The sequence below is a fragment of the Alphaproteobacteria bacterium genome (genome assembly GCA_040905865.1).
Classification (GTDB): Bacteria; Pseudomonadota; Alphaproteobacteria; order UBA8366.
In genome coordinates this window covers 115,203-157,727 of record JBBDQU010000022.1, presented here as the reverse complement: position 1 = coordinate 157,727, position 42,525 = coordinate 115,203, and the positions used below count along the sequence as shown (strand labels likewise).

Annotated in this window: 41 protein-coding genes and 1 pseudogene (1 of these 42 cut by a window edge); 18 read left to right on the top strand and 24 right to left on the bottom strand. The window is 62.6% G+C overall.

Annotated elements, in window-relative coordinates; genetic code table 11:
• Positions 1–157: 157 nt before the first annotated feature.
• The 5 genes from WD767_04900 to rfaD all read right to left on the bottom strand — a co-directional run bounded on the left by WD767_04900 (position 158) and on the right by rfaD (position 4,765).
• The gene (locus WD767_04900) at positions 158–940 is read right to left on the bottom strand and encodes a hypothetical protein (GenBank protein ID MEX2615413.1); all 783 of its coding nucleotides are present in this window, start codon (positions 938–940) and stop codon (positions 158–160) included.
• Positions 941–1,110: 170 nt separating this feature from the next.
• A complete protein-coding gene (gene pgeF / locus WD767_04895) occupies positions 1,111–1,890 on the bottom strand; it encodes a peptidoglycan editing factor PgeF (protein ID MEX2615412.1) in 780 nt (259 codons plus the stop codon).
• Between the two features lie 6 nt (positions 1,891–1,896).
• Complete coding sequence (locus tag WD767_04890) at positions 1,897–2,976, bottom strand: SAM-dependent methyltransferase (GenBank protein MEX2615411.1); 1,080 nt, start codon at positions 2,974–2,976, stop codon at positions 1,897–1,899.
• Complete coding sequence (gene lgt, locus WD767_04885; protein ID MEX2615410.1) at positions 2,973–3,776, bottom strand: prolipoprotein diacylglyceryl transferase; 804 nt, start codon at positions 3,774–3,776, stop codon at positions 2,973–2,975. Before lgt ends, WD767_04890 begins: the two co-directional genes overlap by 4 nt.
• A 5-nt stretch (positions 3,777–3,781) precedes the next feature.
• Complete coding sequence (gene rfaD / locus WD767_04880) at positions 3,782–4,765, bottom strand: ADP-glyceromanno-heptose 6-epimerase (GenBank protein ID MEX2615409.1); 984 nt, start codon at positions 4,763–4,765, stop codon at positions 3,782–3,784.
• 172 nt (positions 4,766–4,937) lie between these two features.
• Between rfaD and WD767_04875 the strand changes: the two genes are divergently transcribed.
• The 8 genes from WD767_04875 to ptsP all read left to right on the top strand — a co-directional run bounded on the left by WD767_04875 (position 4,938) and on the right by ptsP (position 12,367).
• Positions 4,938–5,249: an accessory factor UbiK family protein gene (locus WD767_04875; protein MEX2615408.1), complete on the top strand. Its 312-nt coding sequence runs from the start codon at positions 4,938–4,940 to the stop codon at positions 5,247–5,249.
• A gap of 206 nt (positions 5,250–5,455) precedes the next feature.
• Positions 5,456–5,959 carry a YbjN domain-containing protein gene (locus tag WD767_04870; GenBank protein MEX2615407.1) on the top strand — a complete coding sequence of 168 codons (504 nt, stop codon included), beginning with the start codon at positions 5,456–5,458 and terminating at the stop codon, positions 5,957–5,959.
• Between the two features lie 10 nt (positions 5,960–5,969).
• Entirely contained in the window at positions 5,970–6,794 is an 825-nt protein-coding gene (proC, locus tag WD767_04865; GenBank protein MEX2615406.1) for a pyrroline-5-carboxylate reductase, read from the top strand.
• Positions 6,795–6,876: 82 nt separating this feature from the next.
• The gene (locus tag WD767_04860; GenBank protein MEX2615405.1) at positions 6,877–7,503 is read left to right on the top strand and encodes a hypothetical protein; all 627 of its coding nucleotides are present in this window, start codon (positions 6,877–6,879) and stop codon (positions 7,501–7,503) included.
• Between the two features lie 10 nt (positions 7,504–7,513).
• Complete coding sequence (locus WD767_04855; GenBank protein MEX2615404.1) at positions 7,514–7,852, top strand: tRNA-binding protein; 339 nt, start codon at positions 7,514–7,516, stop codon at positions 7,850–7,852.
• A complete protein-coding gene (locus WD767_04850) occupies positions 7,849–8,991 on the top strand; it encodes a hypothetical protein (GenBank protein MEX2615403.1) in 1,143 nt (380 codons plus the stop codon). Before WD767_04855 ends, WD767_04850 begins: the two co-directional genes overlap by 4 nt.
• Positions 8,984–9,859, top strand: coding sequence for a VOC family protein (locus WD767_04845; protein MEX2615402.1), 876 nt, complete (start codon positions 8,984–8,986; stop codon positions 9,857–9,859). Before WD767_04850 ends, WD767_04845 begins: the two co-directional genes overlap by 8 nt.
• 195 nt (positions 9,860–10,054) lie before the next feature.
• The gene (ptsP, locus tag WD767_04840) at positions 10,055–12,367 is read left to right on the top strand and encodes a phosphoenolpyruvate--protein phosphotransferase (GenBank protein MEX2615401.1); all 2,313 of its coding nucleotides are present in this window, start codon (positions 10,055–10,057) and stop codon (positions 12,365–12,367) included.
• Between the two features lie 6 nt (positions 12,368–12,373).
• Here ptsP and parA read toward each other — a convergent pair whose 3' ends face one another.
• From parA to WD767_04820, 4 genes are all read right to left on the bottom strand, one after another.
• The gene (parA, locus tag WD767_04835; GenBank protein ID MEX2615400.1) at positions 12,374–13,015 is read right to left on the bottom strand and encodes a ParA family partition ATPase; all 642 of its coding nucleotides are present in this window, start codon (positions 13,013–13,015) and stop codon (positions 12,374–12,376) included.
• Between the two features lie 97 nt (positions 13,016–13,112).
• Complete coding sequence (locus WD767_04830) at positions 13,113–13,880, bottom strand: anti-sigma factor (GenBank protein ID MEX2615399.1); 768 nt, start codon at positions 13,878–13,880, stop codon at positions 13,113–13,115.
• Positions 13,877–14,386, bottom strand: coding sequence for a sigma-70 family RNA polymerase sigma factor (locus WD767_04825; GenBank protein ID MEX2615398.1), 510 nt, complete (start codon positions 14,384–14,386; stop codon positions 13,877–13,879). The genes WD767_04830 and WD767_04825 overlap by 4 nt, the downstream gene beginning before the upstream one ends.
• A 153-nt stretch (positions 14,387–14,539) precedes the next feature.
• Positions 14,540–15,058 (bottom strand): cytochrome c, encoded by a 519-nt coding sequence (locus tag WD767_04820; GenBank protein ID MEX2615397.1) that lies wholly within the window; start codon positions 15,056–15,058, stop codon positions 14,540–14,542.
• Between the two features lie 208 nt (positions 15,059–15,266).
• On the opposite strand from WD767_04820, the gene araD reads away from it, so the two are divergent.
• The 8 genes and pseudogenes from araD to WD767_04780 all read left to right on the top strand — a co-directional run bounded on the left by araD (position 15,267) and on the right by WD767_04780 (position 22,462).
• The gene (gene araD, locus WD767_04815) at positions 15,267–17,006 is read left to right on the top strand and encodes an L-arabinonate dehydratase (protein MEX2615396.1); all 1,740 of its coding nucleotides are present in this window, start codon (positions 15,267–15,269) and stop codon (positions 17,004–17,006) included.
• Positions 17,007–17,023: 17 nt separating this feature from the next.
• Positions 17,024–17,749, top strand: a complete 726-nt coding sequence (locus WD767_04810) for a ribonuclease activity regulator RraA (protein MEX2615395.1) — start codon at positions 17,024–17,026, stop codon at positions 17,747–17,749.
• 63 nt (positions 17,750–17,812) lie between these two features.
• Positions 17,813–18,664, top strand: coding sequence for a TauD/TfdA family dioxygenase (locus WD767_04805; GenBank protein ID MEX2615394.1), 852 nt, complete (start codon positions 17,813–17,815; stop codon positions 18,662–18,664).
• Positions 18,665–18,738: 74 nt separating this feature from the next.
• Positions 18,739–18,951 (top strand): annotated as a pseudogene (locus WD767_04800) (heme-binding protein).
• Between the two features lie 37 nt (positions 18,952–18,988).
• Entirely contained in the window at positions 18,989–20,110 is a 1,122-nt protein-coding gene (locus tag WD767_04795) for an NADH:flavin oxidoreductase/NADH oxidase (protein ID MEX2615393.1), read from the top strand.
• Between the two features lie 201 nt (positions 20,111–20,311).
• Complete coding sequence (locus WD767_04790; GenBank protein ID MEX2615392.1) at positions 20,312–21,181, top strand: isocitrate lyase/PEP mutase family protein; 870 nt, start codon at positions 20,312–20,314, stop codon at positions 21,179–21,181.
• A 15-nt stretch (positions 21,182–21,196) separates the two neighbouring features.
• Entirely contained in the window at positions 21,197–21,610 is a 414-nt protein-coding gene (locus tag WD767_04785) for a DUF350 domain-containing protein (protein ID MEX2615391.1), read from the top strand.
• A gap of 6 nt (positions 21,611–21,616) precedes the next feature.
• Positions 21,617–22,462: a serine protease gene (locus WD767_04780; GenBank protein MEX2615390.1), complete on the top strand. Its 846-nt coding sequence runs from the start codon at positions 21,617–21,619 to the stop codon at positions 22,460–22,462.
• A gap of 30 nt (positions 22,463–22,492) precedes the next feature.
• Here WD767_04780 and odhB read toward each other — a convergent pair whose 3' ends face one another.
• The 15 genes from odhB to WD767_04705 form a co-directional block, all read right to left on the bottom strand.
• A complete protein-coding gene (gene odhB / locus WD767_04775) occupies positions 22,493–23,791 on the bottom strand; it encodes a 2-oxoglutarate dehydrogenase complex dihydrolipoyllysine-residue succinyltransferase (GenBank protein MEX2615389.1) in 1,299 nt (432 codons plus the stop codon).
• Between the two features lie 22 nt (positions 23,792–23,813).
• A complete protein-coding gene (locus WD767_04770) occupies positions 23,814–26,852 on the bottom strand; it encodes a 2-oxoglutarate dehydrogenase E1 component (GenBank protein MEX2615388.1) in 3,039 nt (1,012 codons plus the stop codon).
• A gap of 56 nt (positions 26,853–26,908) precedes the next feature.
• Positions 26,909–27,784, bottom strand: coding sequence for a succinate--CoA ligase subunit alpha (gene sucD / locus WD767_04765; protein ID MEX2615387.1), 876 nt, complete (start codon positions 27,782–27,784; stop codon positions 26,909–26,911).
• Entirely contained in the window at positions 27,785–28,981 is a 1,197-nt protein-coding gene (gene sucC, locus WD767_04760; GenBank protein ID MEX2615386.1) for an ADP-forming succinate--CoA ligase subunit beta, read from the bottom strand. It lies immediately after the preceding gene.
• Between the two features lie 45 nt (positions 28,982–29,026).
• Positions 29,027–30,055: a malate dehydrogenase gene (mdh, locus tag WD767_04755; protein MEX2615385.1), complete on the bottom strand. Its 1,029-nt coding sequence runs from the start codon at positions 30,053–30,055 to the stop codon at positions 29,027–29,029.
• Positions 30,056–30,252: 197 nt separating this feature from the next.
• The gene (locus WD767_04750; protein ID MEX2615384.1) at positions 30,253–30,732 is read right to left on the bottom strand and encodes a hypothetical protein; all 480 of its coding nucleotides are present in this window, start codon (positions 30,730–30,732) and stop codon (positions 30,253–30,255) included.
• Positions 30,725–31,858: a cell division protein ZapE gene (zapE, locus tag WD767_04745; protein ID MEX2615383.1), complete on the bottom strand. Its 1,134-nt coding sequence runs from the start codon at positions 31,856–31,858 to the stop codon at positions 30,725–30,727. The genes WD767_04750 and zapE overlap by 8 nt, the downstream gene beginning before the upstream one ends.
• An 89-nt stretch (positions 31,859–31,947) precedes the next feature.
• Positions 31,948–33,297 (bottom strand): Gfo/Idh/MocA family oxidoreductase, encoded by a 1,350-nt coding sequence (locus tag WD767_04740; protein ID MEX2615382.1) that lies wholly within the window; start codon positions 33,295–33,297, stop codon positions 31,948–31,950.
• A 36-nt stretch (positions 33,298–33,333) separates the two neighbouring features.
• Positions 33,334–34,263 carry a glyoxylate/hydroxypyruvate reductase A gene (locus WD767_04735; GenBank protein ID MEX2615381.1) on the bottom strand — a complete coding sequence of 310 codons (930 nt, stop codon included), beginning with the start codon at positions 34,261–34,263 and terminating at the stop codon, positions 33,334–33,336.
• A 12-nt stretch (positions 34,264–34,275) separates the two neighbouring features.
• Positions 34,276–35,919 (bottom strand): ABC transporter ATP-binding protein, encoded by a 1,644-nt coding sequence (locus tag WD767_04730; protein ID MEX2615380.1) that lies wholly within the window; start codon positions 35,917–35,919, stop codon positions 34,276–34,278.
• Between the two features lie 9 nt (positions 35,920–35,928).
• The gene (locus tag WD767_04725) at positions 35,929–36,993 is read right to left on the bottom strand and encodes an ABC transporter permease (protein MEX2615379.1); all 1,065 of its coding nucleotides are present in this window, start codon (positions 36,991–36,993) and stop codon (positions 35,929–35,931) included.
• Entirely contained in the window at positions 36,990–38,099 is a 1,110-nt protein-coding gene (locus WD767_04720; protein ID MEX2615378.1) for a microcin C ABC transporter permease YejB, read from the bottom strand. Before WD767_04720 ends, WD767_04725 begins: the two co-directional genes overlap by 4 nt.
• A 27-nt stretch (positions 38,100–38,126) precedes the next feature.
• The gene (locus WD767_04715) at positions 38,127–39,962 is read right to left on the bottom strand and encodes an extracellular solute-binding protein (GenBank protein ID MEX2615377.1); all 1,836 of its coding nucleotides are present in this window, start codon (positions 39,960–39,962) and stop codon (positions 38,127–38,129) included.
• A 144-nt stretch (positions 39,963–40,106) separates the two neighbouring features.
• A complete protein-coding gene (locus WD767_04710; protein MEX2615376.1) occupies positions 40,107–40,886 on the bottom strand; it encodes an inositol monophosphatase family protein in 780 nt (259 codons plus the stop codon).
• Between the two features lie 26 nt (positions 40,887–40,912).
• Entirely contained in the window at positions 40,913–41,452 is a 540-nt protein-coding gene (locus WD767_04705) for a cytochrome c family protein (protein ID MEX2615375.1), read from the bottom strand.
• 224 nt (positions 41,453–41,676) lie between these two features.
• Here WD767_04705 and WD767_04700 point away from each other — a divergent pair, with 224 nt between their 5' ends.
• Positions 41,677–42,420, top strand: a complete 744-nt coding sequence (locus tag WD767_04700; GenBank protein ID MEX2615374.1) for a 3-deoxy-manno-octulosonate cytidylyltransferase — start codon at positions 41,677–41,679, stop codon at positions 42,418–42,420.
• Positions 42,421–42,448: 28 nt separating this feature from the next.
• A protein-coding gene (locus tag WD767_04695) for a prephenate dehydratase (protein ID MEX2615373.1) crosses the window boundary here: on the top strand, positions 42,449–42,525 show its 5' end (the start). It continues 778 nt past the right edge of the window; only the first 77 of its 855 coding nucleotides appear in the window; its start codon is at positions 42,449–42,451; the stop codon falls past the right edge of the window.

Genomic DNA, 42,525 nt, shown 5'->3' with positions numbered 1-42,525 from the left:
CATAAGAATCCTGTTCGTCCCTCAGCGCATTAACAATTTATGATTCAGCCCTGGACATTACGACTGATTCCCGCTAAAATAGATCATGATTTGCCGGAGTCGACCCTGACGATTCAACCGCCGCCTGACTCTGACCCATCGCGTTAAACGCGCACCTTTAACGCCGGCGGACCGCTTCGGCATCGTCGATGATCGTCATGATCCGGGCGACGTCGCTGACCACGGCGGCGGTAATGTCATAGGCCAAAGCGCCCCATTTGGCGTCGAGTTCGCCGTGGCGCACCTGATTGGACTGCTTCAGTTCCCCGATTTCCACGCCGTCGGGGTCCCGAAGCGTCCAGACAAGTGAAAGTGAATCCCTGCCGTCCGCCGCCGGCGTCACCCTGACGACGCCGTAAATCAGGATGGCCGCCTCTTCCGGATTCGCGGTTACGGGCAGACCGGTGCGCCGTAACATGGCTTCAAACGCCGTCTTCAGCGCCTCGTTACCATCGCCGGGCGCCCCGTTGACGGACACCACGGCAAATCGGGATCGTTGTTTTTCGGGGATATCCCGGACGGACATCGCGGGACCGCGCAGCGATTCGGCGATTGCCGCCGCTGTCGCGTCCGCGATGCGCTCGAGATCCGCCACCCTGCCCGCCTGCCACGCGGCCTGAGTTACCGGGTGGCGGGTCGAAAAGGCTGTCACGCTTGCGCCGGATTCGTCCGTCAGGTTCCAGTCGATCAGCAGGTCGCCCGCAGGCCCGGGCGAGGCCGCCAGTCCTTCCAGCAGGGACCCGTTTTTCAGGGCGCCCCCGGTCGTCGCCGGAATCCCCCTGCGCACCAGCGCCGCCGCCAGGATTTCCGTCAGCGGTCCGGACGCGGCGGCGGGCGCGCCTTCGATCGGAACGACGACGACGCCGGCACTGTCCTGGATAGCCTCGAACGGGCTTTCCACGCCATTACCCTCCTTGAACGGCCGCGGCAGCGGACCACAGCCCGCCATCGCAAGCAGCAGGAAGCCCACGAGAATGCGTCGGGGATCAAAAAAGCGCACAGCTCGCCACGAGCAGCACGAGGGTCAAGGCCAGCATCTGTATCAAATATGGCATGATGATTGGGGCGCTCCTAAGGATTCAGCGCGATGGCCGAAAGACCCCGGCCATAATCCGGTTCGCCGCGATGTGTCGCGCGCCGGTAGCTGAAGAACCGCTCCGGATCGGCACAGGTATCCACCGCCAGAACGTCGACGGTGCCGAGCCCCTGTGCGACGAGCACGGATTCGATAAAGCCCGGCAGGTCGAACATGTAGTGTCCCGCGCGCGCGGATGCCCCGAAAAACCGCGCATTGTCCGAATTCCCGGCCAGGAACGGCGCCGGAAATTCCGGCCCGACCTCATAGGACGCCTGAGCAATCGTCGGGCCCACCGCCGCCGCGATGGCGTCGCGGCGGGCGCCCAGGCCTTCCATCGCCGCAATCGTGGCCTGCAACACGCCGGTGACGGCGCCTTTCCAGCCCGCATGCGCCGCGCCGATCACGCCCGCTTCCGCATCGGCGAACAGGACCGGCGCGCAATCCGCCGTCAGGATGCCAAGCGCGATTCCCGGCCGGTCGGTCACCATCGCGTCGCATTTCGGCGCATCGCCCGGGCGCCAGGCATCGACGACATGGGCGACGTTTCGCCCATGCACCTGATGGACCGTATTCAGCGCCGGCAGTTCCAGGGTTTCCGCGATCCGCCGCCGGTTTTCCGTCACCGCGACCGCGTCGTCATCGGAGCCGTACCCGGTATTGAGCGAACCGTAGATCCCGGTACTGACCCCGCCCCGACGGGTGAAAAATCCGTGCCGCAGCCGCTTCGGGTCCCGTAACGCGGGCGACGTGAGGAAAGTTACGGAGTCGGTCATGAACAATCAGCCTTCGAAGCCGGGAGGGACGGGCATGCCCTGCTGCGTCAGGGCCAATACCTTGAACAAAATGCCCATTTCCGCCGGATCGATCAAGCGCGTCAAGCCGGACCGGATCGCCGACTGCTGTTCGGGCGTTGCCTTCGCCATCAGCTGTTCGGCCCGCAACTCCACGCCCAGCGCCTGCAGGAACACTCCCTGCCCGCACGGGCCAAAATGCCGCACCGAATCACCCGCCGCGCGGCCCAGCGCGGCGAAATCCACATGTACGGTCAGATCCGCCGCACCGGGATCGGCCAGCACGTCATGCGGCCTGTGCGCCCTGACCGCCTGCAGCGTATCGCCGGGGGCACTGTCGACATACCCGTAGTCGACGATCAGCGCGGCGCCGCCCGCCGCCGAAATCCGGGCGGCGATGGCGGCGGCGGTGGACAGGGCCGCCGGCTGGATCTCCGCAATCGCGCCTTCCGGCGCGCCGTTCCGCACATCGGGATGGAGCAATACCTCGGCAGGCACACCCGGTGCGGACAGGACGAATACCAGCCCGTCCGTACCGTTGCCGACCAGCCTTTCGCGCCAGCCCGCCGATGTGCGCTGCAATTGGCGCACCGGCAGCGCATCGAAAAATTCGTTGGCGACCAACAGTACCGGACCGTCCGGGACCTCGTCGAAACGGTCGTGCCAGTGGATATGTCGTCCGGTCAGCGTCGTGCGCTGTGCTTCCCGCAACACCGGGCTGGTTTCCACGAGATGGACCTGCGCCGCCCGGACAAAATCCGGCGCCACCGTCGCGGCGCGCAACGCATCCGCCATCAGGGTGCCGCGCCCCGGGCCCAGTTCGACCAGCCGGAACCGGTCAGGCGCACCCATCTCCCGCCAGACCGCGACCCACCACAACCCGATCATTTCACCGAAAACCTGACTGATTTCCGGTGCTGTAATGAAGTCGCCCGCACGACCGAACGGGTCGCGGGTGGTGTAGTATCCCAGTTCCGGATGGCCCAGCGCCAGCGCCATGTATTCCGAGATACTGATCGGGCCGGACGACGCGATCCGCCGCGCGATCAGGCGCGCCAGGCGGTTCAAGCGTCAACCGGGGGCCGTCGCATGCCGCGAACGGCCAGGAACAGGCCAAACGCCACCATCGGCACCGACAGCCACTGTCCCCAGGTCGACCCGAAAGCCAGCAATCCGATGAATTCGTCCGGCTCCCGGACGGTCTCCACCAGCATGCGGGACAAGCCGTAGCCGATCAAAAAGACGCCGCTGGCCAGACCGACGCGCCGCCTTGCCTGCATCGGAATAACCAGCACGGCCAGGACGATGAACAGCAGCAGCCCTTCAAGCGCCGCTTCGTAAAGCTGGCTGGGGTGGCGTGGCACGTTGCCGGCATGCGGAAAAATCACACCGAAAGGTCCATCGGTCGGCCGGCCCCACAACTCGCCATTGATGAAATTCGCAATCCGCCCCAGGAACAGCCCGATCGGCGCGGCTGCCGCGAGGATATCCGCCAGCGCAAAGAACGCGATGCCGCGATGCCGCGCAAACAGGATCGCCGCCAGGATAACGCCGGCCAGGCCGCCATGGAACGACATTCCCCCGTTCCACATTTGCGGAATTTCCAGCAGGTTTTCCAGGTAATAGACGGGCTTGTAGAAAATGACATAGCCGAGCCGCCCGCCGAGGATGACGCCAAGCGTCGCCCAGATCAGAAAATCGTCGATCTGTTTCGGGGTGAGCAGGTCGGGCAGCCGCTTCGCCAGCCACATCCCGTAGCGCCATGCCCCCATCAGACCCCCGATATAGGCCAGCGCGTACCAGCGTATGGCCAACGGGCCGATCGAGAACGCAATCGGGTCGAAACCGGGAAATTCATACGGCCCCATCGGCGTTACCTGTGCGGATCGTTGGTTTCGAGGAAGTCCCGAACATAGCGCCGCACCCCTTCTTCCAGCCGTGTCGGCGGCAGCGTATAGCCGGCGGTCCGGATACGCTCCATCCGCGCCTGGGTGTGGTACTGGTAGTGCGGGCGGATATGTTCCGGCGTGTCGATAAATTCGATCACGGGATCCTGCCCCAGCGCCGCGAAACAGGCACGGGCCAGATCGGCAAAGCTGCGCGCGCCGCCGGTCCCACAGTTGAACAGGCCATTGATGGACGGATTGTCGTTCAGCCACAACATCATATCGACGCAGTCGCCGACCCAGACGAAATCGCGTTCCTGCCCGCCATCGGGATAAGCCGGATTGTGCGACCGGAACAGCCGCGCCCTGCCGGATTCCCGGATCTGGCGATGCAACTGCGCCACAAGGCTTTGCTGCCCGCCTTTATGGTGTTCGTTCGGACCGTATACATTGAAGAATTTCATTCCCGCCCATTGCGGCGGCGCGATCCTGGCCTGCGCCAGCATCACCGCATCCATGTCGAAGATATGCTTGGACCAGCCATACAGGTTGAGCGGCTTCAGCCGCATCAGGGCGGCGGGATCATTGTCGTCGTCGAAGCCGGATTCGCCGCCGCCATAGGTCGCCGCGGAGGACGCATAGATCAGCCGCACGCCGTGCTTCGCGCACCAGCGCCACAGCATGAGAGAAAGGTCCAGGTTGTTGTCGAGCACGATATCGGGATCGCGTTCCACCGTGGAAGACGATGCGCCCATGTGGAAAATCACGTCGAGACCGCCCGCATTTTCCGCAAGCCAGTCCGCAAGGCGTTCGGGCGGCACAACCCCGGCCACCGCATGTTTTCCGATATTGCGCGACTTTGCCGGCATATTGAGCCAGTCGCATACGTAAACCGGCGCGGACGCCCGTTCGCTCAGCGCGGCGACGAGGTTCGAACCGATAAACCCCGCACCGCCGGTCACCAGGATCATCGTCAGCTCCGGTCATCGATACGAGGCTTCTTATAGGCGAGTGTGTCGCAGTGCGGCAAGACGGGTTGCGCAGACGGCGTGCCGCGGCCATATACTTATGCAGGATCTATACGATAGATCAGATTCACACGGCTAACGGACGATGATCTGATCGTGGAAATGCGAGGATATCATGCAGGCGGAAAACCGTTTTCTCGACGATCTGGCGCGTGTCGCCAATGGCGCTATCGGCGCCCTGTCCGGTGTCCGCACCGAAATCGAAGCGATGGTGAAACAGCGGGTCGAACGACTGCTGGCCGACATGGATCTGGTCACACGCGACGAATTCGATGCCGTGAAGGCCGTTGCCGCAAAAGCGCGCAGCGAACAGGAGACTCTGGAATCCCGTGTCGCGGCGCTGGAATCCGCATTGAGCAAGACGAAAGCGAAGCCCGCGACACGTCGCAAGCGCGCCGCATCGGCCGCCAAATCGAAGCCCGCGTAACGTCTGGCGGCGTCTCGCTCATTTTTCTCGCTTTTCCGCCTAAATCCGCTTGCTTGTGTTGATTCGCATATGGCACTCTAGGTCTAGTGGTCGTGTGGCGAAGTGAACTACTAAATATCGGAAACGGAAGGTTTCGGTTCCGATCGTCGCAGTGCCGCAAAAGGGGTCCCCAGGGGCCGTGCAACGCGAACGCTAAAGGTAGGCGAATGGCATTGATGCACGCCGAGTTACAGGACACACCCAATAATCCGATCGATCTGATGGAAGAACTCGTCCGCGAGAATCAGTGGATGTGCGACAGGGCCAGCGAGGAAGAACTGCTGGTCGAACTGACAGGCCGTTGGTGTGATTACCGCATGTTCTTCGTTTGGCGCGAACAGGTAAAGGCGCTGTATTTCACCTGCTCGCTGGATATGAAGGTCGTGCCGGAAAAACGGCGCGCGATCAACGATCTGTTGTCACTGGTCAATGAGCGCATGTGGTTCGGCCATTTCGAGCTGTGCTCCGAAGCGGGTACGCCGATGTTCCGTCACACCATGCTGACGCGCGGCTGGGACGGCGCCAGCGCCGAACAACTGGAAGACCTTGTCGACATCGCGGTATGCGAATGCGAACGTTTCTATCCGGCCTTTCAATACGTTCTCTGGGCGGGGTATTCGGCGGCGCAGGCCGTCGAAGCGACCATGCTGGACACTGTCGGCGAAGCCTGAGCGACGAGAGATGAGCGGAAAACTGTCCCGTCCCCTGTTGCTTGTCGGTTGCGGCAAGATGGGCGGCGCGATGCTTGCCGGCTGGTGCGAATCAGGCATTGCGGCGGCGGGCGTCACCGTCATCGAACCGATGGGTGCTCCGGACTTCGAAGGCCGGGACGGCATTACGGTCTGTGCCGATGCGGTGGAGCTGCCGGCGGATTTCGATCCCGAAATCGTCGTCTTCGCGGTCAAGCCGCAGCAGATGGACGCGGTTGCGCCCGCCTATGCGCGTTTTGTATCCGGCAACACCGCATTCCTGTCCATCGCGGCGGGCCGCACCATCGGGTATTTCGAAGCAATACTGACCTCAACCGCCGCCATCGTCCGCGCCATGCCGAATACTCCGGCTGCGATCGGGCAGGGCATTACGGTACTGTATCCCAATGCGAGAACCTCTGCCGCGCAGGCGGATATATGTCGCGATCTTATGGCGGCGGTGGGCGAAGCCATTGTCGTGGACGATGAAGCCTTGATCGATGCGGTCACTGCACTATCCGGCGGCGGCCCGGCCTATGTTTTCCTGATGATCGAATGTCTGAGCGAGGCCGGCGTCCAGGCGGGTCTTCCGGCCGATCTCTCGGCGCGGCTGGCGCTGACGACGGTTGCGGGATCGGGGCAGCTGGCGCTGGCCAGCGGCGAGCCCCCGTCGAAACTCCGGGAAAACGTCACCAGCCCCGGCGGCACCACGCTGGAAGCCCTGAAAATCCTGATGGCGAATGACGGCCTGCAGCCGTTGATGACCCGCGCCATCGCTGCTGCAACCCGGCGCAGCCGGGAACTGGCCGGGAATTGACCCGCAAGCGTTGAAATCCGGCGGTCCGAGTCACTATATATTTACTTATCGGTAACCGGATCCTGCGGGACGGAGGTGAACCATGGTGCGCAAGGCTGAACGACCCCGTCATATCGTCGATACAACGTTGCAACTTGCCGCCGAAGGCCAGTGGGCGCAAATCGGCCTGCGCGATATCGCGAACGCAGCCGGCGTATCCCTGGCTGAACTGCACGAACTCTACCCGTCGAAAGTCGCCATAATCCGCGGGTGGTCGGATATGCTCGACGCCACTGTCCTGGAATTGTCAAATTCAATGGATCCTGAAGATTCGCCGCGCGACCGGCTGTTCGACGTGCTTATGCGTCGATTCGATGCGATGCAGGAACATCGCGCGGCGATTGCCGCGATTCTGCAGGCATCGTGCCGCGATCCGCTGGCCGGGCTGTGCATGGCTTCGGGAGTGACGCGGTCCATGCGCTGGATGCTGGAGGCCGCGGGCATCCGCGCCGTTGGACCGAAAGGCCGTATGATAACGCGCGGACTGGCCGGTGTCTGGCTGGCCACATTGCGAGTCTGGCTTAAGGACGATAGTGCGGACATGGCCGCGACCATGGCGGCGCTGGACCGTAACCTGATCCGGGCGGAACGTCTGGTATCCATGCTGCCGACCGGACGGCGGCGCAGAACACCGGATGCGGAATCGGAAGCCGACGCAGCCCCGGCGTGACCAACCCCCCATGAACGAAATCGATTTCAGCGATTTTCAGAAGGTGGACGTGCGCGTCGGCACCATTGCCCGTGCGGAAGCCTTTCCGGAAGCGCGACGGCCCGCCTACAAGCTGTGGGTCGATTTCGGGCCGGAAATCGGCGAACGCAAGACATCCGCCCAGATTACCCGGAACTATACACTGGACGAATTGCCGGGGCGGCAGGTGATAGCCGTCGTCAATTTTCCGCCAAAGCAGATCGGCAGGTTCATGTCCGAAATCCTCGTGCTCGGCGTTCCTGACAGCGAGGGAGAAGTCATGCTGTTGCAGCCCACGGCGAATGTCCCCAATGGCGGGCGCCTGTATTGACCGCGCAACGCGAACCGGGGGAGTCGCAGGACGGCGCGGGACCGGCGCTTCGCCATCTGGACGAAGTGCTGACCGGGCTCTGGGGCTTTGGCAGCAACGCCCTGGTCGGCTGGACCCCATCGCGCCGCGGCATGGAAGTCATCAGCATTCCGATGGTGCGGCTGTACCAGTCCAGCGACCTGCACCGCCGCGTTTTCGCCGGCGACCGGGTCATGGGCAACGCGACATTCCGCAATGTCGCGGCGGCGCTGGATGTCGAACCCGTGGAACTGTACCTGGAATACCCTGTTTCCGACGATGGAGAGGGCCTGACCATAGCGCAGGTCGATGCCGTATTTTCCCGATTCGCCGTTACCAAGACACGGCAGCGCGGCGTGTTCCTGGTCGATATCGTAAGTTTTTCCCTGTATTCGCCCGAGGAACAGGCGAGTCAGCTGGCAGCGCTGGAATTTGCGCTGAACATCGCGGATGAGACCGCGCGGCGGCGCGGGGTTCCGGTCGAACTGGCCCGGTCCACCACCGGAGACGGGTTTTATGTCTGGAACCGGGAAAAGGGGCTGGAGGCCGACCGGCGCCTGTTCTGTGTCTTTGTCCTGGCGCTTGTCTATCTTGCCGCATTGCGGCGGGCCATGGGCGACGTATCATACTTTCCTGAAATACGCTGCTGTTTCGGAATCGGCAGCCATTACAGCTATCACGACGCCGACCATCGCCGCGACGCTGATTATATTGTCGGCGACGTCACCATCTCGCTGGCCCGGCTGATCGGCAAGGCGCGTACGGGACAGATACTCATATCCCGGTTCGACCGGCAACTCGACGATTCCGAAGACACCGTCGGCACCCGGGGTTTCGTCGCATCCGCCGTATCCCTGCTCGACGGGTTTCGCGATATCCCCGTCGCCGGCGCGTTGGTGGAGAAGGTCTCGGTCTACCTGACCGGGCCACGCCATGACGATGAGAGTTACAAGATCCAGCGCCTGCGGGTCACCGACAAGCACGGTCTGGCCCATTTCTGTTACAACGCCAGGGTCGATATAGACACGGACAGCGGCGAGCCGATCCAGTGCGGATTACGGCACGAGGACCTGCTGAACGACCACGCACGCACAGTCAGGGTAAAGGAAGCGAATGCCTGACATCCAGCGCGGTATCGACCATCTGGTCCTGTGTGCCCGCGATCTGGAGGCCGCGCGCGCGGCATACGGATCATTCGGTTTCACGACAACGCCGCCGGCGCGCCATCCTTTTGGAACGGCCAACAGCCTGGTGCAGTTGCAGGGCAGCTTCCTGGAACTCATCGCCGTTGCCGACCCGGCGGAAATCCGGCAGCCGCTTCCGGGCGCCTTCAGTTTCGGTCAGTATATCCGGAAGTTCCTGCAGCGCCGCGAAGGCATGTCGATGCTGGTTTTCGAAAGCCGGGATGCCGGCGCGGACCAGGCTGAATTCCTGCGCAAGGGGATCGATACATACGACCCCTTTCATTTCGAACGGCAGGCACAACTGCCCGACGGACAATCCGTTATAGTCGGCTTCTCGCTTGCTTTCGCGACGACACCCGATATGCCCGAAGCCGTATTCTTCACCTGTCAGCAGCATGCGCCGCAGTATTTCTGGAAACCGGAATACCAGTCGCACGCCAACGGCGCCCGGGCCATATCCGAAATCGTCATGGTCGCCGAATCTCCGGGCCATCTGGCACGATTCTTTGCCCGATTGCAGCCACCCTGCGCCGTTTCGCTGGATTCGAAAGGACTTCAGGTTGTCACGTCGCGCGGGCAGATTACGGTGATTACGACAGATGCCTTCATGGACCGCTATGGCGCACCCGCGCATGGCCCCGATACACCGTACTTTGCCGCCTATACGATCTTGGTGGCGGATTTGGATGCCACAGCGGCGGTGCTTCGCGGCAATGACGTCAAATGGCGGCGCAGGGGCGAGTCGATCGTTATCGATGCGGGCACCGCCTTCGGCGCCCTGCTGGAATTTACCGGCGAACGCTGAACCGTCTTTCGCCGATTGCCTGAAAAATGGGCATCTGCGGATCTTCCCCGACTGACGCGATTCCTGGAAGCTCGTATCCGGCATGGGCTTCCGCGATGGCCCGACAGTTGCATTTCCAGTTGCTTATAGGGGCCATAACACCGTTACCAGGCCTGTGCTAATTTGGTAACATGAGGGTCGCTGATTGAGAGTCCGATGCTGAACCTGACAGGCAATGAACCGAACTGGGCCGGCGCGCGGCAGTTGCTGCGGCGCCTGCGCGACGTCATGGCCGGTGACGGCTCGACACAGGTGCGGCTCGACCGGATTGTCCGCATTATCGCGGACAGCATGATCGCCGAAGTGTGCTCGATCTATGTTCTGCGGCCGGGACGCATGCTCGAACTTGCGGCGAGCGAGGGCCTGCTGCCCGAATCGGTCCATCGAACCCGGCTCGCCTTTGGCGAAGGGTTGATCGGCGTTATCGCCGCACAGGCGCGGCACCTCGCGCTCGCGGATGCGCAGTCGCATCCGGACTTTGCCTACCGTCCGGAAACCGGCGAGGAGGCCTATACCTCGCTGATGGGCGTCCCCGTCATGCGCGGCGGCCGGGTCCAGGGCGTACTGGCGGTGCAGAACGTTTCGCCGCGCACATACACCGAAGAAGAAATCGAGGCGATGGAAACCGTTGCGATGGTCGTGGCCGAACTGGTCGTCGATGCGGACGGCACATTCGGCATACCGAACGATGGCGGGCAGGCAGTAAGCGGACCGGCGCTGCAACTGCCCGGCCAGAAACTGGCGCCGGGTCTGGCCCTGGGCCAGGTCGTGCTGCACGAAAAACAGATATCGATCAGCCGCATGGTCTCGGAAGATCCGGTAGCGGAACTGGAGCGGCTGGCGGCGGCGGTCAGCCGGATGCACCGCTCGCTCGACACCATGCTGGAAAGCTACGGTCGCGGCGCGGAGGGCGACCACGTCGACATTTTGCGCGCCTACCGGATGATTGCGGAGGATCGCGGCTGGCTGGGCAGGACCCGCGAGGCCATCCGTAGCGGCCTGACCGCAGAAGCCGCGGTCGCCAAGATCCAGAACGACACCCGCGCGCGGATGAACCAGGTCGCCGATCCGTATATCCGCGAGCGGCTGCAGGATCTCGCCAACCTGGCCTACCGCCTGATCGAACACCTTGCCGGCGCTACCGCCGGCAAGGACGAGGCCCTTCCCGAAAAGATAATACTGGTTGCCCGCAACATGGGGCCGGCCGAGTTGCTCGACTACGACCGGTCGCGCCTGTGCGGACTGGTGCTGGAGGAAGGGTCGGAGACCGCGCATGTCACCATCGTCGCGCGCGCGCTGGAAATTCCGCTGGTCGGCCAGGTTGACGGTATTCTGAATCGGGTCGAACCGGGCGTTGCCATCGCCATAGACGGCGACAACGGCGAAGTGTTCCTGCGGCCCGACGAAAATTTCCGCGCCACCTTTCGCGAAAATATGAACCTGCTGGAAAGCCGACGCGCCGCCTATGCCGATACCCGTCATCTGCCGGTGAAAACCCGCGATGGAAGCCTGGTGTCGCTCAACTTCAACGCGGGACTGTTGCTCGACCTCGCCCATCTTGCCGAAAGCGGCGCGGATGGCGTCGGCCTGTACCGGACGGAATTACCCTTCATGATGCGACCGCGTTATCCGGATTTCGAGACGCAGCTGGCGCTCTACCGGGACATATTCGGTCAGGCGGCAGGACGGCCCGTCACCTTCCGGACACTGGATATCGGCGGCGACAAGCTGATGGCGGCCATGCCGTCGACAGGAGAAGAGGAAAATCCGGCGCTGGGCTGGCGCGCGCTGCGGATCGGGCTGGATCAGCCCCGGATGCTGCGCGACCAGCTTCGCGCGCTGATCGTGGCGGCGGATGGCCGGCCGCTTCGGGTCATGTTCCCCATGGTCACCGAGGTAACCGAGTTCGACGCCGCCAGGGACATCCTTTCTGCCGTGATGACGGAAGTCGAATCCGCCGGCGGAATAGTTCCGGCCACGCTGGCGGTCGGTACGATGCTGGAAGTGCCCGCCCTGCTGTTTCAACTGAAGGCCCTGCTGAGCCGGGTGGATTTCCTGTCGGTCGGCTCCAACGACCTGTCCCAGTTTGTCTTCGCCAGCGACCGCGGCAACCCGCGCCTGAGCGGCCGCTACGATACCCTGGCGCCGGCCTTTCTGAAAATCCTGCACGAAATTGTACAGCAATGCGACGCCGCGAATGTGCCGGTCAGCCTGTGCGGCGAAATGGCGGGCAATCCGCTGGAAGCGATGGCGTTGATCGGGCTCGGCTACCGGTCACTGTCGATGCAGCCCGGTTCCGTCGGCGCGGTCCGGATGATGGTCCGCAGCCTTGATGCGTCCCGGCTTCGCGCGGAACTCGACGCGTCGCTTGACCTGCCGGATCATAGCCTGCGCGGCGCGCTGATCCGGTTTGCGGCCGATCACGAGGTCGATATCAGCCTGCGCGGTTCAACGCGGGTCTTCGCCTGAGGAACATCACGAAAGGCGCTTCAACAGTTCCTTCGCCAGCGCCTGCACTTCCTGGGATGCCTTGCCGCCCGGTTCCGTTTCCAGCGCCGTCAGACCGGCCCCGACGCTGCTGGCAAAGACGACCCGGTTTCCCAGAAAAGTCTCGGTCGTCTCCGCCGGAAATTCCTTCAGCGCCATCCGCATGTCCGCCGTCAGCCGCGACCGTGACGGAACCCGGTTCAACACCAGTATCGCCTCGGTTCTTTCGCGGGCCGCCAGGGTCAGGATAGGTTCGGTCGCCCATAAATCCATCGGCGTCGGCTGTACCGGCACCACGACAAGGTCCGCGGCTTCCAGCGCCGGCTTGACCTCGGTTTCCGCCTTGGGCGGCGTGTCGATGATAACCATGTCGTAGTCACGCGCCAGCGCCCGCGCTTCCCGCCGCGCGCCCCAGCCGCTGGCGGTGCGGAACGCCAGGCCGACATCGTCTTCGCCGAGGCTGCGTTCGCGCGCTTCCAGCCATTCGCCGAGGCTGCCCTGGGGGTCGATATCGAGGACGGCGACGGACATGCCATCAAGTTTCGACCAGCAGATTGCCAGGTGCGCGGTGAGTGTTGTCTTGCCCGTGCCACCCTTCTGCTGCGAGATCGTTATGATTTTTCCCGGCATGACATCGCGCCCAACCTGAATTGTTGCAATGCAGCATTATACCGTGGCGCCGCGCTTTGCCAATCGATTTCTGGTCGGCCCGCCGCCGCAAGGCGCCCTATCGCGCGAGACTGTCGTGGACGATCCGGGCCGCGTCGAGCAGGCTGTCGCGCGGGATCGCTCCCGCCAGTACATAGGCGAAATGTTCATCGACCCAATAGAACGCCGAAACGCCCTTGTGGTCTATGAAGCGAAAGGAAGTTTCCTTCACCAGTTCGTTGCGCTGCACATAGACGGTCAGCCGTCCGCCGGATTCGTTTTCATACATGAACTGGGCTGTCGGCCGCCCGCCGTCGGGCAACAAGCGGCCCCCGACCAGTCGGTAGCCCAGGCCGATCAGGTCCGGCATGCGGATATCCTGACCCAGCCGCTTGGACAGCCAGCTGACCAGGTGTTTCTCCTCCGCCGCCTGGACTTCCACCGCGTGGCGGTTTTCAGCCACGTAAACGGTATGCGCATTGAAGGCATATTCGGCAATTTGCGAATCGTCGCCTCGCGGCCACTGATCCCGGGCAAACCAGCCGGACAACCCGCCAATCGCAAGGAAACCGATTGCGGCCGCGATGCGCCAGAGGGGCGACATGCCGGGCGACACTGCGTTGCGCCCGGTCGCGGCCGCCAGAAGGCGCGCCGGCACCGGCTCGTCAAGGACCGGATCGAACCGTTCGTGCAGGGCGGCGTTCAGGCCGGTATAGGCGGCCAGCCTCCGGGCGTCATCGGGATTTTCCGTGAGCCAGGCATCGACATCCGCATGCGTATCGGCATCGAGGCGGCCGTCGACCCATGCCTGCAGCTCCGCGTCGCTGAATCTTGGCGAATCCGTCACTTGGCCCTCCGCAACGGCGTAACCGAATCGAACTCCATGATCTCCCGCAGCCGCTCGCGCCCCCGCGCCAGCCGCGACATCACGGTGCCGACCGGTACATCGGCCACCGATGCGGCTTCCGCATAGGTCAGGCCCTCCAGCCCGACCAGCAGGATAACGCTGCGCTGTTCCTCGGGGAGCGCCGCCAGCGCCGCGGTGATATCGCGGACAGCGAGTCCCGCACCCGGATCACCGGAGGCCGATTCACGGTCGACGCCATCGGAATCGGAATGAATTTCCGGCGCCCGGCCGTCCCGGCGCAGCTCATTTACATGCAGATTATGCAGGATGGTGAACAGCCAGCTACGCATCGTACCCGTCGGCTGCCAGGCATGCAGGCGCCCCATGGCCCGGGCCAGACATTCCTGGACAAGGTCGTCGGCGACCTCGCTGTCACGTACCAGTGCCCGCGCGTAGCGCCGCAAATGCGGAATCTGGTCGATGATCTGGCGTTCCCTGCTGATCATACCGGAACCGAACCACCTTCACACCGGATACGGAGACCATCTCCGTACACATCTGGCCCTGCGCGCAACACCGGTAAAAAAAGGGCCCCGCCGAAGCGGGACCAGCTTAGGGGATAATCACGTTCAACGCCATTCCGGTGTCGTCCGGTACGATTACTTCACCTTGTCGCCTCGGTAATCCTTGTGGCAGGCGCCGCAGCCATTCTTGCCAACCATCGCGAACTGCGCCTTGATGGCTTCCGCGTCACCGCCGGCAGCGACGGTCGCCAGCTTTGCCGCCTCATCCGACAGCGCCTTCGCCCTTGCTTCAAAATCCGCCCAGTCGTCCCAGATTTTCGGCAGCGCCCGGGTCATTTTTTCGTCGTAATCACCGCGCGCCGTTCCCTTCGGGAAACCTTCGGGGATTTTCATCGCGGCGTCGCTCAGCATGCTGGCATTTGTCGCCACATCCGCGGCGCTGCCTTCACCCTTTTCCACGAAATTCTTGATGGCGCCAAATGGCTTGGCGATGCCCGACTTCATATGGTCAACCCGCATCTTGATCGCTTCCTCGCCCTCGGCCGCCACAGCCGCGCCAATTGCGCCCGATACCGCCAGAATCGTCGCGGCAATTGTCACCTTGAAACCGTTACCCATCACGAACACTCCCTCATCCAGATGTTTATGCGCCATTTCGACAGCCTGAAGCCCGGCGTCCCCTCACAAGCGGAATCCACCCGGACCTCAATAATATTAACACCGCCCGGGCCTGAATATTCCTTTGGACACGAAAAAATCATCTGCCCGAAATTGCTGCACCGCGTCATTGAATCTGTTCGCCCTCGCCGGTCCGATTGCCTAAAAGGAAAGGTGAGCGATTTCGTCCGATGAAAGTGGAATCATGACCGAACAGAAAAAATCCCCGGAAACCCTGCGCAGCGCCCGCTGGTTCGCGCCAGACGACCTGCGCTCCTTTGGCCATCGTTCGCGCGAAATGCAGATGGGCTATGACAAGCAGGACTGGGACGGCAAACCCGTCATCGCCATTGTGAACACCTGGTCCGACGCGCAGCCCTGCCACGCCCATTTCAAGCAGCGGGTCGAGGACGTCAGGCGGGGTATCCTGCAGGCGGGCGGATTCCCGATGGAATTGCCGGCGCTGTCACTGTCGGAAAGCCTGGTGAAGCCGACCAGCATGCTGTACCGCAACATGCTGGCGATGGACGTGGAGGAACTGCTGCGCTGTCATCCGATTGACGGCGCCGTGCTGATGGGCGGCTGCGACAAGACCACGCCGGGCCTTGTCATGGGTGCGGTCAGCGCCGGCATGCCGATGATCTACCTGCCGGCCGGCCCGATGCTGCGCGGCAATTACCGCGGCGAAACGCTGGGCAGCGGGTCGGATTCATGGAAATACTGGGATGAACGCCGCGCCGGCACGATCGACGCAGAGGAATGGCAGGCGGTCGAAGCGGGCATCGCCCGCTCCTATGGCCACTGCATGACCATGGGCACCGCCAGCACCATGACGGGCATCGCCGAAGCCCTGGGCCTGACCCTGCCGGGCGCCAGTTCGATCCCCGCCCCCGACGCCAACCATATCCGCATGGCCGCCGGCTGCGGCCGCCGTATCGTGGAAATGGTCTGGGAAGACCTGACACCGGCCAGAATCATCGACCGCCGCGCCGTCGACAACGCGGTCACCGTGGCGATGTCCATGGGTTGTTCGACCAACGCGATAATCCACCTGCTCGCCATGGCGCGCCGGGCCGGGGTCGACCTGACGCTGGACGATCTGGACGCCGCCGGCCGCCACGTACCGGTAATCGCCAATATCCGCCCCAGTGGCAAGACATACCTGATGGAGGATTTTTATTATGCCGGCGGGTTACGCGGCATGATGAGCCGCCTGAAGGACAGGCTGAACCTCGACGCCATGACCGTTTCGGGAAAAACGCTCGGCGAAACGCTGGAAGGCGCAAGCGTCAACAATGACGACGTCATCCGGACGATGGAGGATCCGATCTACCACGAAGGATCGCTCGCCGTGCTGCGCGGCAACCTGGCGCCGGATGGCGCGGTCATCAAACCGGCGGCCTGCGATCCGCGGTTCCTGAACCATGAAGGCCCGGCGCTGGTTTTCGACAGCTATCCCGACCTGAAGGCCCGAATCGACGATGACGACCTGGACGTCACCGCCGATACGATCCTGATCCTGCGCAACGCGGGCCCGCAAGGCGGGCCGGGCATGCCGGAATGGGGCATGCTGCCGATCCCGAAAAAACTGCTGAAGCAGGGCGTGCGGGACATGGTGCGCCTGTCCGACGCGCGGATGAGCGGCACCAGCTACGGCGCCTGCATCCTGCACTGTTCGCCGGAAGCCTTTATCGGCGGCCCCCTGGCGCTGGTGAAGACCGGCGACCGCATCCGGCTGGACGTGCCGAACCGGACCATCGACATGCTGATCGACGACGATGAACTGGCCGCGCGAAAGGCCGCCTGGAAGAAACCGCTCCGCAAGTACGAGCGCGGCTATGGCTGGATGTTCTCCCGGCATATCAAGCAGGCGAATGAAGGCTGCGATTTCGACTTCCTCGAAACCGGCTTTGGCGAACCCGTTCCCGAACCCGATATATTCTGATCCGGAGTATTACTGGCATGACCGACTACACACTGAGCGACGCCACCCGGCAGAAGCTGATGGGCGTCAGCGCCGCAACCATCTGCACCGCCCTGTTCAAGCGCGGATTGCGCAACCAGTTCATCCAGGATGTTCATCCCGTCGGTCCATTCAGGGGGAACATGGTCGGGCAGGCCTATACCATGCGCTACATCCCGGCGCGGGAAGACCTGAACCCGCTCAGCGTTTTCCAGGACCCGTCGCATCCGCAGCGGGCCGGCGTAGAGGCGATTCCGGCGGGCTGCGTCATGGTGATCGACAGCCGCAAGGATGCGCGCGCGGCCTCCGCCGGGTCGATCCTGATGACCCGCATGATGAAACGCGGCGTTGCCGGGGTCGTGACCGATGGCGGCTTCCGGGATGCGCCCGAAATCGGCGCGCTGGACATGCCCAGCTATCACAATCGTCCTTCCGCGCCCACCAACCTGACCCTGCACCAGGCGATTGACCTGAACGTACCCATCGGCTGCGGCGATGCACCGGTGTTTCCGGGCGACGTGATCGTCGGCGACGGCGAAGGGGTGGTGGTTATCCCCGCCAATATCGCGGACGAGATCGCCGAAGAAGCGTTCGAGATGACAGCCTATGAGGATTTCGTCACCGAGCAGGTGCAGGGCGGGGCGACAATCGTCGGGTTGTACCCCGCAACCAAAGCCGAAAACCTGACGAAGTTCACCGCATGGCGCAAAGCCAATAGCCGCTGAAGCAGATGAGGAAACGCCGTCTGGTATTGAGCAAAACGGGACAACAGCATTCGATGGGATCAGATGTCTTTTGAAATCCGGCCTTTTCCCGCCTGCCTGGGCGCGGAAATCATTGGAATAGACCTCGCCAACCCACTTTCCGGGGACGACTTCGCCAGGGTCCACCGGGCGCATCTCGACCACCTGGTCATTGTCTTCCGGGATCAGGCGCTGACGCCGGAACAACAGATCGCTTTTTCTAAACGTTTCGGACCACTGGACCGGCATCCATCCGATCAGGCTTCGCTGGCCGGGTATCCGGAAATCCTCGTTGTATCGACCCGCAAGGAAAACGGCAGGTATGTCGGCCTGCCCGATGCGGGGCCGAAATGGCATTCGGATCTGTCCTATGTGAAAACGCCGGCGCTGGGTTCCATGCTCTATGCATTGGAGGTGCCGGACCATGGCGGGAATACAGGCTTCGCCAGTATGTACGAAGCCTATGAAACCCTGCCGGATGACCTGCGGGCGGCACTGGACGGCAGGCGCGCCATCTTCCTGCCGGGGCGGGCGCAGAAAGGCGGGGCGGACTTCAAGGTCGGCTTTTCCGCCGAACAGAAGGACCGTGTGCCGCCGGTTGCGCATCCGGTGTTCCGCACCCATCCGGAAACCGGCCGCAAATCGGTCTTCGCCAACCCGCAGCATACGATCGGGATCGAGGGCATGGACGAAACGCAAAGCATGCCGTTACTGGAGCGTCTGTTCGATCACTGCACGCAGGAGCGGTTCAGCTTTCGCCATCAGTGGCGGTCCGGCGACATGGTGTTCTGGGACAACCGCTGCGCCCTGCATATCGCGGACCTGTCACGGGTCGGCGATCCGGCCTACCAGCGGCATATGCACCGCACCACCATCATGGGCGACGTCCCCTTCTGAGAACCGGAGCAGAATCCATGCACCTGATAACGACGCTGGGCCTGGCCGAGGCATCGCGGATAACCGATAACGTACTGGCGGTCGGGCGGCTGATTCCGGCGCCAGGCGGCGTATTGGTGAAGGATGCCAATGAAGCGGTGATCGGCGCGCTCGGTATCAGCGGCGATACGTCCGAGCGGGACGAATATTGCGCCATCATGGCGATCCGGGCCGCCGGCTTCGGCTGCGAACCGGCCGATCCGGACCCGGACTGGCCGACCTCGTCCCTGTCGGACAAACCGGAATAGCCGCCGGAAGCCGATTAATCGCCGAAAGGACTCATCCATGCCCGCCCGCCTGTTCACGCCCCTGCCGCTACGCGGGGTCACCCTGCACAACCGGATCGTCGTCGCGCCGATGACGCAGTTTTCCACCAATGACGGGGTGGCGGGCGACTGGCACCTGATGCATCTGGGGCAATTCGCCGTTTCCGGCGCGTCGCTGGTGCTGCCGGAATCGACCTATGTCGCGGCGGAGGCGCGTAACACGCCCGCCTGTCTGTCGCTTTACACCGACGAACAGGAAGCCGCCGTCAAGCGCATCGGCGATTTCTTTGCCGCATACGGTTCGGCGGTGCTGGGGGTGCAGCTTTGCCATGGCGGCCGCCGCGCCGGGATGCTGGAGCCCTGGAAAGGCGGCGGTCCGCGCCCGCTGGCGCAGGGCGGGCATACTGCCCTGGCGCCATCCGCTATTCCCCTGGAGCCGGACTGGCCGGCCCCGCGCGCCTTGTCCCGCCAGAACATCGCGGAAGTGATCCAGCAATTCGCCGACGCGGCCGTCCGCGCACATCGGGCCGGCGCAAGGGTCATCGAACTGCACGGCGCGCATGGTTACCTGATCCATCAGTTCCTGTCGCCGGTCAGCAACCGGCGCAACGATGACTACGGCGGCAGCCTGGAGAACCGGATGCGGTTTCCGCTGGAAGTCTTCGAGGCCGTCCGCGCCGTCTGGCCGGACGACCTGCCGATCGGTATGCGGGTTTCCGCCAGCGACTGGATCGAGGGCGGCTGGACGGTTACCGAAACCGTCGTCCTGGCCCGTGCGCTGGAGGCGCAGGGCTGCGATTATATCCATGTATCCAGCGGCGGCATGCGGGCGGACCAGAAAATCGACACCGGTCCCGGATACCAGACCGGCTTCGCCGCCGCCGTAAAAGCCGCCGTCAACATGGTCGTAATCGCCGTCGGTGAAATCAGCGAACCGCTGCAGGCGGAAACGATCCTGCGCACCGGGCAGGCGGACGCCGTCGCGCTGGCTCGGCCGATGCTGTTCAACCCGCACTGGCCGATGCGCGCGGCGCAGGAACTGGGCGCGGACATCGCCTATCCGCGCCAGTATGAACGCGGTCACCCGGCCCGCTGGGGCGCGGCGGGACTGACGGCGCCCGGCAATCGGGTTCAACGTTGACATAGCGCATCAGGAACGTGATGCCGTCGTATCCGGCATTCGCACGCGCCCGTTGACGACAACCGCGTGAATCTGATCGCCCTCATTGAAAACAGGGCGCCTTCACACCCTGTCGCATCGGGTTGCCGCGTACCGGGTTGCCGTGCTCAATTGCCGGCAACGCAACCGACCCCGAACGCGATAATTCCGGAGGCCCTATCCATGAACAATGCGTCGCAACCGTCACTACGCGAACGGCTGAAATCGGACGATATCCTGATTGCCCCCGGCGTATTCGAGATGATCTCCGCCAAGGTTGCGGACCGCAAGGGTTTCGAGGCGCTGTATATGACCGGGTACGGGGTCGTCGCATCGTATCTGGGCCTGCCGGACGCGGGAATCGCAAGCTACACGCAGATGCTCGACCGCGTCGCGCAGATTTGCGACGGCACGAAAACGCCGCTGATCGCCGATGCGGATACCGGCTATGGGGGCCTGCTGAATATCCGGGAAACCGTGCGGGGCTATGAGGCCGCCGGCGCCGCCGGCATCCAGATCGAGGATCAGGAATTCCCCAAGAAATGCGGGCACACGCCCGGCAAGAAGGTCGTACCGCTGAACGAAATGGTTCGCCGGATTCAGGTCGCGGTGGAAAGCCGACGCCATGACGACACGCTGATCATCGCCCGCACCGACGCGCGCGCCGTAAACGGCCTGGACGACGCGCTGCGCCGGGCCGAGGCCTGCGCGAAGGCCGGGGCCGATGTCCTGTTCGTCGAAGCGCCAACCAGCGAAGCGGAAATGGAACAGATATGCCGCAGCTTCGATACGCCGCAGCTGGTCAACGTTGCCGATGGCGGAATGACGCCAATCCTGAGCCGCGAGCGCTACCAGGAAATCGGCTATTCGGTCGCCATCTATCCGGCCACGGGTTTCCTTGCCGCCACGCAGGTTTTCGACACAGTATACGGCGCCTTGAAAAACGAGGGCGACAGCACCTCGGTGCAGGACCTGCTATACCCGTTCCCGGAGATGTCGAAACTGATGGGCTTCGAGGATGTCTGGGAATTCGATAAAAAACACGCGACTTAAAACAGGAACGGCGGCATGGAAGCGATACTGGCAAGTCTGGGCAGCGGCTTTCCGACACTCATCCTTCATTTCAGCGTCACGCTGACGATCCTGGTCGTCGGCGTTTTCGCCTATGTGGCAATCACACCGTACCGGGAATTGCAGCTTGTCCGGGAAGGGAACACCGCGGCGGCGATTGCCCTGTCGGGGGCTATCCTGAGCCTGGCCATTCCGCTGGCATTCTGCATGGCGTTCAGCATCAACGTCGTGGACATCCTGGTATGGGGTATCGTGACCCTGCTGATCATGCTGGCGGTATACCGGCTGATCGACTTCCTGCTGAAGGACCTGCCGGCGCGGATCACCAATGGTGAAATCGGCGCTGCGCTTCTGCTGTCCGCCGTCAAGCTGTCCGTTGCGGCAATTACCGCGGCGGCTGTTTCAGGCTAAATCCCGGTGAAGGGCAGCGCCCGATACCCGCTGATTGTTTTCGTGCTGGTCCTCGTCACGCAGGCTATCGGATCCTGGCTGGAAAGCGATACCCCCGGCCCCGTCAGCCGACGGCCGCCGATTGAACTGGCGCCGGACGGGGGCGCCGAACTTTTGCCGCCCGGACGCCTCGACCCCATAGCCGATATCGAGGTCGGTCCCAAGCGAAACAGCGTTGGCACGGCCTTCGCCATTCGCGACGACGGTGTGTGGCTGACCGCGCGTCATGTGGTCGATGGCTGCGACAGGGTCGGCATTGTTATCGGCAACCGCCGCGCCGTTGCCGCCGACCGGGTCGAGGTCAACCCCCGCGCCGATATGGCGATCCTTTGGACCGATTGGGACGCGCCCGCCATGGCAATTTCACGCGAACCCCTGCGCAAAAACCAGGCAGGATATCATTTCGGCTTTCCGGGTTCGGTACCAGGCCAGGCGACGTCGAAACTGATCGGGCGGCTGCGGGCGCGCTCGGTCGGACGCTATCGCATCACCGAACCCGCCATTGCCTGGGCGGAAACCGCCCGGGTGCCGGACTCGGATCGTCTGGGCGGCATCAGTGGCGGGCCGGCGATAAACAGCAGGGGCCAGATTGTCGGCGTGACGTTTGCCGGCAGCAAGCGGCGGGGCAGGATATTCACCACGGCGCCGCTATCGATGGATCACCTGCTCGACACCGCGAATATCAGAGCAAACGGCCAGCCATCCGCCGGCCTGGACCTTGGCGTTCCGACAGCGGAAAATTTTGTCGCATACGGCGATGCCCTGCGGCGGCAACTGACCGTCGCCCAGGTCATCTGTCGCGTGTTCGAGTAGCGACGGCCGCTGCCGGCTGCGGCACAGGGATCAGACGTCGATCAGCAGACGCTGCGGATCTTCGAGCAGTTCCTTCAGGCGGACGACGAAGGTGACCGCCTCGCGGCCGTCGACGATGCGATGATCATAGGAGAGGGCGAGATACATCATGTTGCGGATCTTGACCTCGTCACCGACCGCCATCGGCCGCTTCTGGATCTTGTGCATACCGAGAATGCCGGACTGCGGCGTGTTCAGGATCGGCATGGACAGCAGTGAGCCGTAGACGCCTCCATTGGAAATGGTGAAGGTACCGCCGGTCATTTCCGCAATGGTCAGTTTGCCGTCCCGGGCGCGGCGGCCAAAATCGGCGATGGCGCCCTCTATCCCGGCGAAGCTCAGCTTGTCCGCATCGCGAAGCACGGGCACGACCAGCCCCTGCGGCGTGCCGACGGCAACGCCGATATCGTAATAATTCTTGTAGATCAGTTCATCGCCGCGAATTTCCGCATTGACCGCCGGAATTTCCTTCAGCGCGATAATCGCGGCCTTGATGAAGAAGGACAGGAAGCCGAGCCGGACATTATGCTTCTTTTCGAAGGCATCGCGGTATTCGCTGCGCAGGTGCATCAGCGCGCCCATATCGACCTCGTTGAAGGTCGACAGCATCGCGGCGGTGTTCTGCGCCTGTTTCAGCCGTTCGGCGATGCGCTGCCGCAGTCGCGACATCCGCACGACTTCCTCGCCACGCGGATCGGCGGCGCGCGGCGGCAGGTCCGCGGCAGGGGTGATGGTCGGGGCGGATGGCTGCGGCGCTGCGGCCGGTTTCGGCGCCGGCGACGCCTTGCGGCCCTCTATCGCGGCAAGCACATCCGCCTTGATCAGCCGGCCTTTCGGCCCGGTGGCCGGAATCGTGGCGGGATCCAGGTTATTGTCTTCGACCAGTTTGCGGACGGCCGGCGACAGGGCGATGTCGTCGACAGATGTCGACGGCGCGGGTTCAGAAGCCCCGGGTGCGGGGTCGGGCTTCGCAGTCGCTGGCTCGGCCGCCGGTTTCGGCGCTTCTGCCTGGGCTGGCGCTGCTTCAGCTTCCTTCGGCGCCGGGGCGGCCTCCCCTTCCGCAATGCTGCCCAGCAATGCCCCGACCTCGACATTGGCGCCGTCGCCGACGATAATTTCCTGTAACACGCCGGCGGACGGTGACGGGACTTCCAGCGTTACCTTGTCTGTTTCCAGTTCGAGCAGTGTTTCATCGGCGGCAACGGTGTCACCCACCTTTTTATACCATTTGGCGACAGTTGCCTCGGTGATCGATTCACCCAGTGTGGGCACCGTAATCTGGATTGTCATCAGGTAAGCCTTTCAGTCGGCGTTATTTCGTCTTGCTGCGGGTCGCGGGCTTGCGCGCCGCCGGTTTACCGGCGGCTGTCCTGCCAGCCGCCACCGCTTTCGGGGCCGCCGCCTTGCGTGCCGATGCCTTGCGCGATCGAACCTTCGGCGGCAGGGTCAGCGCCTCGTCGACCAGCGCCGCCTGTTCCCGCAGATGACGGCGCAGCAGACCAGTCGCGGGAGCAGCTGAATCCGGCCGACCCACGTAGCGCGGGCGGCTCACATCCATGCCGATTTCGACCATGACGGCCTCGAGACGCCGGTCGATAAAGAGCCAGGCGCCCATGTTTTCCGATTCTTCCTGGCACCAGACAACTTCAGCCTGCGGGAACCGGCCAAGCTGTTCGCGCAGCGATTTTTTCGGGAAGGGATAGAGCTGTTCCACGCGCATTAGATAGACATCCCTGATGCCGCGCTTTTCCCGCTCCTCGAGCAGGTCGAAATAGACCTTGCCGCTGCACAGAACCACGCGGCGGATCTCCTTGTCCGCGCCCAGCTCCCTGGAGCCCTCTGCATCGTCCCAGAGCACCCGGTGAAAGGTCGTGCCGGGGCCGAATTCCGCCAGTCTGGATACGCAGCTCCGGTGTCGCAGCAGCGATTTCGGCGTCATCAGAATGAGCGGCTTGCGGAAGTTGCGATGCACCTGGCGCCGCAGCACATGGAAATAATTCGCCGGAGTCGTGGGGTAGCAGACCTGCATGTTGTCGTCGCCGCAAAGCTGGAGATACCGTTCCAGCCGAGCCGAGGAATGTTCGGGTCCCTGTCCTTCATAGCCATGCGGCAGCAGCATGACGAGCCCGTTCATCCGCAGCCATTTATGTTCGCCGGATGAAATGAACTGGTCGATGATGACCTGCGCGCCATTGGCGAAATCGCCGAATTGCGCTTCCCACATCACCAGCGCATGCGGTTCCGCCGAACTGTAGCCGTATTCGAAACCCAGCACGCCGAATTCGGAAAGCGGGCTGTCGATCACCTCGAACGGCGCCTGGCCGAAACGGATATTGTTGAGCGGTATGTAGTCTTCTTCGGTTTCCTGGTCGATCAGGACGGCATGGCGCTGGCTGAAGGTGCCGCGGCGACAATCCTCGCCGGACAGGCGGACCTGAGTCGATTCGACCAGCAGCGTCCCCAGGGCCAGCGCTTCACCGGTTGCCCAGTCGATGCCTTCGCCGGTTTCGAACATTTTCTGCTTGGCTTCGAGTTGCCGGACGATCTTCGGATTGGCGTTGAAGTTCTGCGGCACCGTCGTCAGCGCATGGCCGACTTCCCGCAGCACATCCATTTCAACCGCTGTTTCGCCGCGGCGTTCGTCGCCGCTCGCCATCGCGAACCCTTCCCACTTGCCCTCGAACCAGTCCGCCTTGTTGCGAATATAGGAAGCGGAAACCTCGAACTCGTTCTCCAGGTGCTGCTGGAAACGCTCCACCATCTTGTCGGCTTCGCCGGGCTGTAGAACGCCTTCGGCTTCCAGCTTGTCGGCATAAATCTTGCGGGTCGTCGGATGCTCCGCAATCTTCTTGTACATCAGCGGCTGGGTAAATGCCGGCTCATCGCCTTCATTGTGGCCGTGACGGCGATAGCACCAAAGGTCGATCACCACGTCCTTCTTGAACTTCTGGCGATATTCCGTCGCCATCCGCGCCACATGGACGCAGGCTTCGACATCGTCGCCATTGACGTGGAAGATCGGCGCCGACACCATCTTCGCGACATCCGAACAATAGGGCGACGAGCGCGAATAGGATGGCGCCGTCGTGAAGCCGATCTGGTTGTTGCAGATAAAATGGATCGTCCCGCCCGTCCGGTAGCCGCGCAACTGCGACAGATCGAATGTTTCCGCCACAATGCCCTGGCCCGGGAAGGCCGCATCGCCGTGCAGTAACAGGCCGACCACCTTGTCCCGGTCGGCGTCGCCGCGCTGGCGCTGCTTGGCGCGCACCTTTCCCAGCACGACGGTGTTCACCGCCTCCAGATGGCTGGGATTGGGTGTCAGCGACAGATGCACCGTATGGCCGTCGAACTCCCGATCGGAGGATGTGCCCAGGTGGTATTTCACATCGCCCGAACCGAAGCCGTCATCCGGCTGCGACGCATTGCCGGCAAATTCGGAAAAAACTGCCTTGTAGGGTTTGTTCAGGATATTGGCGAGAATATTGAGCCGGCCGCGATGCGGCATGCCGATGATCAGTTCCTCGAAACCGAGTTGGGCGCCCCGCTTGAGGATCTGCTCGATGGCCGGAACGACCGATTCGCCGCCGTCGAGGCCGAACCGCTTCGTACCCCGGTGCTTGCGGTCGAGGAACTTCTCGAAGGTTTCGGCTTCGGTCAGACGCTCCAGTATCGTGCGCTTGCCGAGTTCGGTGAAATCGGTCTGGTTGCGGATTCCCTCGATGCGTTCCTGGATCCAGGACTTTTCCTCCGGAACCTGAATGTGCATGAATTCGACGCCGATATTGCCGCAATAGGTTTCCTCGAGGATCTTCACGATCTGCTTGAGCGATGCGGCCTCAAGTCCCAGCACGAAGTTGATGTATATCGGCCGGTCCATGTCCCGCTCGGTAAAGCCATAGGTCGCCGGGTCCAGGTCGGCATGGGAAATCGGCTTTACCAAGCCAAGCGGATCCAGGTTAGCGTGCAGATGGCCGCGAACCCGGTAGTTTCGAATCAGCATCAGGGCCCGCAGCGAATCCCTGGTCGCCTGGCGAATCTGTTCCGGTCCGGCCCCGGATGCCGCGGCAAAGGCGGAAGCAGACCGCGGCGCCGGGGTATCGGGATCGCCGGAGGTCGCGTCGGCCAGGTCGCCGTTGCCGCCCCCCATGACGCGGGTTCGGCGCGGCGCCCAGGTGGCGCCTTCCAGATCCCGCAACAGGTCACGCTCCGAATCGTCCAGCTTGCCGAAAAATTCCGCCCAGTCCGGATCGACAGACCCTGAATCATCCAGGTATTTCGCATACAACTCTGTGACATACGCCTCGTTGGCGCCAAACAGAACCGAGCTGTCTTCCATTTGAGATGCCATTCTATCCTCCGTATCCGCAGCAATACCGGCGCAGCCTGTGTACCGTGCGGGGGCGCTCAGCCGCGCATCGCCTCAACCATCGCCGTACCGATACCGGCCGGGCTCGATGCAACCGTGAAGCCCGCGCTTTTCATGGCGTCGATTTTCGATTCGGCCGTGCCCTGACCGCCGGAAATGATCGCGCCGGCATGGCCCATGCGTTTGCCCGGCGGGGCCGTTACACCCGCGATAAAACCGACGATCGGCTTCTTGACCTTTGACTGCCTGTAGAACTCCGTCGCCTGCTCCTCGGCCGTGCCGCCGATTTCACCGATCATGATGATGCCCTCGGTTTCCGGGTCGGCCAGGAACATCTCCAGGCAATCGATGAAATTCGTGCCGTTCACGGGATCGCCGCCAATGCCGATACAGGTCGTCTGGCCTAGGCCGGTCGCCGTTGTCTGCGCAACGGCTTCATAGGTCAGCGTCCCGGAACGCGAAACGACGCCGATCCTGCCGCGCTTGTGGATATGACCCGGCATGATGCCGATCTTGCATTCTTCCGGCGTGATGACTCCGGGGCAGTTCGGTCCGATCAGGCGAGACTTCGAACCGGCCAACAGCCGCTTCACCCTGACCATGTCGAGAACCGGAATGCCTTCGGTAATGCAGATCACCAGCGGAATTTCCGCGTCGAGCGCCTCGAGGATCGCGTCGCCGGCAAAGGGCGGCGGGACATAGATCACCGTGGCATCGACCCGCGTCGCCCGCACCGCGGCCGCCACCGTATCGAACACCGGCAGGTCGAGATGCGTGCTGCCGCCCTTGCCCGGCGTGACGCCGCCGACCATCCTTGTGCCATAGGCGATCGCCTGTTCGGAATGAAACGTTCCCTGCAGACCGGTAAATCCCTGACAGATAACACGCGTGTCCTTGTTGACGAGAACGGCCATCTATCTGGCCTCCTTCACGGCATTGACAATTTTCTGCGCGGCATCGCCCAGATCGTTTGCGGCAATGATATCGAGGCCCGAACTGGCGATGATCTCCTTGCCCAACGCGACATTGGTTCCCTCGAGCCTGACAACAAGCGGAACGGACAGCCTGACCTCCTTTGCCGCCGCGACGACGCCTTCGGCGATCACGTCGCAGCGCATGATGCCGCCGAAAATATTGACCAGGATGCCGGCGACATTCGGGTCGGACAGAATGATCTTGAACGCGGTAGTCACCCGTTCCTTCGTGGCGCCGCCGCCGACATCCAGGAAGTTCGCCGGCTCGCAGCCATACAGCTTGATGATATCCATGGTCGCCATCGCGAGGCCGGCGCCATTGACCATGCAGCCGATGCTGCCGTCGAGCTTGATGTAGTTCAGTTCGTGCTTTGACGCTTCGAGTTCGGAGGGATCCTCCTCGGTCTCATCCCGCAAGTCCTCGATGTCGCCATGCCGGAACAGGGCATTATCGTCGAAGGACATCTTCGCATCGAGCGCGATGACGTTCCCGTTGCCGGTCACGACCAGCGGGTTGATCTCGATCAGACTGGCGTCCAGTTCGGTAAACGCATTGTACACGGCGAGCACCAGCTTGACGCCGGCGCCGACCTGCTTGCCTTCGAGCCCCAGACCGAACGCCACCTTGCGGGCATGAAATCCGGAAATGCCGGTTGCCGGATCGATGACAACCTTGAGGATTTTTTCCGGCGTCTTTGCCGCCACCTCCTCGATATCCATCCCGCCTTCCTGCGACGCGATGATCGTGACCCGGCTCGTTTCCCGGTCGAGCAGCATGCTGAAATACAGCTCGCGGGCAATATCGCAGCCTTCCTCGATATATATCCGCTTCACTTCCTTGCCCGCCGGCCCGGTCTGTTTGGTGACGAGGATATGGCTGAGCATTTGGCTGGCGCTGGCCTTGACCTCCTCAACCGATTTGACGACGCGGACGCCGCCCTTGCCATCGGGATCGTCCTTGAACCGGCCGGCCCCGCGTCCGCCCGCATGAATCTGGCTCTTGACCACCCATACCGGACCGCCCAGTTCCTGCGCGGCGCTCGCGGCCTCACTGACGCTACGTGCGGCCGCGCCTCTCGGCACCGCGACATCGAATTTACGCAGAAGGTTCTTGGCCTGGTACTCGTGAATGTTCATGAGACCTCATCCATGTTGTCAAAAACATTGCTGACAGTATTGAGGTTATGTCTTGGCAGTTGCCGGCTGCTTCGGCGTCGCTGGTTTCTTCGCCCGCGACGCCGGCTTTTTCTTGGCGCCTTCGCGTTCCATTTTCGCGACAATGGCGCTCAGCGTCTTCACGTTATCAACGGAATTCTTGAACATCGCCGCTTCGGATTTATTCAGCGAAATTTCGACAATCCGTTCCACGCCGCCCGCGCCGATAATCACCGGAACGCCGACATACAGTCCGTTCAGCCCATAAGCGCCCTTCACATAGGCGGCACAGGGGAGAAGGCGCTTCTTGTCCTTCAGGTAGGCATCCGCCATCTGTATCGCGGACGAGGCCGGCGCATAAAACGCCGAGCCGGTTTTCAGCAGGTTGACGATTTCGGCGCCGCCGTCGCGGGTGCGCTGGATGATCTCGTTGATCTTCTTTGTCGTCGACCATCCCATCTTGACCAGATCGGGAACCGGGATGCCGGCCACCGTGGAATACCGCACCAGCGGCACCATCGTGTCGCCATGCCCGCCCAGCACGAATGCGCTGACATCTTCCACGGACACGCCGAATTCTTCCGCGAGGAAATACCGGAACCGTGCACTGTCCAGGACGCCGGCCATGCCGACAACCTTGTTATGCGGCAACCCGCAGGCATCGCGCAGCACCTGGACCATGACATCGAGCGGGTTCGTGATGCAGATTACAAAAGCCTTCGGGCAGTTCTTCTTGATGCCCGCGCCGACCGCCTTCATGACGTTGGTGTTGATGCCGATCAGATCGTCGCGGCTCATGCCCGGCTTGCGGGGGACGCCCGCGGTCACGATGACCACATCCGCGCCCCGCAGCGCGGTGTAGCTGTTCGCGCCGGTGACCTTTGCGTCATAGCCTTCGACAGGCGATCCCTCTACGAGGTCGAGCGCCTTGCCTTGCGGGACACCGTCGATAATGTCGAACAGGACGATGTCGCCCAGTTCCTTCAGCCCGGCAAGCAGCGCCAGCGTACCACCGATATTGCCCGCCCCAACCAGTGCAATCTTGTTCCGTGCCATGAGATTCTCCCTAATCTGAACCGGTACGACTGCAAGGCGACGAATGTTCTTCCATCCAGCATTCATTCTTACGGTCGCATGATAAATCCACTTGCTTGGTACGACGGTTCGGTTCGATAAGCAAGGTCAGCCGCCACTTTCAATAGTTAAAAGCTGAAAATTATCGCAATCTTATACGGTCGAAATCTTAACAACACTTATCGAAGCCAGATGTTTTTTTCCAGCGTCGCGGACGGCGCGCCGATTTTTGCCCGCCACTGCGACATCAGCTCCAGAAGCTGTCGCGGCCGATAGCCGTATGTCTGTGTCATTTTCACGCGCCGCATATCGCCGCCGGTCAGGTCGTAAAACTCGATGCCGGGACCGAGCATACCCCGGCGGAGCACAATGTCGGAGACATCGGTCCATTTGTAACGCCTCGCACTGAACAACTCGACAATGGTGAAACCCTCCTCGTCCAGGGTCAGCGAAAAACTGCCGTGCATCAGATGGACGGCGTAATAGATCGACGAGGCGGTAAGGAAGCCGCCGGCGACCCACGCATATTCGATCCCGTTCAGCCAGGCCCCGAACAGGAAGAGCGAACAGACGATGCTGGCGGCGGACATCGCCATGCACTGATATTTCGAGGGATACAGCGTCTGTGATTCCGCATCGACCAAAGTGTCGTCATCCATCGTTGCCACCGATATGCCGCAGCTTGAGATATTCCGGCGACTGCATTTCCATCAGCCGGCTGACCGCGCGTTCGAATTCGAAGGCGTGGCGCCCTTCGGTATACAGCTGGTGCGGCGGCGTTTCCGCCGCCATGACCAGGTTGACCTTGTGTTCATACAGTTCGTCGATCAGCAGCATCAGGCGTTTTGCCTCGTTTCGGCGCGCCTCGTCCAGCCTGGGAACACCGTCCAGCACAATCGTGTGATACCGCTCCGCGATGGCAATATAGTCACCGGCGCCGAGGGGCTTTTCGCACAGTTCGCCAAAGGTGAACCAGGCGACCCCCCTGCAGGCCCGGGAAACATGCAGTACCCGGCCCTTTACCTCGATCGCATCCGGCTGGCAGATCGCGCCTTCGGTCAATTTAGCGAAATCGGTTTCCAGCGCCGCCGTCGATTCCGGCCCTAGCGGCGATATGTAGACATCCATCGCCATCAGCCGTTCATGCCGGTAATCGGTCGGCGAGTCGAGGTGGAGGATATCCAGCTTCTGCTTGATCAGCGAAATGAACGGCAGGAACAGTTCGCGATTCAGCCCGTCCTTGTACAGGACGTCGGGCGCGAAGTTGGAGGTCGCGACAACGACAACCCCGCGCGCGAAAAGCGCTTCGAACAGCCTGCCGAGAATCATCGCGTCGGCGATATCGACGACGTGGAATTCGTCGAAACAGAGCAGCCATGCCTCTTTCGCCAGCTTGTCCGCGATCGGCACGATCGGGTCGTCCTCGCGACGGCTTTTATCCCGCTTGCGCCAGTTGTGCAGTTCTTCCTGCACCTCGATCATGAATTCATGGAAATGGACCCGACGCTTGCGCTCGACCAGGGCCTTGTCGAAGAACAGGTCCATCAGCATCGACTTGCCGCGCCCGACGCCGCCATAGACGTAGAGCCCCATCGGCGGGTCGGCAATGCGCCGCGACAGACCGAGACGCGCCTTCCATCCCTTTAGCCCGGACGCAGGTTCATAGCCCTTCAATCCGTTATGCAGGCTCTGGAATTTCTCGACGGCCAGTTCCTGCATGGTATCGGACTTCAAGGCGCCATCGCGGCGCAACTCGCGGTATGCGAACAGGGGCCCATCCGGCACTAGGATACTCCTTCAACAACGGAAAGCATGGCGGCAATGACTATCGCGGCAACCCTGTAGCAGTTCTTAATAACGACTTCCATGTGCGGCTATTTCGAAGCGGCATTGCGACGGTTCTGCATTTCCATTTCACGGCGAAAGACAACCGTCGCATCGTCCTCATCATATGCCACGTCCTGCCAGCAGACCGTCTGCCCCTGTGCGATGGCTTTTTTCAGCTTGACGCCATGCGCCAGCCCGATCGGCAACGCGCCTCTCGCCAGGGAATCCTCGGCCTGCATCAGTCTGCCCCAGACCGTGAAACCGCCTTCGCCATCCAGTACTTCGCCCGCCGCCAGGTCCCGCTTCGCGGTCGCCACCGCATCGCCCCGCCAGGCCCGGGAGACACCGGTCGGTTCGCCGCGCAGCGCCGCACTGGCGACGGATATGCCCAGTTCGAGGCCGATCAGGTGGTATGGCTTGAACATTGTGCTGTACCGCCCCGTGCTGTCGGTCAACAGCCCGTATTCCGAAAAGCAGCGGGCCACATAATCGCTGGGCGCCTCGAACGTGACATAGACGCCCCAGCGCAGATCGCCGACAACGGGGCGCCCGTCGCGCTCCTCGCTGGAGATGACCTCGACCATGCCCTTGCCATCCAGTAACCCGCCATCGTCGCGCGGGCGCAGGATGTGCGGCAGGTCATGCACCCCGCAGGGCGGGAAGGAAAGGCCGTCGCGCGGCGGCGACAGCCCGGTCGCGTTCGCAACCGCGGCCATTTCAATGCCGGATTTCGTACCGTCGAGGAAGGAGTTGAACATCTGCGGGTTCATGCCGCCCGCCGCCGCCTGTTCCGCCGTCAGTCCGTAATAGTCCCACACAGTGTCCGGCGTGGAGCCGTGAAACGACGGCAGGAATTTCGTACCTTTGCCCGCGCAGGTGACCGAAAAACCGCAGGCGCGCGCCCAGTCGACCAGTTCGCAGATCAGCGCCGGCTGATCGCCATAGGCCATGGTGTAGACGATCCCGGCGGATTTCGCACGTTCCGCCAGCAGCGGTCCGGCCAGCACGTCCGCTTCGACATTGACCATCACGATATGGGTGCCGTGTTCGCAGGCCTGCAGGGCGTGCCGGATTCCGGCCGCGGGATGGCCGGTCGAATCGATGACCACGTCGGCTTCGCGGATCAGCGCCTCGGCATCGTCGGAAATGTATGTCGCCCCATTCCGGCGCGCCTCGTCATAGGATGCCGCGCCGTATTGCGCTGCCGGCCATCCGACATTCGCCAGCGCCGCGCGCGCCCGGGCGGGCGACAGGTCGGCGATTCCCAGGATGTGAATCCCCGGCGTCCGCCGCGCCTGCGACAGATACATCGACCCGAACTTTCCGGCGCCGATCAGGCCGACCCGAACCGGGTTGTCGTCGGCCTCACGGCCCAGGAGCATGGCATGCAGATTCACGGGTTTCCTCCACGGGCGTGTGGCGCACGCCCCTGCTCAGTACCCGGCCTGAATGTCCACCGTGTTGCGCGGCGGTTCGCCCCGCTCAATACGGTGGATATTGGCAACCACTTCCGCCGCCGCCGAATGCGGCTGGGTAACGCTGGCGATATGTGCGGTGACGGTCACCCGGGGATGCGACCAGAAGGGATGGTCCGCCGGCAGGGGTTCATTGCGGAACACATCCAGCGTTGCCCCGGCGAGGTGTCCCGAATCCAGCGCCTGCAGGATATCGTCCTCGTTCTGATGGCCGCCGCGCGCCGCATTGATCAGCCAGGCCCCGCGCGGCAGGGCGGCAAACAGTTCGCGGTCCAGGATCCCCTCTGTTTCCGGCGTCAGCGGCAGCAGACAGACAAGAATTTCCGTTCGCGCCAGAAAGGGCTTCAACCCGTCTGCGCCATGAAAGGACTGCCCGCCGGGGAACGCCTTTCGTGTGCGCGACCAACAGGCCATGTCGAACCCGAAGGCGCCCAGCGCCTGCGCCGACGCCTGCCCGAGCACACCGAACCCCATGATGCCGACGCGGCGGTCCGGCGCCGTCGGAACGATCAGCTCATTCCACACACGGTCGCGCTGCGCCTGTTCCAGGGTCGGGACCTCGCGGTGATAGCGCAGCACATGCAGCGCCACGTATTCCGCCATGCCCCGCGTCAGTTCCGGTTCGACCATGCGCACCACCGGCACGCCATCGGGCAACCCGGTATCGCCGAGCAGATGGTCGACCCCGGCGCCGATGGAGAAAATGCATTTCAGGTTCGGGAACTGGCGCAGGGCGCCTTTTTCCGGTTTCCAGACGAAGGCGTATTCGATATCCGCCACGTCGCCCGGCGAGGTCCAGCTCCGGCAATCGAGTTCGGGCGCGACCCCGCCAAAGGCGTCGCGCCAGATATCGTCGCGGGCAAAATCGGATTTGATGATCAGGGCCATGGTTTCACATACTCACACGTTCACGACGCCGCTGGCGACCGCCTGTTCGTCGAATTCCAGGTCGAAGGCCGCCGCCATCAGCGCCTTTGTATAGGGTTCGGAGGGATTGTCGAAAATCACGTCGGCCGGTCCCTGTTCGACGACCACGCCATCCTTCATGACAATGACATGGTCCGCCAGCGCGCGGACGACCTTCAGATCGTGACTGATAAACATGTAAGCGAGCCCGTGCCGGCGTTGCAGGTCGGCCAGCAGGTCTACGATCTGTGCCTGCACCGACATGTCCAGCGCCGACGTCGGCTCGTCGAGCACGATGAATTTCGGCTTCAGTACAATGGCGCGGGCAATGGCGATTCGCTGGCGCTGGCCGCCGGAAAATTCATGCGGATACCGGAACCGGCTCTCCGGTTCGAGCCCTACTTCGCGCAGCGCTTCGACGACCTGCGCGTCGAGACCGGCCGCATCGCGGGAATCGCTGTGTACCTTCAGGCCTTCCGCCACGATCTCGCCAATCGACATGCGGGGCGACAGCGAACCGTAGGGATCCTGGAAGACGACCTGCATTTCCCGTCGCATCGGCCGCAGCTTGTCCTCCGGAAGGCCCTGTATATCGCGCCCACCGAATTCGATGCTGCCGGTAGACCGTTCGAGCCGCAGCAGCGCCATGCCCAGCGTCGTCTTGCCGGAACCGGATTCGCCGACCACACCGACCGTCTGGCCCTGGCGCACGGTTACCGTGATTCCGTTCACCGCCTTCACATGGTCTACGGTCCGCCGGAAGACGCCTTTCTTGATCGGGAACCAAACCTTGATGTCACTCCCTGTGATGACGACGGGCGCGTCCGGCGAGGGTTCGGACTTGCTGCCCTTCGGTTCCGCCGCCAGAAGATGCCGCGTATAGTCATGCGCCGGACGGGCGAAGATTTCCGCCGTCGGCCCGGCCTCGACAATTTCGCCGTTGCACATCACGCAGACCTTGTCCGCGATCTTGCGAACGATGCCGAGGTCATGGGTTATGAACAGCATCGCCATGCCGAGTTCCTGCTGCAGGTCCTTCAGCAGCTTCAGGATCTGCGCCTGGATGGTGACATCCAGCGCGGTCGTCGGTTCGTCGGCAATCAGCAGGTCGGGTTCGTTCGCCAGCGCCATGGCAATCACGACCCGCTGGCGCTGGCCGCCGGACAATTCGTGCGGATAGGCGGTAAGCCGCTGTTCGGCATTCTGCACGCCGACAAGATTCAGAAGCTCCAGCACGCGCGAGCGGGCCTGACTCCCGGACATTCCCTTGTGCAGGGTCAGGGTTTCGGCGATCTGCTTTTCGATCGTGTGCAGCGGATTGAGCGATGTCATCGGTTCCTGAAATATCATCGATATCCGGTTGCCGCGCACCGCGCGCATCGCCGCTTCGTCGGCGCCGACGAGTTCCGAGCCCTTGAACCGGATCGAACCGTTCGGGTGACGCGCCACGGGATAGGGCAGCAGTTGCAGGATCGACAGCGCCGTGACCGATTTTCCCGAGCCGGATTCGCCGACCAGCGCCAGGGTTTCGCCCCGTCCGATCGTAAAGGAAGCATGTTTTACCGCATCGACCGTGCCGCCGGGCGTGTCGAAACAGACCGAAAGATCGTCAACGACAAGAAGGTCCTGTTCGTCCATGTCCCGATCCTATCGCTGCGCCTTGCGCGGGTCGAATGCATCGCGCACCGCCTCGCCGATGAATACCATGAGCGTCAGCATCAGGCTGATTACGACGAACCCGGTAATGCCCAGCCAGGGCGCCTGCAGGTTTTCCTTGCCCTGTTTCAGCAGTTCGCCAAGCGACGGCGAACCCGCCGGCAGGCCGAAGCCGAGGAAGTCGAGCGACGTCAGCGTGATCAGCGCGCCCGAGGTGATGAACGGCAGGAAGGTCAGGGTCGCGACCATCGCGTTGGGCAAAACATGGCGGAACATGATCGTGCGGTTCGGAATACCCAGCGCCCGCGCCGCCTTCACATATTCAAAGTTGCGCGCCCGCAGCACCTCCGCCCGCACGAGACTGACCAGCGCCGTCCAGCTGAACAGCAGCAGCAGCCCCAGCAGCAGCCAGAAACTCGGCGTCACGATGCTGGCCATGATGATGAGGATATAAAGCGTCGGCAACCCGCCCCAGATTTCGATCAGCCGCTGCCCGAAAAGGTCGATCAGCCCGCCGAAAAACCCCTGGATGGCGCCGACCGCGATCCCGATGGCGGAGCTGAGAATCGTCAGAAGAAGCCCGAACAGAACCGATATCCGGAATCCGTAAATGATCCGCGCCACCACGTCGCGCGACTGGTCGTCGGTGCCGAGCCAGTTTCGCAGGGATGGCGCCGACGGCGCCGGCGCCTCCAGATCGGTGATATTCGTATCGTAGCGAAACCGGATCGGCGGCCAGAGGATCCAGCCTTTTTCCTCGATGAGTTCGACCACGAACGGATCCGTGTAATCGGCTTCGGTCGGAAACTCGCCGCCGAACTCGGTTTCGGCGTAGGACGCCATGACCGGAAAGTAGAAGCCGCCGTCGAAACGGATGAGGATCGGCCGGTCGTTCGCAATCAGCTCCGCAAAGAGCGACAGAAAAAACAACGCAAGGAATATCCACAGCGACCAGAAGCCCCGCCGGTTGGCGACGAAATTCGCGATACGGCGACGGGTCAGCGGGCGGATCGGTATGCCGAGAAACCGGTCCCGACGGATCGGCATGTCCGTCATGACTGGCGGCTTTCGAAATCGATGCGCGGGTCGATCAGCATGTACATCACGTCGCTGACGATTCCCATCAGCAGGCCCAGCAGGGTGAAAAAATACAGGGTTGCGAACATGATCGGATAATCGCGGTTGATCACCGCCTCGAACCCCAGCAGTCCCAGCCCGTCCAGCGAGAAGATGATCTCGATCAGCAGCGTACTGGTAAACAGGATGCCGATGAAGGCGGACGGAAAGCCGGCGATAACGATCAGCATGGCGTTGCGGAAGACGTGCCCGTACAGCACCCGGCGCTCCGTCAGCCCCTTGGCCCGCGCGGTGACGACGAACTGTTTGTTGATTTCCTCCAGAAAGGAATTCTTGGTCAACAGGGTCAGGGTCGCGAAGGACCCGATCAGCAGGGCGGTCAGCGGCAGGGCCAGATGCCAGAAGTAATCGGCGATCCGCGCCGGCCATGACATGGTCTCCCAGTTGTCGGAGACCAGCCCGCGCAGGGGAAACCAGTCCAGGTACTGCCCGCCGGCGAAGACAACGATCAGCAGGATCGCGAACAGGAACGACGGCACCGCGTTGCCGATAATCACCACGGTACTGGTCCAAATGTCGAAACGGGTCCCGTCGCGGACAGCCTTGGCGATTCCCAGCGGAATGGAGATCAGATAGACCAGCAGGGTGGTCCATAACCCGAGCGAAATCGAAACCGGCATCTTGCTCATCACCAGGTCGACGACGGTGCTGTCGCGGAAGAAGCTCTTGCCGAAATCGAATGTGGCGTAATTGGCGAGCATCAGGAAGAACCGCTCCAGGGGCGGCTTGTCGAAACCGAACTGCTTTTCGATGCTCGCGATAAACGCGGGATCCAGCCCCTGTGCCCCACGGTACCGGCCGCCGCCGGATGACGCATCCCCCCCGGCCGGACCGCCGCCGCCGACCTCCGTGCCGGCCGGGCCGCCGATGCGCGCGGTGGCGCTGACCGCCGTCCCCTCCAGTTCCGCCAGGATCTGTTCCACCGGGCCGCCGGGCGCAAATTGCACGATCGCGAAATTGATCGCCATGATGACAAAAAGCGTCGGAATGACCAGCAGCAGTCGGCGGATGATATAGGGCAGCATCTGTTTTGTACTTCCGCCGTTCCGGTGTTACGGGCTTCTGAATCGCTGCAACTGCGGCAGGGCGGCATCCTTCGCCGGATCGATCCACCAGCTGAATATCTGCACGCCGCTGTCGGGAATGGTATCGGGGCGTCCGAACCGGTCCCAGTAGACATAGCGGTCATACGGAATGTGCCATTGCGGCACGACGAGATGCTGCCACTGGAGCACGTAATCGAGCGCGCGGACGCTGTTGACCAGTTCATCGCGGTCTGACGCGGCAATCACCTTTTCGATCAATTCGTCGACAACCGGATCCCGGATACCGGCTAAATTGCGGCTGCCTTCGCGCTCCGCCGCGGCCGACCCCCAGAATTCGCGCTGTTCGTTTCCGGGCGATGCGGATTGTCCGAAATTGCCAACGATCATGTCGAAATCGAACCGGTCGAGCCGCTCCTTGTACTGCGAGGAATCCACGGTCCGGACTCTGGCTTCGATTCCCAGGCGTTTGAGATTCGCGACATAGGGCAGCGCAATCCGTTCGAACAACGGGCTGACCAGAAGGATTTCGAAGGTCATCGGCCTGCCCGTCGCCTCGTTTGTCAGCTTCTTGGTATCCGGGGCGACCGTCCAGCCGGCCTCTCCCAGCAGCCTGAGCGCCACGCGCAGGTTCCGGCGGATATTCCCCGATCCGTCAGTTTCCGGTGGGTTGAAGACGGTAGTGAACACCTCATCGGGAATTCGTCCGCGATACGGCTCCAGAATCGTGAGAACCTCGCCCTCCGGCAGGCCCCGCGCCGCCAGTTCCGAATTGTCGAAATAGCTTCTGGTCCGGACATACTGGCCATAGAACAGCGCCTTGTTGGACCATTCAAAATCGAACGCATAGGAAAGCGCCTGCCGGACATCCGGGTTCTTGAACATGTCGCGGCGCTGGTTCATCACGAAGCCCTGCATCCCGGCGGTGCGATTGTGCTCGAAGGTGGATTTGACGAGCCTGCCGTCCCGGACCGCCGGAACGTCATAGGCCGTCGCCCAGTCCTTTGCCGAATTTTCGAGCCTGTAATCGAAGGCGCCGGATTTCAGCGCCTCGATGGCGACGGTGGAATCACGGTAATAGTCGTAGCGGACGCGGTCGAAATTCCACAGGCCCTTCTGCGTCGGATGGTCGGCGCCCCAGTAATCCCTGACGCGCTCATACACGACTTCCCGGTCCGGCTCGAAGCTCAGAATCCGGTACGGACCGCTGCCAAGCGGTGGTTCCAGGGTCGTGGCCTCGAAATCCCGGCCGTCCCAGTAATGTTTCGGCAGGACCGGCGCCTCCCCGACAATCAGAGGCAGTTCGCGATTGACGCCGCCGGTAAACGTGAACTTCACCGTCCGCTCGCCCGTCTTCACCGGCGTTTCGACATTCGCGTAATAATAACGGTAAAGCGGCTGCCCCTTTTCCTTGAGCGTCTCGAAACTCCAGATCACGTCATCGACCGTAACCGGCTTGCCGTCATGCCATCTGGCATCGGCGCGAAGGGTAAACGTAATCCAGGACCGGTCTTCCGGCATTTCAACCGATTCCGCCAGCAACCCGTATTTGCTGAACGGCTCGTCGGCGGAGGATACCATCAGCGATTCGAACAGCAGCCCGATACCGCCCGCCGGGCGTCCCTTGATGACGAAAGGATTGAAGGTGTCAAAGCCGCCTGACGCCCAGCTTCGCAGTTCACCGCCCTTGGGCGCGTCCGGATTGACGTAATCGAAATGCTTGAAACCGGCCGGGTATTTCAGGTCGCCATGCATGGCGATGCCGTGGCTGACCGTTGTCTGCGCCGACGCGGGAGAGAAGGCGATCAACACGCTGGCGATTGCGGCACCGAGAATACGGGTCACGTTCGGCTCCCTGACATGGCTCATACGGCGTTATCGAATAGCATAACGGAAATGCAGAACGATACGTGGGCTTTTGCGCCGCCAATGTCCAGTTTATGACCGGGAAAACTATCCGGAGTCACCGGTCACGCTTTCCTTGACGGGTCACCCGGCGAGACGCCTGAGTGCCGCTTCATGCAGGGCCGGCGTGCTCGCCGCCACGATGCTGCCGTCCGATTGCGGCGACAGCGGTTCGCCCCGCCAGTCCGTGATCACGCCGCCTGCCTGCCGGACCACCGCCGCCGGCGCCGCGAAATCCCAGACATGAAGGCCGGTTTCGATCACCAGATCGGCGTGGCCGGACGCCAGCAGGCCCAGCGCATAGCAATCGGTCCCGTAACGGGTGAAGCGAACCTCGTCGCGCACCCGGTGAAACGCCGCCAGCGCGCCAGCGCGCGAATAATATTCCGGCGCGGTCGTGAACAGCCGGGCCATCGAAAGTTCCGTACAGCCGCTGACCCGCGCCGGTGCGCCGTTGAGGGTTGTGTCCCGGCCAACGGCGCCAAGCCAGCGCTCTTTGGAGATCGGCTGATCGACCAGCCCGAGCACGAACCGCCCGTCGATGGCGAGGCCGATCAGCGTACAGAACATCGCGACACCGGAAGCAAAGGCAGAAGTTCCGTCGATAGGGTCGAGGATCCACTGCACGCCGTGCCTTGCGGGTATGCCGCCCAATTCCTCGCCGACAACACCATGATCCGGACAACTGGCGCGCAGAATGTCACGCATCGCCGCCTCAACCTCCCGGTCGGCGCGGGTAACCGGTGTATCGTCGGATTTCGTTTCAATCTCGAGGGGGGCGCGGAAATACCGCTGCGCGACAGGCCGTGCCGCATCAGCCAGTTTTCCGGCAATATCGATGTATTCCACAGGACAGCGATTCATACCTGCTGCCCTCCCGCGGCGCCGTCCTACTCCAGCGGAATCGGCGAGTCCGACAGGTCGCGCATGTAGCGGACGATTTCGGCGCGTTCCTCGGGCTTCTTCAAGCCGACGAAATTCATCTTCGTGCCCGGGGCAAACTGCTTGGGCCTGAACAGGAACTCGTTCAGGTCCGCCACGCTCCAGGTTCCGCCCATTTCCCTGAGAGCGCTGGAAAAGCTGAAGCCTTCCGCCTCGGCCCGCGGGCCGCCGACGACGCCCCACAGGTTCGGACCGACCTTGTTCGGGCCGTCCTTGGTAAAGGAGTGACAGGCCGTGCATTTCTTCGCCACCTGTTCCCCGGCGGCAACATCGGCCGCTGCCCAGATTCCCGCAATAGGTTCCGGACCCGCAGGTTCTTCCGCCGTCTGGGTTTCAACCGGCGCATTTCCGCCGATAGCGTAAACCGGCGATTCGAGTTCTTGCGGGTTGTAAAACATGTCTGCGACGAACCCGCCGGTCATCGCGATCAGGCCGGCAAAAAGCACCGCGCCAATGACCTTGTTCAAAAAAAGCGGATCACTGTTCATGTCTGTTCCCTCTTTCACCCCAACGCCTGACGATCCTGACAAGGCCAAATGATCGAAATTCGCAGCACGGCACAGTTCCGGCGGAAATACCCCTACGCCATCCCACGCCAGCGGTATAATCTGCATCGGCGCGGAATGCAATCTCGCGCGATGGCGGCCAAAGCAGGTCAAAAACTGTGGTCCGCCGCCACTATTCAGACCGATTGTCACAGGCGCTGGTTTACATGTCATTACCGAAAAATCCGATTGTCATCATCCCCGCGCGGCTGGCATCCACCCGCCTGCCGGACAAGCCGCTGGCCGATATCCACGGCGACACCATGATCGTGCATGTCTGGCGCCGCGCGATGGAAGCGGATATCGGGCCGGTCATCGTCGCCGCCGCGGAGGCGAAAATTGTCGAATCGGTGCTGGCCGCGGGCGGAAAGGCCGTTTTGACCGATCCCGGCCATCCTTCCGGATCGGACCGCATTCACGAGGCCCTGCAAACCTGTGACCCGGACGGCAGATACGATGCCGTTGTCAATATCCAGGGCGACCTGCCGACCATTGCCGCCGACGCGGTCCGCGCCGTCTTCGCACCCCTGCAAAACAGCAGCGTGGACATCGCGACGCTGGGCGTCGAAATCGTCGTCGAAGCCGAAAAAACCAACCCGAATATCGTGAAGGCGATCGCCGCCGTCGCACCGGATGCGACAACGGGTCGCGCCCTCTATTTCAGCCGGGCCACCGCACCGTGGGGCGACGGGCCGCTGTATCACCATATCGGGCTGTACGCATATCGCCGCGCGGCGCTGGAACGATTCGTGGCGCTGCCCACCGGTATCCTGGAACAGCGGGAGCGACTGGAGCAGCTTCGCGCGCTGGAAGCGGGCATGCGGATAGACCTGGCGCTCGTTGACACTGTTCCGCTCGGTGTCGATACTCCCGCCGATCTCGACAGGGCGCGGCAGGTACTCGCGCCCTGATTCGCATCGCAACGGAACAGAAAAAAACATGGCAGCCGCATCGAACAATACTATCGCCTATCAGGGCCAGCCCGGGGCGAATTCGGACATGGCCTGCCGCGCCGT

Bases quoted from the DNA above. Each gene is read 5' to 3' on its own strand.
- pgeF (MEX2615412.1), bottom strand. From the start codon at position 1,890: ATGACCGACTCCGTAACTTTCCTCACGTCGCCCGCGTTACGGGACCCG.
- lgt (MEX2615410.1), bottom strand. From the start codon at position 3,776: ATGGGGCCGTATGAATTTCCCGGTTTCGACCCGATTGCGTTCTCGATC.
- rfaD (MEX2615409.1), bottom strand. From the start codon at position 4,765: ATGATCCTGGTGACCGGCGGTGCGGGGTTTATCGGTTCGAACCTCGTC.
- WD767_04875 (MEX2615408.1), top strand. From the start codon at position 4,938: ATGCAGGCGGAAAACCGTTTTCTCGACGATCTGGCGCGTGTCGCCAAT.
- WD767_04870 (MEX2615407.1), top strand. From the start codon at position 5,456: ATGGCATTGATGCACGCCGAGTTACAGGACACACCCAATAATCCGATC.
- proC (MEX2615406.1), top strand. From the start codon at position 5,970: ATGAGCGGAAAACTGTCCCGTCCCCTGTTGCTTGTCGGTTGCGGCAAG.
- WD767_04860 (MEX2615405.1), top strand. From the start codon at position 6,877: ATGGTGCGCAAGGCTGAACGACCCCGTCATATCGTCGATACAACGTTG.
- WD767_04855 (MEX2615404.1), top strand. From the start codon at position 7,514: ATGAACGAAATCGATTTCAGCGATTTTCAGAAGGTGGACGTGCGCGTC.
- WD767_04845 (MEX2615402.1), top strand. From the start codon at position 8,984: ATGCCTGACATCCAGCGCGGTATCGACCATCTGGTCCTGTGTGCCCGC.
- ptsP (MEX2615401.1), top strand. From the start codon at position 10,055: ATGCTGAACCTGACAGGCAATGAACCGAACTGGGCCGGCGCGCGGCAG.
- parA (MEX2615400.1), bottom strand. From the start codon at position 13,015: ATGCCGGGAAAAATCATAACGATCTCGCAGCAGAAGGGTGGCACGGGC.
- WD767_04825 (MEX2615398.1), bottom strand. From the start codon at position 14,386: ATGATCAGCAGGGAACGCCAGATCATCGACCAGATTCCGCATTTGCGG.
- WD767_04820 (MEX2615397.1), bottom strand. From the start codon at position 15,058: ATGGCGCATAAACATCTGGATGAGGGAGTGTTCGTGATGGGTAACGGT.
- araD (MEX2615396.1), top strand. From the start codon at position 15,267: ATGACCGAACAGAAAAAATCCCCGGAAACCCTGCGCAGCGCCCGCTGG.
- WD767_04810 (MEX2615395.1), top strand. From the start codon at position 17,024: ATGACCGACTACACACTGAGCGACGCCACCCGGCAGAAGCTGATGGGC.
- WD767_04805 (MEX2615394.1), top strand. From the start codon at position 17,813: ATGTCTTTTGAAATCCGGCCTTTTCCCGCCTGCCTGGGCGCGGAAATC.
- WD767_04795 (MEX2615393.1), top strand. From the start codon at position 18,989: ATGCCCGCCCGCCTGTTCACGCCCCTGCCGCTACGCGGGGTCACCCTG.
- WD767_04790 (MEX2615392.1), top strand. From the start codon at position 20,312: ATGAACAATGCGTCGCAACCGTCACTACGCGAACGGCTGAAATCGGAC.
- WD767_04785 (MEX2615391.1), top strand. From the start codon at position 21,197: ATGGAAGCGATACTGGCAAGTCTGGGCAGCGGCTTTCCGACACTCATC.
- odhB (MEX2615389.1), bottom strand. From the start codon at position 23,791: ATGACAATCCAGATTACGGTGCCCACACTGGGTGAATCGATCACCGAG.
- WD767_04770 (MEX2615388.1), bottom strand. From the start codon at position 26,852: ATGGCATCTCAAATGGAAGACAGCTCGGTTCTGTTTGGCGCCAACGAG.
- sucD (MEX2615387.1), bottom strand. From the start codon at position 27,784: ATGGCCGTTCTCGTCAACAAGGACACGCGTGTTATCTGTCAGGGATTT.
- sucC (MEX2615386.1), bottom strand. From the start codon at position 28,981: ATGAACATTCACGAGTACCAGGCCAAGAACCTTCTGCGTAAATTCGAT.
- mdh (MEX2615385.1), bottom strand. From the start codon at position 30,055: ATGGCACGGAACAAGATTGCACTGGTTGGGGCGGGCAATATCGGTGGT.
- WD767_04750 (MEX2615384.1), bottom strand. From the start codon at position 30,732: ATGGATGACGACACTTTGGTCGATGCGGAATCACAGACGCTGTATCCC.
- WD767_04735 (MEX2615381.1), bottom strand. From the start codon at position 34,263: ATGGCCCTGATCATCAAATCCGATTTTGCCCGCGACGATATCTGGCGC.
- WD767_04730 (MEX2615380.1), bottom strand. From the start codon at position 35,919: ATGGACGAACAGGACCTTCTTGTCGTTGACGATCTTTCGGTCTGTTTC.
- WD767_04725 (MEX2615379.1), bottom strand. From the start codon at position 36,993: ATGACGGACATGCCGATCCGTCGGGACCGGTTTCTCGGCATACCGATC.
- WD767_04720 (MEX2615378.1), bottom strand. From the start codon at position 38,099: ATGCTGCCCTATATCATCCGCCGACTGCTGCTGGTCATTCCGACGCTT.
- WD767_04710 (MEX2615376.1), bottom strand. From the start codon at position 40,886: ATGAATCGCTGTCCTGTGGAATACATCGATATTGCCGGAAAACTGGCT.
- WD767_04705 (MEX2615375.1), bottom strand. From the start codon at position 41,452: ATGAACAGTGATCCGCTTTTTTTGAACAAGGTCATTGGCGCGGTGCTT.
- WD767_04700 (MEX2615374.1), top strand. From the start codon at position 41,677: ATGTCATTACCGAAAAATCCGATTGTCATCATCCCCGCGCGGCTGGCA.